The sequence below is a fragment of the Pseudomonas sp. P5_A12 genome (genome assembly GCF_056400685.1).
Genome location: NZ_JBFUKU010000002.1, coordinates 1 through 56,104, shown reverse-complemented (window position 1 = coordinate 56,104; position 56,104 = coordinate 1). Strand labels below are relative to the sequence as shown.

The following is a 56,104-nucleotide window of genomic DNA, read 5'->3' as shown; positions in this document are numbered from 1 at the left end:
CAGTCAAGATCGACTCGGATTCGACCTTTCCCGCCGTACAGGTATCCAGCAACCAATGAATATATTCCCGCTGGCTACCAGTGATGCCGTCGAGCGAGAAAATGTCAGTGCGGTAGCCGATTTCCTCCATCGTCGGTCGGCGCAGGTCGTTACGCAGCTTGGGGTGCCCGGCCAATACAATGGACAGCCGACCGTCGCCGTCCTCGACCAGCTCCATCAAGCGCTTCAGGCCGGTCAGGGTGTGGCCGTTGAGGTCATGCGCCTCATCGACGAACAGGGCGACCGGGCGCTTGTTCTTCCTCACCAACTCGCGCAGGTCACGCTCTCGTTTTTCGCCCTGGGTCGGGATGCGTACCTGTTTCTCGGTGGAAAGGTCGTAGAAGAGCGCGGCGATGAAGGTGGCCAACTTGATGCTGTGCTTCTCGATGGCCAGTGATTTCGAAACCGTGATCTTCTTTTCCTCCTCCATCGCTTGTTGCAGCCGGCGCAGCATCACGGTCTTACCGCTGCCGATGACACCGCACAGGGCAATCAGCCGTCCTTCGAAGATTGCCCCCTTGATGTCCTTGATCAACTGTTGATGGTGGGCGGTTTCAAAGTACCCGGCCTGGTTCAGTGGCAACGTCAGTCCGTAGTGCTGCATCACTTCAGCCCGCATGTTCTTCTCCTATTTTCTTGTGGCGGAAGTAGCCCCGCACGCGCTCCAGTACGATGCACTGTATGAGGGTTTCGCTCAGCACCTGATGGATGTAGGCTTGATCGTCGGCTGAGAGCTTAGCCAACGGCTGCGCCAGATCATCGGCGATGGCCAGTTTGGCGGCGATGACGCTGGGAAACCGGTATTCATGTGCCTCGGCATCGAAGGGTTGGCGGGGCAGTGACACGGGAACGGCCGGCGGCATCAGCCGCACATCGTCCCCGGCCAAGGCGGCGATGGGCAGGCCAAGCTGGTCAGCCAGCGAGCGAATGCGATCCGATCGCTCATCCGCCTTGCCACGCTTGAAGGCGCGGTAACGGTGCAGCGGAATGGGGCCGGAAACCGGGTAATAAGGTCCGAAGCGCTCACCCTCGAACTCGGCATAGAGTTCGTCATCGAACAAGCCCCAGAGCAACATCACGGTTTCGCCGGCCATGTCGGGCTCCACCTCGTAGGCCGTACCGTCGATGCTGACCCGCGCATCGACGCCGACCTTGCGCCGCTCCGGCTCGCGGGCGAAGCGGCAGAACTGCTCCCAGGTGCACATCTCGCGCAGGCCCTCGACAGGCAAGTTGGCGAGCCAGTCATCGATCCGTGAATGCGGTTCGGCGCGATGATCCTGGGTGTTGTAGGTGCGCACCAGGTAACGCAGCAACCATTCGTTGGCCTGCGCTTCAGTTTCCGGCTTGTGGAAGTGATACAGCGTCTCGTGGGCTTCCTTCACGGTGCGAAAAGGTCGCTCCACCTTGCCTTTCGAGCGGGCCGTGGTGCGGGTGCCATCCTTTCCGGCGGGTATGTGCGTCTGCCAGTCAATGCCCAGCGCCTGCATGACGTTCTGGAAGACGCGGCGCTTGGCCACCGGGCCGTTGTCCAAGTAGATCAGCTTGGGACGGCCCTGGAAGGGAAAGGTAGGGTCCGCTTTCGGCGCCATGGCGTTGAACAGGAAGCGCAACGCCGACTCCGCATCCTCGCCATACACACAGTGGTATTCCTGATAGGCCACGCCACTGCGGTCGTCAACCACGCTGAACAGCATCAGCGTCGGCTCGCCCCTGGCCGGGTCGATCCAGTCCGGTTTGTCGATGTGTTTGAGGTCGGAGGGCGAGAGGTCGAACTGCCAACAGTCGTTGCTGTGCGTCGCCTGAAAACGCGTGGCTGGAGGCTGCCGCAACAACCGTGACTGATCCAGATGCCAGCGGTTGAGGTATTCGTTCACCGTGCTGCGGGTCAGCACCCCTTTGGGCGCCTTGACCAAGCCTTGCTCGCTCTCCACCCCGTAGTCTTCCAGCAGCTCAATGGCGCGGCGGGTGGACAGGTGCCTTCCTTGCTTATTGGTGGTTCGCAGTTTCAGCGCGGCGATCAGCTCGCAGTAGCACTCCAGCTCGGCTTGCTGCAACACACGCGGCTTGCCGTAATCGGCCCGATGAGCCGCATGGGGTTTATGGATGAGATTCAGCGCCCGGTATACGGTGCTTGGCGACACGCCGTACAACTCGGCTATCGCGGCCACCTGAGCAGTCCTTTCGGGGCTTTTTTTCGGCAAGCGGTCGAGCCGCTGCCGCAATTGAATCAGCGAATCGGTCGGAATGATTTTACGCCGCCCGCTGGGCATCACGCTCGGCCTCGGTCAGGTAGTTGTAGAGCGTCGAGCGACCGATGCCCATCATCCGGCAAATTTCCGCCACGGTGTGTTGCCGCTCGTGATAGAGGCGCAGGGCCAGTTCTTGCTTGGCCGGATCGAGCCGTTTCTTGCGCCCGCCCTTGCGTCCGCGAGCCCGCGCGGCGGACAAGCCGGCTTGGGTGCGTTCGCGGATCAGGTTGCGCTCGAACTCGGCCAAGGCGCCGAACAGGTGATACACCAAGCGGCCTCCAATTGAGGCGGTGTCGATATTCTCCTGCAAGCTGCGCAGGCCAACGCCGGCGGCGTCCAGCTGCTCGACCAATCGGATCAGGTCCTTCAGCGAGCGGCCGAGGCGATCCAGGCGCCAAATCACCACGGTGTCGCCCCGTCGCAACGTGGACAGCAAGGCGGTCAGCCGCACGCGCTCGGCCTTGGCACCACTAGCGGTGTCCTCGAAGAGGTGCTCACAGCCCGCTTTCTCCAACGCATCGCGTTGCAGATCGAGGAGTTGATCGTCGGTCGAGACGCGGGCGTAACCAATCAACATGGTTTTGTCCAACTATTCAGTGATAGCTCAGTGTAGACGGATACTGAAAGTTGGAAGCTGATGTTGGATGTCAATTTCAGGAGCCGGCTGCACAGAACGTGTCATTTTCAGAAGTCGATTGCACCAATGGTCAGAAGTCGATTGCATTACTGAGGAAGTCTTTGCTACCGCGGGCTGATGAACTGACGACGGAGGACCTCGTAGGTCAGGAGCAAACGAGCCCCACTCGCACATGCTATGTGGGTATTTTGAGGCATCGGCTATCGCATTCCGCCAAATGGACACTTCATGTGCATGATGCCTTGTACAATACGCTGGGCAAATGGCCATCATGATCGTTGCATTGACGTTCAACAGGCCAATGGCAACTTTTTTAAGATGGGGTATTGCTCTGCCAGCCGCACCGCCAATTCTGTCTACCGGCCTATGCCCGCAGTGGCGAGGCCCCTACATGGCTGGCGCCGGCTCTCTGTGGAGGTCAAGCGACTTAGAAGTAATAGCCGATGTTGGTATACAGTTGATTTTCCCACTGGTTGGTACCACCGGCTCCCGCGCTTTGCGTATAGCTGCTGGCCCCTACGTAAGGATCATTTTTTCCATTGAGCCATTCGACAGCGATGAAAGTACTGCCCACAGAAAACGAAGTTCCCAGAATGAATCGCTGTGAATCTTTGAACGCATCTTCGTCCTTGTCGAACAGGCTGTAGTTGCCATACACCTTGATGTTCGTGGACCAGCCTAGTTTTTCTGCAATGTCGTAGCTTAGGTCGGCTACATACAAGTCGCCTTTTGAGGCAACGTTGAAGGTACCGTCCAGTGCACCGAATGTCACTACCTTGTCAGTGCCAGGGTTTTGGGGGTTCACTTCCTGACGAGCAGCTTGCAACTGAACACCCCAAGGGCCATTTTTCCCCTTGTAGTGGACTGCAACCGCATTGCGTCGGCCGTTATCATTGGTGTCCCGATTTTCCAGAGAGGATGTAAAAATCGATCCGCCGATCTCGGATTGCCAATTCCCAAGTTTGAAATTTCGAACTAAGCGTCCGGCCACGATGTCGCGTTCTTTGTTGTTACTTCCATCAACGACATAGACGTCTGCCGCTGCAACGCTTGGAGACCAAGTCCTGCCGCCCCGACTGGTGCCTTTTCCTTGATCTGCTGGGCTGATGTAGTAGCCAGCCTGCAAATTCCAATCACCGCTTTGCTGGATGTACTTGATACCCAAGTCCTGAACGTCTTCGAGGCCAATGACGTTGCCCAACGTTTCGAAGAATATACTGCCAAAGTAATGCTGCAGGCCGAATGGGATCTGGTTGAGGCCTACCTGTATTTGATGGGCATCGTCAAATTTGTAGCCCACCCAGGCGTATTCCGGAAATGATATGTCCCCCACCTTACCGGTAGATCCCCTGAAAGGATAATCGCCGCCATAGAAGCGGTATTTCGCAGCACCGATCCAGCGCTCAGAAGTGTAGGTTGTCGTCAGAATTAAAGTGTCGAAGCTGAGTTCCGAAATGTTTTCATCCGGGTCGAAGTCACCACGGGCGCGGATGGCTCCTCCGATGTCCAGATTATCAGTGACCGCCACAGCGTAGGAGGGTGAGTTCATGAGCATTAGTGTTGGAAGTAATGCCAGACCGATCAGCTTGCGTTTAGCGCACAGGTACATTGATGCTCCTTTCTTATGGATGTAGCTGCCCGTTCGGCCACAGGCAAGCGGTGGCGCGTCGGGCTTTTATTGGTATGGGGTGTTACTGACTGATGCCTAGTGTCCTGTTTGTTTAACTTGAGTTCTGGGCGAATGGCGAAGAACTGCAGGAGCCCTTCAACGCCTGGGTGGTGAAGGGAAGCAGAACAACACTCGAGCGAAAGGGCCGCAAAGCGGCCGCTCCGAGACTCGACACTCAAACATGATCCCTGATAGAGGGGCCGAGCCTTATTCCCCTCGCAGTCGCATCGTGGCGACCTCATCGATCCTGAGTGTGCGCGGATCGATAACTACACCGTAGTGCTCCCTGGCCGAGTCGACGCTGATGTACTCGTCCAGTACGTCTTCGAGCACCTCGTCAACCGTACGCTTGCGTGGATCGCCCCAGCCGCCGCCACCGGTGCTTTCGAACATGAACACATCGCCTGCGCCGAACTTATGCGAAGACAGCAGCGGATTGGTCCACGCACCGTGGGGGTCGAGGCCGCCGATTACCTGTGCGCGCCCGTCGGCGTGCAGGTGACTGGCGCGTTGCACCGCGCTGGGCAGGCCGCCAGCTGCACCCGGGCTGCCTTCGAGGGTACGGGAGGTTTCCATGCCAAGTTCGCCTCCGCCCAAGAAGCGCACCTTGAACACCGCACCTAGCCCACCACGATGACGTCCAGCGCCTGCGGAGTCATTGCGAATTTCGAAGGCTTCATATGCGATCGGGAAGAACAACTCGGCGGTCTCCGCAGGCATGTTCATGCAGTTGCCCAGGGGATCCATGGTCACGCTCATGCCATCGGCGTACGGCGTGCCGCCCCAGCCGCCTGCAGGCAGATCAGAAAACACGTCGGTTTTTCCGTCAGCCGAGGTACAGCTGGCGACGAACCAGTTGCACTCCGAACAGGTCGAGCCGGTGATGCGATCGGGGATTGCCTTGGCTAGGGCCTGCCAGATGGCACTGGTGATCTTCGAGGACGTCAGGGTGGTACAGCCGATGGTCGGTGCTGGCCACGTCGCGTTCAGCCAGCAGCCCTCTGGCAGCACGACCTCAATGGGGTTGAACATCCCTTGGTTCTGCGGAGCATCAGGCGCCAGGAAGAACTGCAGGGAATATAGCGCTGCCGAAATAGTGTTGGCCCGCGGCGAGTTGATCGCGCCCTGGCAGATCGGGTCGGTGCCGGAGAAGTCGACGGTGATCGAAGTGTCGCTGATCGCCAGGCTAACCTTGAGCTTCACACGCTCACTGCCAATGCCGTCGGTGTCGGCGTAATCCTCGGCTTCGTACAAGCCGTTGGGGATCTTGCGGATGCTTTCACGGATCATCTTCTCGGTGTAGGCCTGGATCTTCTTCATGGCTTTCTGCACGGTGGCCGCGCCGTAGCGGTCACACGCACGTTGTAGTTCCTGCTCGGCCGCCAGCAGCGCGCCGAGATGGGCCTGCAGGTCGCCCTTGATAAAGTGTGGGGTTCGCGAATTGTTCAGAATGATCGCCAGCAGGTCTTCGTTGATCCTGCCTTGCGAAAAGATCTTCAGTGGGGGCAGGCGCAGCCCCTCGGCGGCGATGTGGGTGCCGAACGCCTGGCCGCCAGCGCCACCGCCGCCCAGGTCCATCCAGTGGCCACGGCTGACGCCGTAGCCGATGAGTTCACGCTGGTAGAAAATTGGCTTGATGAAGGATATGTCGTTGATGTGGGTGCCGCCCCGGTAGGGGTCGTTGACCACCAGCACGTCGCCTTCAAGTACGTTGTCCTTGCCGATGCTGCGTACCGCTTCTTCGGCGCTGAACTTCATCGCAGCCAGGTGTACCGGGCAGTTGGCGGCCTGGCTGATCAGCTGCAGGTCTGCGTCATAGATCGCGTTGGAAAAGTCCAGCATGTCCGCCAGGATTGGTGAAAACGATGAACGTTGCAGGACCGTGGCCATGCGGTCGCTGGCGTATTCGAAGATGCTGCGCATGACCTCGAAGGTGATCGGGTCGATGTCCTGGCCAAAATCGGTGTTCGAAAGGTTCTTGCTCATGGAGGAGTCCTCTTATTGTTGTTCGAGGTCGATGATCAGGGCGCCCATGGCATTGACGTGGGCACGCGTCTGCGGCGGCATGACCGTGCAGGCATGTTCGTACTCAATGATTGCCGGGCCTTCGATTTGGTGCTGGGTGCCGAGTGCTTCACCGTCATAGACCTTGCACTGCAGCCACTTGCCGTCGAAGTACACATCGCGCACCGATTTGACGACGTCGGCGACTGAGGTGTTCACCAGGTCGATCGGCGGCGGCGAGTCCATGCGGCCGATGGCGGTGACACCGAACGAGACGAACGCAGGGGCGAAGTCCTCGGAGCTAACCCCAAACTCCTGTTTGTGCGCTGCGTGAAACGCCTGTTCGATGCCCGGCAGCAGCGCGTCGCTCAGAAGCCCCGCCGGAATGGGCGTTTCCACCTCGTACGACTGGCCGACATAGCGCATCTGCGCGGTGCGGATCAGTTCGATGTCGCTGTCTTGCTCAATGCCTTGCTCACGCAGTACCTGCTTGGCGCTTTCCTCGAGCTCCAGTAGCATTTCGTTGACCTTGCCCAGGTTCGCTTCCTTCACCGGCGAGTAGTAGAAACGCTCCAGGTCCTGACGCAGATTCATGGCAGTGGCACCGAATGCGGACGCGACACCGGCATAGGGCGGGACGATGACTTTCGGGATGTTCATCGACCTTGCAACGAAGCAGGCATGCAGCGCGCCAGCCCCGCCGAAACTGGCATAGACGAAATCACGTGGGTCTCGCCCCCGCCCGACGAGGATCTTCTTCACCGCCTGCGCCATGTATTCAGAGCCGATGCGGATCATCCCCTCGGCGGTCGCCAGCGGCGGCAGGCCGATTTGTTCTGCCAAGCGGTTCATTGCCTGCTCCGCGGCGGCGATATCTAGCTCGAATTTGCCACCCAGGGTTGGCTCCAGACGCCCGAGCAGCAGGTTGGCGTCGGTAATAGTCGGCTGAGTGCCGCCCTTACCATAGCAAACAGGCCCCGGTTCGGAACCGGCGCTCTTGGGCCCCACGCGCAGCGAGCCACCCTGGTCGACCCAGCCGATGGAACCGCCGCCAGCACCGACGCTATGGATGTCGAGCATGGGCACCACAATGGGCACTTCCCATTCGAGCTCGTGGTCACGAGTGATCAGGCCCTTCCCGTGCTCGACGATGGACACATCGAAACTAGTGCCGCCGACATCGGTATGCAGGATCCGTTCGAAGCCGCTCAACTGAGACAGATAGCCAGCATAGGCGACGCCTCCGGCCGGACCGGATTCGAGCATGTCCTCGGGATGCTGGCGAGCGAGCTCTGCCGACATAACGCCGCCGCTGCTCTTGAGGATCAGTAACTTGCCGGTGAATTGGCGCTGGCGCAGACGGGCTTCCAGGTCGTCCATGTATTTGACCATCACTGGCATGCAAGCTGCGCGTACCGCCGTGGTGGTGAAACGACCATGTTCACGAAAGACCGGGCGAGTATCGGAGGACAGCACGACGTGCACGTCCGGGCAGTGCTCAAGCAGGATGTCACGCATCTGCCGCTCGTGATCGCCGCTGGCATAAGAGTTGATGAACCCGATTCCCACGGAGCGGATACCGGAATCCCGGATGCGCCGAGAGACCTCGGTAGCGGCCGCGACATCCAGCGGGCGTTCGGATTCGCCACGGACATTGGTACGCTCGGGCACGGTGTAACGGTGGCGGCGCTTGATGATCGGCTTGGGCTTGGTCTGGTACGGATCGTACAGGTGTTCCCGATGTTGCCGACCGATTTCGAGGGTATCGCGGAAACCCTCCGTGGTAATAAAGACTGCGTCAGGGTAGCTGCGCTCGATCAGCGCATTGGTCGCGGTAGTGGTGCCATGCATCAGGTGCGAGATATCGGCGATGGCGATACCGGCCTTGTCGATGGCTTCTAGGACCGCAATCGAACGGTCTTGCTTGGTGGTGAGGACTTTCGCCGTCACCTGCTTACCTGAGGTTTCCTCCCAGGCGAACAGGTCGGTAAAGGTTCCACCCACATCAACGCCTACTCTCCACATACGATGTTTCTCCGCGTTTATTGTTTTTGGTTGCACGTCCCTACGTTCCTACTTGGGGCGCGCGGGCTCAATCGGTCGCAACCAACAAATGGGCGGGGTGGCTCATACATTCGTACGATTTCATCGCGGGCAAGGCCGCACCTACAGGCCCTGCGCAGTGAGCAAGCACGCGCGGTGACAGATAAGGAGTGCCCTCGATAAGGGCGGAACTGCTGAAAACGCAATGCCAGCACTTCAGCCAACGCCCCGCTCATACGATCGAACGAGCCCCCGCGCCGTTTTCCTACCGTAGCTTAATTGTTGGAGCCCCCAGGTACTGGGAAACTGTCAGTACCTAAAAATACCGCACCGTGGGGAATCACAATGAAACTAAACCCGACCCCTCCATTGAAGCCCAGTTACTGGATGGAAGCTGCCGATTTCACTGACTCGCTCACGCCTCAATCGCTGGCACAGGAGTCGGTGGACATTTTGATCATCGGTGGAGGCTTCGTTGGACTCTGGACGGCCCTGACCATTAAGCAGATGGAGCCCGATGCCCGGGTAATGATCATCGAGCAGGACGTCTGCGGCGGTGGCGCGTCAGGCCGCAATGGCGGCTTTGTGATGTCATGGTGGCCCAAGATCGGCACGCTGCGCAGCTTCTGCGACGAGCGTGAAGCAAAATTCCTAGGTGAAAGCGCTGAGCAGGCGATCGAGGAACTGGGCGACTTTTGCCAGGCCCATGGGATTGACGCCCATTACCAGCGCAAGGGCTGGCTGTGGACGGCCACGACCCCGGCGCACGTGGACGCCTGGAACGGAACCCTGGCGGCCTGCGAGCGCTTGGGTGTACAGCCCTTCGAGCGCTTGAGCAGTGAAGAGGTGGCTAGGCGCACCGGGTCGGCCATTCACCTGGCCGGGGTGTTCGAGCGTAGCAACGCCACGGTCCAGCCGGCGCTGCTTGCGCGCGGCCTACGGCGGGTAGCACTGGAAAACGGAGTGGAAATCCGAGAGCATTGCGCCGTGACCGAGATCCAGCCCGGCGAACCGGTCCAGGTCGACACCCGCCAGGGAAAGGTACAGGCTCGGCAAGTAGTGCTGGCTACCAATGCTTGGGCCGCAGCGCTTCCAGAGCTGGCAGCGTTGATGGTACCGGTGAACAGCTCGATCGTGGTCACCGAGGCAGTGCCCGAGCGCCTGGCCGCCACCGGTTGGAAGGGCGGCGAGGCCATCACCGACTCACAACTAATGGTCGACTACTACCGCACCACGCGGGATGGGCGTATCGCCTTTGGCAAAGGGACTGGCGCGCTCGCCTACGGCTCGCGCATCGGCACGGTGTTCAGCGAGGATGCCTCCAGTCTGGAATTGACCGAAGCGGACCTGCGCCGGACCTACCCCGCCCTGTGCGATGTTGGGGTAACCCATCGCTGGTCCGGTCCGATCGACCGTACCTACGACAGCCTGCCCATCTTCGGTCGCCTGGGCGGCCAAGCGAACATCCATTACGGCATCGGCTGGAGTGGTAACGGAGTAGGGCCAAGCCGCCTGGGCGGGCGCATCCTGGCGAGCCTTGCGTTGGGCGTAGACAACCCCTGGAGCCGTTGCCCGCTGGTGGAACGCGCCTGCCGCCGTTTCCCGCCCGAACCCCTGCGCTATATCGGCGGCTCGATGGTTCGCAATGCCGTGATCCGCAAGGAACGTGCAGAACTGGCCGGCATGCCTCCCGCTGTGCTGGACCGCTTCCTGGCGCGTTTCGCCCCCGCTGGGCTGGAAGACAAATCTTGAGGACATGACATGAACCCAACGCTCATTCGTATCGACGGCGAACATTGCTTCACAGATCCGCTGGCGGTCGGCCAGCCGCTGGGCGAGCCGGTGGCCAAGGCGAGTCTGGCGGCTCATTGCTCGGTGTCCGGCGGCGCGACCAGCGGTTTCTGGGAGTGCAGCGAAGGCCGCTTCCGCCGCCAGGTGGCGCAAGCTGAGTACAGCTACATCATCAGCGGCGAGGGCAGTTTCACGCCGGATGATGGCGCTCCGGTGGAGTTCCGTGCCGGTGATGCGCTGTACTTCACCGCTAATACCCAAGGCACCTGGGAGATCCGTCAGACCGTGCGCAAGGCCTATCTGATCCTGGGCTGACAGATGCCCTCGGCAGGCCGGCGCGTCGGCGCCGGCTGCTTCAATCGCTGATCCGGGCGATATCGGCGCAGCGCAGTGCGATCCACAGCACCGCCACATCCTCCGTCGACTCAAGTGAGCGACCGGTGATCTCTTCTATTCGTCGAATGCGATACACCAGTGTCTGCTTGTGCACATTTAGGCGTTGCGCGGCTTTCTGCCAGGAGCGGTTGTCTTCCAGGAAGACCCGCAACGTATGCTGAAAACGGGCGCCATGTTGGTCGTCGTAATCCGCCAGGCTGCCCAGCACCAAACGGTGAACGCGGGCAGCATCGTCCAGGCTGCTCGGCAACCAGGACTGTTCGTCGCGGGCGTCGGCATAGACCACCAGAGGGCGGTCCGGCGTGGCGTGTGCCAGCGCGAGCCTGGCTTCGCGCAGTGCTTCAAGTGTCCGTAGCGCATGACCCAGCGGGTTGCTCTGGCCGAACGGGCAGTCCAGCTCGTGCTGCAGACGCTCGGCCGCGCGAGGATCGGTCAGCAGGGCGATCAGCTCGGCCCCCTGGAGGCGTACGGCAATGCCGGCGTCCAGCCGGGCCAGGCGCTGCTTAAGAGATTCCTGCTCGGTGGACGCGGCCTTGGCGACCACCAGGCAAGCCTGTTCCACCATACAGCCGAACTGCGCCAGTCGCTCCTGCGCCGAACGCTCGGTCAGGCGCTGCTGGAGCAAGTCGTCGAGCAGTTCCGAGCCCAGGCGCAGCAGGCGCTGGTGTTCGGCCTGCAGGCGCACGAGCTCGGTCCCCAGTACGCCCACGAGATGGTGTAACAGGCCATAGTCCAGCAACTCGCCGGCGGTGGCGAGCAGGTGGCAGTGGCGGGTCGACGGCAGGGCCATGACCAGTGCTTCCTCGGACCCGTCACTGCAACGGGTCACGGCATCGGGAATCTCCCGCTGGCCCAGCGCGTCACGCCAGCTCGTCGGGAGCGTGTCGAGATCATCCTGCCACGGCTGCAGATTCCTCGCATCGAATAGGTAAATCCGTGAGCGAACGTCGCTGGCCAGGCGCTTGAGCAAGGCCGCCAGCCCCAGCCCCTGCAAGCCAAGGCGGGCGCTTTCGTATAGCCGGCTGACCGCCATTCGCCGCTGGTACTCTTCCTCTTTGCTGGCATCGAGAATCGCGCGGGTGACGGCCGAGAAGGGTACAGAATAGAACGTCATCAACAGCGGAAGCCCGAGCAGCTCGGCCTCTGCCTGCACGGCGGAGATGTCCGCTGGCGCCTGCATGTTCTCGCCGATCATCAGCCCGGCCAGCCGGGCCTTGGCCAGGCGTCGTACGTAGAGCCGTTGAGCCTGCGGCTCGATCGGAATACCGATGCCGGTGGTCATCAGCAGGTCGCCTTCACCGAGCCATTCGGTGGGGTCCATGAGTTCGCAGACATGCGCCCAGCGCAGTTGCCGGCCGACGCCAGCAGCGCCGCCCAGCAAGCGTGTCTGTAGCGAAGTGTTGTCGAGGATGTCCTGGATGCAGTACGCCATGATGAACTCGTGTGTGGTCGGGGTGCTGGGATGCATGAAGGGTAGGGTGGACCACTGTCGCGTATTGGACATGCGCTCCCCTTTGGACAGTCCATGGAGAACCATAGTTAGCTGTACAGCGCCGAAGAGAAGAAGCGCACCAGTGCCCGTATCAAGCTCGATGTAGGCAGACGAAAAAGCGAGGGCATACGCAAACAGCGATGTAGCGCACTTCCAATCTCCTTTCGGTTTTTGAGACTTAGCGGTTAAGCGCAGTATGAGCCATAGCATTAGTGCTCCACTAGTACGTTAACAGCTGCCCCGTGCCAACCAATGATTTAGCATTTAAACAAGACCTTACCGATGACTTGATGAGTCGGAAATAGTCAGGGTCACTGCTGCACCGACGCCCATAACCTCAAGGTAGCGTTGACTGGCTCACCTTCAGAGTCCTGAACTCCGCCAGTTCGCTGGAACGCACCGCGTCGTCTTGCGGGAGGGCCAGCTTCTCTGTGGTCCACTGAGTCAATTGGGTTCCGTTCGGGTCGAGCGTTCCGCCAGTAGACTTCGTTCCCGCTCGATCACGGCCAGAGTGGCCTGGCTCTCAGTGAGGCATCGCTCAGCCTTGCTGATGGCGCTGCTCAAGGGCCTGGTGGCTCTGTTTCAACTCGGTGAGTCGATACGTCAGCACCGTCATGAGTTAACGCCAGGTAGCAGCTTCATGCCGTCCGGCCGCAGGCCTCCCGTGGGAGAAACATGCCGGTAGAGTGTCTGCCGGGTGATGCCCAGCTCTTCACACAGATCACCCACCTTGGTTTCCGGCTGCCCCATGGCCGCCATAGCCAGGCGCAGCTTGGCAGCCGTCATCTTGAACGGTCGGCCACCTTTCCGGCCACGCGCACGCGCCGAAGCCAACCCAGCGAGCGTCCGCTCGGAAATCAGCTCTCGCTCGAACTCGGCCAGTGCCGCGAAGATCCCGAAAACAAGCTTCCCAGCGGCGGCGGTGGTATCGATGGCCGCACCGTGACCAGTGAGCACCTTCAAGCCAACACCGCGGGCGGTCATGTCATGGACGGTGTTAATCAAATGGCGGAGATCGCGTCCCAGGCGGTCGAGCTTCCACACCACAAGCGTGTCGCCATCGCGCAGAGCCTTCAGGCACGCGGCCAACCCAGGCCGGTCATCCTTCCGTCCCGAGGCCATGTCCTCATACAGATGTGCAGCAGACACTCCTGCCGCGATCAGAGCATCGTGTTGCAGGTCGGTTGCCTGAGAACCGTCCGCTTTCGATACCCGCATGTAGCCGATCAGCATACTTTCCCCTTTGTAACAAATACGTTCGATTATGTGACAGCGTGCGCGAGAAAGGCCCAGGCGTCAAAATTTGTCACTTAACTCGTCATTTGATCTAAGGCATGCAAAGGGTCTGTCAGGCCAGTAATGTGACATAAATTCTAAGGTGGAGGCGTTTAGGCCCATGCTTGGCTGCGCGATATAGCATGGGGGCCGTTCAGGGCGCTGATAAGCGCAAGCGCGAGAAAGCTCGCGCGGTTGTGCTCCATGATCAGAGCCTTCTGAAATCAGCGCTCAAAGTGGTCTGGCTCGGTCGCCGTACCAGATCGCCGAATTTGCTGGGGGAGTTCGACTCGGTTAGATAGCGGCATCTGGTAGCACCGCCGGACGGCGAATTGATCGCATCGCCCTGCCTGTGATCGCCTACCTACAAGCCCCGCTGTATTTGCAGCTAATCCTGGCTGGCGATGATGGAATGCAGGTTGGCGCGGATCAATGCTGGTTCATTCGTAATTAATGCTGGTTGGCCGGGTCGGTCATTCGCAGTTAATCCTGGTCGAAAACCGCGATGATTGCAGGTCGGGACGTTTTCAAATGCAGGTCACTACAATTAGGCCGCAAGATTCGCACTCAGGTTCTGCGCTGCACCGGCATCCCAGTCGGGGTAGGTATTGCTCGCACAAAAACCCTGGCCAAGTTGGCCAACCACACCGCCAAACGACTGCAAACGCAAACAGGCGGGGTGGTCGATATTTGCGATACCTTCAAGCGCGACTGGGTGCTTCGCAACACCGACGTTGCTGACGTTTGGGGAGTCGGTCGTCGAATGAAAGCTCACCTAGATGCGATGGGCATCAAGACCGCGATGGACTTGGCCAAGGCCGATCCGTGGACACTCCGGAAGAAATTCAGTGTGGTGATTGAGAAAACGGCACGCGAGTTGGCCGGCACCTCATGCCTGGAGCTGGATGAGCCAGATCCTCCCAAACAAGAAATATGTAGCAGCAGAGCATTTGGCGAGCGTTTGACTGAATTACCGGCGATTAAAGAGGCGGTGGCCACTTACATGATGCGTGCATCAGAAAAACTACGGGCACAGTATTCATTGTGCAAAAAAATTCGCATCGCTATCCGCACTGGAATGTTTAACGCAGCAGAAGCGCAATACGCGAATAGTGTAATCGTTGAGCTTCCTTACTTTACCGACGATATTCGAATGCTTACAAAGGCAGCTACCGAGGCAGTTGAGCGGGTGTATCGCCCAGGCTATCGATATAGTAAGGCGGAAGTAATGCTTCTTAGTCTATGCCAGGTGGGTGAATATACCGAGGATCTTTTCGCCAGCTCTCAACCCAATGATTCGAAAAAAGTTATGTCGGTGTTGGATGATATCAACAAGCGATGGGGTCGCGGCACTCTACGAGTAGCAAGTGTTCCATCAAGTCCAGAGTGGGCTATGCGACGCAGCCTTTTGAGCCAGAGCTACACAACGAAACTCGATCAGTTATGGAAAGTCCGCAGTTAGAATAATTTAAGCTAAACCGTCAGGGTGCGCCTGACGGTCCTTCAGGCGACTACGATTGATCAGTTTCTTGCTTCATTTTCTTATCGATACTTAGATATAGTTTTCGATATTGGTCAAATTTGCTCATTCGGGATTGATTAAGTGATGAGCGGCTGGCCAAAGCTAACAATGCGCGATACGTTTTCAAGAAAACTAGATTATACATCGACTGAGTAGTTTCTTCTGAGGTTGACACCTGTCCACACTTTAATAACATTCTCACAATATTTGAAAATTCAGTATCATCCAATGTAGAGAGGTACTTCATATAATCGTCGTCTGACGCAGATGAAATTTTTTCTAGGGTGTTTCTTTTCTGCATACCATTCGATGATGAATATGCTTCGATTACAATGTCGCTAAACGATAGTTCCCTGTCGAAGCTTTCGAAGTATTCGCTTAATTTTTTATCAAAATAACTATTTCTAGGCCACTCATAAACTTGATCTTTTTCTTCAAGGTTTTGTGCGGGCAAAAACTCAGCTATATATCTATCTATGATGTCGTTAATGTAATCTAACCTATTGATATCATAGAAAATAGAAGCAACTGAGTCGAGTTCCCGGATAGAGAATGCGTGAAGTCCAGACGTGATTGCTTCCGAAAACGCCCTGACCACATTCTCTTCATCATCCTGAAAGGATCGATGGAAGGTATCCCAGGCTTTTCGAAGTTTTAGAATTTGGCTCTCATGGAGAATCTTATCTTCGACTGCTTTAATTATGGTCTCAAGCGTATGGGTCTCAACATACCCCTTTTTTATAAACTCAATAATCGAGGCGTCAAATTCATCTGCTTGATAGAAGCCGTAGTCTCTAAGATAGTCGCTTTTTTTTTCTTCTTCTTCAATTCGTTTTTCTTCTTCAGTATCTATTTCATTTCCATTCGGCATGGGTCTTTGTGAGCTACCGTTTAGAATGAAGTTAATATCTACTTTTGATTCTTTTCCGCCATATATTGATAGAATTGCAAGTGGTAATACATGGAAGGCTTGATTAGCGATCCGGTTGTCTGCTTTTTCAATGGGTTTTATAATTAGATTTGCATAATAACTTATCTTCTTTAGAAGGCGGATGTTGTTGATTTTTAGTTTTATGCAGTTTTTGGCCAAAATCTCCAAAACTCCATTTGGTGAGCCGAAAACAATTGAGGCGGCATCTTCAGGCGTGGGAGTAAATTTTATTTCATAGTCGAATACTTTCTCGTGGTAGGAAAAGTATTCGTCTGAGAGTCCTTCTTCGTTGAGCAGCATGATGACTCGGCAGTTTTTGCTCTCAATGAGTAAGGAAACTAATCCCAGCACCTCTCTGTCTTGTAGGTTTGAACCCTTCCTTTCAAAGTCGTCTAATACAATAAGAGTGTCGGTTACGCGGAGAAATTGTAAGGCCTCAATGGCCGGGCCAAATCCTTTGAATCCAAAGGCGGATACTTCATTCAACAAAGAAGTCCCCTTGCGCCACCATACCGCTGAACGAGTACCGAGGTCTTTAATATTGTCTGCTAGGCTTGATTAATTTGGACCTAAATGAGCCTTGTCAGAAAGCACCTTGTTCTCAAATAGGGTTCTTTTTAAATCTTTAAGATTGTTAATGCCAAACAGTGATACATATGAGTAATTGCGTTTTTTAAATGAATCGCGCTTCTCTAATACCACTTGCTCCCATAGGTGTGTTTTCCCTGTACCCCAGGCCCCCTTGAGAATTATGGCTCTGTCATCAGTTTCAGTGGCGTAAGTGCTAAGTGCGTTTTTAATGTTGGCCAGGTAGGACACTTATAATTCCTTGTGATAACGCAGTGGTTGGCAAGGCGCTGAAACGGCACCGCCGTCGCGTATCTGATCTTCAGCGGTGTAGAGCTTATCCGCACGGGAGGCGTCTTGTTGGGCTATCGATCACCAGAGGGAGATGTTGACGCTCATCTGGGTCATTTAAGTGCGGCTGAGTGAGCCGGCTCTTATAGATCCGTATTGCTGTAATGAGCCAGGATAGTAGTATATGGTTCATATGAGTATACCCAAATTGGCTATAGCCAAAGACAAGGAGGTCGCCAATGACCATTAAGTTAAGTCACTGTTCGGGGATAAACCTGCCATGCGAGCTGGACCTATGAAAGTCGCCCGCATTTACATGCGGGTTAGCACCAAGGAACAAGATATTCGCCGTCAAGAAGCTATCACCGAGTCTGCACGGCAGGCCGGCTATTACATTGCCGGCGTCTACCGCGATACCGAATCTGGCGTTCGGTACGACCGGCCGGAGCTGCTACGAATGATCGAGGATCTTCAACCTGGTGACGTAGTGATCGCGGAACAAATGGACAGGCTCAGCCGGGGGCCGCTGGTCGAAGCCGAGCAATTGGTTGCAACCATCCGCAACAAGGGCGCACGCCTGGCCGTGCCAGGTGTGGTGGATCTTAGCGACCTGAGCGATAGCACCACAGGCGTTGCTAAAGTCATCCTGGAGCAGATGCAGGAGCTGCTATTGAAGGTCACGCTACAGCTCGCGCGTGACGACTGGGAGAATCGAAGGGAGCGGCAGCGGCAGGGTATTCGCCTGGCGCAGCAAGAGGGGAAGTACAAAGGGCGCCGCGCTAACAAGGCCCTACACGGCCGTATTGTGGCCTTGAGAAAAGCCGGCCAAACCATTGCAGAAACAGCAAGGCTGGCCGGTTGCAGCGAGGCGCAGGTTAAGCGCGTTTGGGCAGCGCATCGGGCTGAATCTCAGCCTTTACCGCAGAGTTGATCGCTGAAATCAGTACGCCTTGTGGGTACTGGATCAATTCCCCCCGGTAAGTCATATCGCTTGCGTAGTAGGTATCCCCGCCGTTTGTCTTCACCATCAGGTTCCAACCCCACCCGCGACTATCCTGCCCCGTCCCGAATGCGACCTTTGGAATCACCTGGTCAATCGAGCTAAGCCTAATCCAGCTGTAGTCCTCGACCTGGCCTAGAGGTGTCCGGCCCTCATGTGCCAGCGACACGCGAACCCACAGGCCATTTTCAGGCTCGTCGAACGTCAGCCCGGTACCAGGCGTCAGGACTTGCAAAGCGCGCTCGATAACGCTGTGCTTGTCCTCTACGGGCAACGCTGCATAGCCGTCCGGGCTTTTGTCATCCAACGATTCTGGAGACGATGTAAGCAACATGGTTGCAAGTGTTGAGTCGTTCATTTCGAAGTCATAACCAGGCTCGCCGGCCTGTTTTTTTTCTAAGAAAAACCCCTTGATGGTCTCTCTCAGATATATGGAGAGCTTGCCGATTTCTACGTCTGATAGTGCCATTTCTATAACTCCATTTAGCGGCTGAAAATTATGTAAAGAACAAATACCCAGCTTGGCGCATTGGGATTCGCGCGAGCCAGATCAGGGTCAAGTGAGCGGGATAAAAAGCGTAGAAGAACCAACGTAGCCGAGGGCACGGCAGGGCCACGAATGGCGCAACCAACAAGATCAAGATCGAGGCCAGCGCCCATTGGTTGCCGTTGATGTATCCAAGTGCAGCGCAAGACACAAATGCCAGGATCAGTGCCGGCACTGATGGCTGTTTTGTGTAGATCCAGATCGCTACGCCAAAGGCCAGAGCTGGCCACCAAAACTCAACCAGGCTACCGCCTAGGGCAAAGGCCAACCCAGCAGCCAGGTAGCCTTGAGGCCGACCCATTTCGAGTAGGCGCAGCGTGGCGGTCAGGACGAACAGGGTAAAGAGGATATTCAGCGGCCACCAACCGTTGACCAGGCCCCCGAGTGCCAGGAATGCCGGTGAAGCCAAGGCACCGAAAACAGCCAGGCGAATCATGGTGCGACGATAGGCGCCGCTCTCAAGTGCTCCAGGACGAGCCAGGTTGTACGCCAGAACAAAAACGAACAACGGCATTGTCAGGCGGCCAGCGTCGTACAGCCAGGCTACGGTGTCGTTCAAGAGGTATTTGTTGATGTGATCGCCAATCATCAGCACCAGGGCGAGCCATTTCAACGCCTCGATGGTGCCATTGGCAATTTCCGGCCGAGGCCAGGAGGCAATGCGAGCTGCTATCTGATTCATGGCCCCTACCCTATTTCACCATTCCAGGTGCGTACATATCTGCCAATGCGCGTTCGGCTGCCTGGTTGTAGCCTCGGTGGTGGGTCACAGTGACTTTTTTCGGTGCCGCCTGAACAGGTTCCGCCATTGCCGTGATCGCGGCTTGAGTAATGGTTACAGCCTTTTCCTTTGGCGTCCCTTCGACCGTCGCCGTGCCGGCGACGATGGCCGGTGTGCCGGCTGCATTCGGATCGTAGGTAACGAAGCGTTCAGACAACCAGGTTCCCCACTTTTCAGCCCGCTTCATCAGATCGGCCCGATACGGCGCATTGTATTGGGGGGTGCGTGAATGGTAGTTAGCTGCGCGCGTCCACAAATCGCCGGAGTCATTGCGGATATGACCACGCAGCCGCCACGCGGCCAGGTCATAGGAGTAGCAACCTGCCTGCGCAACGTCATCAGCCGTAATGCCGTATTGACGCTCCAGATCGCGCAGGTAGGCGGTATTGAACTGCATAGCTCCTACGTCATCAGTGCCGTTGGAATTTCTCACCCGCTGGCCTGGTTTGCCGCCTTCTTTTTCTGCCACGGCGAGAACCAGGTTCGCGGGCACCTCGTACTTGATGGCGGCCGTAACGGAACAAACGACGCGCTCTTGCATTTGTGGTGGCAGATCAAGAAATGGCATATGTCTTACCTCACATCCGAACTTTGCCGTACTTATCGGCAATCTTGTCACCCCAGCCATTATCACTTTCGCACTGGTTGACAAACTCCCTACGGGCATCCTGAGTTGCATCAGGTTTGAACTTGCCATGCTTCTTTTTGACAATGCTGAAGAAGTCTTTAACCGGGCTGTCGCAGCCGTCAACGGTGCCCTCCCCTTGCAGCATTCCAGCCATGCAAAGAACGGTTTCGCATGGGTCTTTAGCGAAAGCCGGTGCGGCTTGGGCTGCTAAAGCGATAGTAATTAACGTGGCACTAATAACTTTTTTCATGTTTATGTCCTTATGCTTTTCCGTTAACGAATGCGTTAATTTCATCATTGTTGTTGCCGCCACTACCCACGCTGTCGCCGTCGAATTGAGGGGCTACGTCCGGCGCTGGATTGGAGTGTTGAGCAACAACGTCACGGGCTTCCTGGAGAGCTTGTTGCTGATTGATTGCGGCAGCCTGCGCCATGGTTTGTTGGTCTGCGCGAGCCTGGCCGGCAGTACCATTGATTTCAGATGCGAGCTTGCCGCCCACTGTGTTGCTGACTCGTTCATTAGCTGCGGCTGCCATCGAGGATGCTTTTGCAGATAGGCCCTCTTTCGCGCCACTTGCCAAGCTGCCAGCCATATCAGCCGCGAAGCGCCCAGCGGTGCCCATAGCCTGACCAAAGCTAGAGCCGCCACCGCTACCGCTGCCACCACCGCCACCGCCGCCCTCAGATCCGCCGATGTTGCCAGTGTCACCCGCGCCGCCACCTACGCCGCTGCCACCACCACCACCCATGTTCTCTTGGGCGGATTGGAAAGCGGCCTTGAGTGCCGATCCTGCGCCGGCAACGTTAGCGGCGCCGCCCAAGGCCATAGACGCACCTGCGCTGGCAGCACCTGCGGCGATACCAGCGGCGGCGACGGCTGCGCCCATAGCTGCACCGGCACCAAAGCCACCGACCCCACCAGTAGACGCACCACCAACGATCCCGGCCAGCATTGGAGGGATTTTGTTAGTTAGATACAGCAATACCACTGCGGTGATACCCAGCACGCCCAACTCTTTTAGGTTGATGCCTTCGCTCATCCCGGCGTATGCCTGGTCAATAAAGGTCTTACCGATACCAACAAGAAGCACCATCCCCATGAGTTGCACGCCGATCCCCAGGACTGTTTTGTAATAGGTGATAGCTATATCGGAAGTCCAACGGGAACCACCGAAGCCAAGAAGAACAACTCCGCCGTACATAAGAATCCACGCAGAAACAAACAGCAAAAGCATGTTTACGGCCACAAGTGCCAGCACGACCAGGACACAGCCAGAAATTATAATTGCAGCAGCGCTGTCTACCGGAGAGAACGTCGATGATTCATCAAGAGCTTTGAAAAAGATGTCAAAGCCAATATCGGTGATTCCAGAAGGCGTGAAACTCGACGCTCCCCCTGCTGCGGCTGAACCCATCATCCACATGCTTTTGATAACGGCGTCAGATATTGCAGGGCCATTCAATAGAATCCAGTAGAAGAAGCCCAGCGTGCCAAAGAAACGAATGGTTTCAGCAAAGAACTCACCAATGTCCGCTTTACGCAAAATCATCATGCCGTAAGTCCAAACCATACTTATTAGAGCAAGCCCCCAAAAGATCCAGGAGCCATAGGACACCATCCTGGCGCCCCAGGCGCTTGCGGCTTGTTGATATCTGCCCATCACCGAATCCATGATTCCGGTGTCAGCAGCCGCAAGCGCTACTTCGGGGATGAGAAACAAGCCAAGTACGGCTAGTGCCGCCGCACAAGTGGCTTTTCCTGGCTTGGTCATTTTCATCATTTTTTCTCGCTATCCATTGACCAGGTTTTCGGCTGGCTACGAGTAATATTGCCGTCCTGGCGCGGGCACTTGGACGCATCACTTGCAATTGCCGGGTTGGAGCAATTTGGACTGGCTACTTCGTCCTTTTCCTCCTTGCAGCCGCTAACGGCTGCAAGGAGAACTAACAGGGACGCAGTTACAAGGCGTTTGATTTGCATAAATACCCCTTAGTTACTTGAACGACCAGGTAGACGGCTCAGACCTGGTGATGTTGGATTTTTCGCGCAGCTTCGTAGACGAAGCATCTTCTTGAGCCTGGCGGTCGGCTTGTTGTTGAGCCAAGGTTGCTGCGGCCTGATTCTGTGCCAGCAACATGCCGCGGATTTGCAGAAGCTGATTGCCCTGCGCTGCGGCCAACTGGTTAGCCGCTTGAAGTGCCTGCATGTGTCCGGTTGCGCCCGTGGCTTGAGATTGGAGCTGTTGCAGCTTTTGGGCGTCAGCGTTCAGCGTCTGTTGTTGCTGATCGACACTTCTGATTACGTCCGCGTTTGCCCGTTGCACCGCTTCTGAATTTTCAGCACGGCGAGTTTCCAGAGCTTCCCGCTCGCTGTCAGAGCATCCGCTATCCTGGAAACATGGAGAATTTCGGTAATAATTGACGTTTTCATATTTTGACAAGTACCGGTCAATCGACCCGGACTGGTTTTTGTAATATTCAAGGGTTTGTTGGGCGGATACAACTTTGTTAATTATGCTGTTAACTTCGCTCCAGATATAAGCGCCCGGTGCGGCGGTGTTTTGTATCATGTTTTCATATTGCTGTAATTGAGTTGTGTATTCCCTTAATTGAGTCTCATATTGCTTAACCTGCTGTGCCACTTGCTTAACTTGGTTTATTGCGGTGACAGTCGTTTGTCCTAGATTCATGCCGTCAACTACTGGAATGCCTGCCGAAGCCGGCTGGCAAACTACGAAACTAACTGCTGCGGAAAGTGCGAAAACTTTAGCCGCTAAAATGGAATTTTTAGAAAACATAACTTGCTCCTTGCGTTAGTAGTCAAACGACTGATAAGCCTTGGTGAACGTCACGTCTTTTACAGCGACAATGTTAAAGCGATATCCAGGACGAATTTCGATTGTCGGGGAAATGTTCAAGTTTTTAGAGATGATTTGCGCGGACACTTGGCCCAGTTGCTGCCCAAGCGCAGAACTCAATTCGCTGCTAACCGAAGGTTGTTGGTAGCCAACAGAGTTGTTGTCGTCCTGAGTTGCAATGGAAGCGCCTGCGGTGATGCCGGCCATGAACAACGCCGACCCGTAGAGCCGTAGCAGGTGATGATTCACCTTGTCACGGAAGCCAGAGTAGCCGGCCATATCTGCGCCTGGCATTGCTCCAATGTCCAAAGCCTTGCCATCAGGAAATACCAGGCGCTGCCAGGCAATCAGTACGCCTTCTTGACCATAACCAACATCGCTGGAGTAGGTGCCAACCATGCGAGTCCCTTGAGGAATAAGCAGGTATTTGCCGGTGGCCGTGTCATACACGTCCTGCGAAACCTGCGCCATGATTTGACCTGGCAAATCAGAGTTGATGCCGCTCAGCATGATTCCAGGAATGACAGCGCCGGCCCGAATCTCGAACGGTGTAGTTGGAGCTTCCATTTTGGAGTTCAACGACCAACGATCTTTTTTGCCGTTGCCGTCAAAAGTGCCGTAGTCCTTACCGGTGTCGCTGGGCGACGAGGCCAGCGTCATGCCCGACGATCCGCCCGAACGGCCGCCGCCGTAACCACCACCGCTACCGCCGCCCATGTTTCCTTGTACCTGGCGAAGTTGGGCTTGATAGGCCGCATTCGGATCGGTCGAGCGCTGCTGGTCGATTTGCCGGCGAACCTGCGCAATGCGATCAACCATTTCGTCAGGGGTTTGCGGAGTATCGTCAGTTGTTCCAGTGCCGACACGGCTCAGATCCGGCAGGGTGATTGCCGTTTTAGCTCCAACTGCGGTTTGGAAAAGCTGCATTTTCCGTTGACGCAACTGTTCGTCTTCCTGATCTTCTGGCGAGCGTGGGCCGCCATTCCCGCGAGGCGGTTGCGGTGGCGCATTCGGGTTTTCTACGCGAGCCACAGGCACGCCATTAGGCGTTGTAGGTGCTTGCGGATCGGCCGGGGGCAAAAGTGGCGGTTCAGCTTTGGCCTCTGGGATCAGGCCGTCAGCACGGCCCCCAACGATATCGGCAGCCATCAGAGAGCTATCCCCGCCCTTCCCTTGCGCGGTAGCTGCATGTTCCACATTGGCTTGATTGGAACGCTTGACGGCCACCATTGCGATAAGGCCCATAAAGAGCGCGAGAACCGCAATGCCAATCATCAAAGGCACGTTGTTCACCCGGCGCACGCCGGTCTTTTTGCTGGAAGCGCCTGGCGACGAATCCGGCGACATTTGGTCGGTGTCAGCCATGGCAATTACTCCTTACGCGCCCAGGAACCCGCCGCTGCGACAGTCCCGTTTTTTTGTGGAATGTAGGCTCGGCTGATCGGCTGATTGCCCACCACTACCGTGACCCGGTACAGGTCTGCGGCAGGTGCGAGCGAGTCAACTACATAGCGGAGGTCTACACCGGGAGCGAAAGCCGCCTGAGTAGCCGGCTGCACCTTTTTGGCAGCTTCCGGCGCGTACTCGTTCACGGAGTAGCCACGGCCGCGCAGAAGCGCTACCAAGGCCGTTCCGTAGGCATCTTCGGTGGGCTGCATGATGTTCAAGCGAGTCCGCGCAGGCGGATACATAGTGACAAGGTGCGCAACGGTGTCGCTCGCCATGTTTTTGTCATGCGCGGCCGGGGCTGCCGAATAATTCCCGTATGGGGAATTTGTTGCGCACCCACTCAAGCCGGCGATAAGTGCCGAGATCAGGAGAACTTTGCGCATCACTTGGCCTCCCGCTCAATGGTGATTTTGTCCTGGCTCGATCCGACGCCGGCAACCAGAATTGCCTTGTCGAAAATCGTGTCCACCACATAGCGATTGCCCTGGACGCGGTAGTTGACCATTTGCGTTTCAGCATCGCGGAAAATACCGCCGTCGCGACGTACTACCAGGAGGGTTGGAGACTCGCTTTGACGCATGCCATCCGGCATTTCAATGATGGTTTTCGTGCCGTCGTTGTACACACGTACTGGCTTCCAGCGCGCTTTGCCGTCGATGGAATAGTTAAAGTCCAGGTTACCCAGGTATTCCCGGGTTTGCGGAATCGTGTTGTCGTGACGGTCTTTAGCCTCGGCATTCCGGATCGATGCCCACTTGGCAGCAGCATCTTCGGGATACATGAAGCGCGCGTAAGGCATGCTTTCATTGCGAGTTGAACGCAGGCGGAAATGGTAAGTGCGGCGGTCGGTCATCACGACCAGCGCGGTATCCAGGCCAACGTCCAGCGGCTTCAAAATCAAGTGAACGGTTTGGTCTGCACCGGAGCCGCTGATACCAGGCTCTACGGTGAAACGAGGATCGCCACCGTTCAGCGTGTTGAACTGCTCGCCAGGCTGCAGGGAGATATCGCAGACCTGGAGCACAGCGCAGACCACTTGGGTTTGCCCACTGCCATACAGGAAGGTAATGGCGCCGTCGCCGCCTGGTGTCGCGTTGCTAGTCGCTTGGCCGGTCTGCCATTTTTTGCCGATCCCGATAGCTTTTTGCTCCTGCGGGGTCAGCTTCACAGTGTCCGGGGCAAAATACTTGTTTGCCATATCCGCTTGGCTGTCGGCTGCTTGTACAAAACCTGGCAAGAGAACGCCGGCAATTAACGAGGAAATCAGTGTCTTTTTCATATGGAGTGTCCGCCCCAGGATTAAAGTTGTTTCGACCAGTTGAAGTCGCGAATGAAGATGAAGTGCCCGTTCACAAAAGTGTTTCTGTCTACTGACATATCTTTGTTTTGATAGACGTTGATGAGCGCTCGCATGTTGTACGGCTTGCCTTTGAGCGAGCCGTCACGGCTGCGAACTGTCTCAGTCCAATCCACCTGCCAGGTGTCTTTGGTTTGTGGCAGAGCAGATCGAATCTCAACCGACACGGTTTCGTTTTCCGCGCGCTTGAACGGGTTCCGCTCAGGGGAGCCATTGAGGAATTCATTGGCTTTCATCGTTGCCGGATCTTGCGGGGCAAGGTACGCATAAGAGGCCAGCACGGCTTTTCGCTGGAGGCTTACATCTGGAGTTACCAACCGTGTGTTGCTGATGAAGTTTGTCACCGCTGCTTGGTAGTCGGTCAGAACTGCATCAGGCACCCGATCCAGCAAAGTCACGGAAACCGTGTTGGCCGAGGCATCTTGTTGGAACACCATAGGAATGATCTTTGATTGCGCGCCAATGTGAGCAATGCCGCCTACTGCCCCCATGACAATTAGCAGGGAAACGATCCCCACGGTCTGCCATACCTGGAGAGAAGACATAACTCCCATCACATGCCCATTCCACGAACGGCGAGCATTGAGATACGGATTATTGACTTTCTCTTTAGCGGCTAAAGTTGCGCCGGCTACTTCTGTTTCCGCACCTTTGCGGCGATTGAAAATGCTCATGCTGCACTCCTGTAGTTATCAAGGCTCAAGCCACGGTCGCGGAGCCACACATGCACCCACGCATCGCCGTGCTGTTCCTCTAGCTTCTTGATGATTGCTATGTCGTCTGGGCCGGTCGCACCGACGAAGGAGAGAGCCAGCGGGCCTAGTGCAAGGCTGTATAGGCGGCGGCCTTTCTCAGATACCAGGTAGTAATCGCGCTTTTGCTGGGCAGTAGCGATGATTTCAATCTGGCGCAGGTTGAGGCCCATGCGGAGGTAAAGCGCGGTCGCTGCTTCATCACGCGCATACATATTCGGCAGGTAGATTTTGGTGGCCGTGGATTCAACAATGACGTCCAGAATCCCCGATTGAGAGGCGTCAGAAAGGTTCTGAGTTGCCATCAGTACGCGGCAGTTTTTCTTTGCCAGGGTTTTAAGCCACTCGCGGATTTTCTCGCGGAACACTTCGTGACCCAGCATTAGCCAAGCCTCATCGAGAATAATCAGGGTTGGCCGACCATCCAGCGCTTCTTGAATTCGCATGAACAGGTAAAGCAAGACAGGCAGCGCGTAGCGATCCCCCAAGTCCATCAGGTGTTCGATTTCAAAAGTGATGAAATCGGAAATAGAGAGTTGATCCACTTCCGCGTCGAGCAAGTGACCCATAAGGCCGTCAACGGTGTAGTCCTTGAGTGCCGCCCGAATGTCATTGTCCTGAACCATCGCGGTGAATTCAGACAGCGTTCCCGGACGCCCTGTTTCTTCCTCGACCTTGCCCATTTCAAGAATGGTTTCGGCAATTTTGTTGCGCTGTTCTGGCGTGGTTTTGATGTCGTTCAATGCCAGCAGGTCGTCAATCCAGCCCATTGCCCATGCACGGCGCGAGCGAGTCACCAGGTTGGACAAGGGAGCGAAAGCGAGCTTTTCGCCGGCACCTGCCACAACGTAGTGAGACCCCCCAGCAGCCTTGCAGCTCGGATACATCGACATACCCTTGTCGAATGTAAACAGCCTGGCATTGGAGTATCGACGCCATGACATGGCGAGGATTGCCAGGTGCGTAGACTTACCAGCCCGAGTCGGGCCAAACATGATGGTGTGCCCCAAGTCGCGCACATCAATGTTGACTCGGAAAGGCGAGTTACCACTGGTAAGCCCGTGCATCAGCGGCGGCGAGTTAGGCGGCATCAGTGGGTTAGGTGCGAAGTTCTCGCCGGTCCAGATGGTGCTTGTCGGGATCAAGTCGGCCAGGTTCATCGTATTGATGAGAGGCCGGCGCACGTTCTCTACGCCGTGGCCTGGCAGTGAACCCATGAAGGCATCCATGGTGTTGATGGTTTCGACGCGAGCGGTGAACGCCATCCCGTTGATAGCCTTTTCAAGCTGGAGCGCGGCCGTTTCCACCACTGAACGACTTTCGTCCATCAGCACTACGACGCTGGTATAGAAGCCTTGCGCAACCATGCCGCTATTGGTTTCAGCGATAGCCGATGCAGCATCGGCCACCATAGAAACGGCGTCCTCATCGACGGTGCCACCGTTGGTGTTGAATACCTGGTCAAAGAAGCCCCGGATCTTCTGCTTCCATTTCTTGCGAAACTTCTCCAGGTGCGACACAGCCTCATGGTGATCCATGAAGATGAAACGGTTTGACCAGCGGTATTCAACAGGCAGCTCAGCAAGGCGCGTCAGGATTCCGGGCGAGGACTCCAGAGGAAAACCCTCAATGGCGACTACCTGGATGAACTTGCGGCCCAGCTTTGGCGTTACGCCGGTATACAGCTCTTTGCCACCAATCAGGTTGTCGATGTAGATCGGATTGGTAGGCAGCATCACGGCATGATTGATGCCGGTAACGCAGAACTGGAGCCATTGCAGGAACTCATCATGAGTGACGGTTGACCCGTCCTCATTCATGATTTTTTGACCACGCAGGCGCTCCATGGATACAGCGGAAGACATGCGCGATTCGATGTTTTTGACCTCTTTTTTGAAGAAGTCGATCAGGTGATGCGTGCGTGCTTTGTTGTTTGGCTTATCTGAATCGTCATGGAACATCAGCTCGACAAACTTGCGCTCGGCAAGCATTGGCGGGAACCACGTTACGGTGATGATAAAGAAGCCTTCGTACAAATTGCCCAGACCTTCAAAGGTACGGCGACGTTCTTCGTCAATTGCTGCCGATACCGGGTCAGGGAAATTCGATTGGCTTGGATGGCTGTAGTTCGGAGCTGGCCTACGGACTGCATCGACGTGAACCATCCAGCCACTGCCCATGTTGGCCAGCGCCTGGTTGATGCGGAACGAGTTCATTTCCCGCTCTACATCAGTTGCACTGGCGTTGTCAGATCCTTTGTACAGCCACGCAGCCATGAAAGAGCCGTTCTTGCCAACAATCACGCCGTCATCGACGACAGCAGCGTAATTGAGAAGATCGGCAAGGCCAGCTTCGGTTGATTGATGTTTTTTGAGTCGAAGGTCTTCATTGACCTTGCGTACCTGCGAGAGCAAAAACAGCACCAACAGGACGCCCACGACCGCAATTGCGATGAGCAGTGATTCAATCATTTGTATTGCTTCCCTTGAGAGGTGCCGTTTTCGCGGAAGGGAGTGGCACGCGGCGGGTAAAAGGGCTTGTATCGGCGGTTGCGCAGATAGACAAAACGCATAAGAGGGTCAGATTTGCCCATCTTGCGCAGCATCCAAAGCGAGGCGAACCACATGCCCACGCCCAGGAAAAAGGCCAGCCAATCTTGCGCAGCAAAGACCAAGATGGCGGCCAGCAAACCGCTGAACATAACCATTTCACGATCCCCACCCATGAAAAGGTTATGGCGATTGCCGGCCCGACGAATAGGGATCTTGCGTAGTGCCATGGGGTTTACGCTCCCACTACCAAGCGAGCAGCAGCCGAGCGAACAGCCTCGACCTTGCTGGTGATCCAGTCGGCAGACTTCGCGGCCATATCGTGCGCAGCGGTGATTTCAGCGCCTTGGCCGGTGATGGCCGACAAGGTGTTTTGTGCTGCGACGATGAAGCACAACACCAGGACGATGAAGATCAAGGTGCGCAGGAAGCCGTTCATATCGCCGCCGAAAATCAACGTGGCACCGGCGCCAACCAGGCCGACAATCGACGCGGTAAAGGCGAATGGCCCAGTGATGGACGAGCGGATGGTTGTAAACCAGTCATCAAAAGGAAGACCGCCCCCAGCGGTGCTGGACGCGAACGCGGGATGAGCGCTCAGAAGCATCATCAGCGCTGCACCTGCGGCGAAAAGTGCCTTGTTGTTAACGCGGGAAGTTTTGTTTTGCATGGGTGTTACTCCTAGAGGGTGTTGGTGATGTAGTTGCCGTTTTCATATCCGACGATTTCGAGAATCGCTTCTACTCGGCGGACTTCTGACTTCCGGTTGATTTGCACGATTACGTGAACCGCCTCAGCAATCAGCGGTTCAATATCGGTTGGAGCGAGCTTGTTGCGGGTGATGAGGGACTTGAGGCGTTGTAAGGCAGATTCGGCAGTGTTTGCGTGGAGCGTGCCCGCGCCGCCGTCATGGCCGGTGTTCCAAGAGTCCAAGAGGTCGAGCGCTTCTGCACCACGGACTTCACCGACGATGATTCGGTCAGGCAGCATCCGAAGGGTCGTTTTGAGCAAGTCAGTCATGCTGACTTCAAGCGTGGTGTGGTACTGAACACAGTTGACGGCGGAACACTGGATTTCGCCCGTGTCCTCAATGATGAACACACGTTCATTCGGATCGTTATCGACCATTTCTTGAATGACGGCGTTGATGAGAGTTGTCTTGCCCGAGCCTGTTCCGCCGATCACAAGAATGTTCTTGTGTTCGCGTACAGCCTTCTTGATGGCGTCGCATTGCGCTTGGGTCATGATTTCCTGTTCGACATAGCTGTCGAGCGGAAAGACCTTGATGGCGGGTTTACGGATCGCAAAGCACGGAGACGAAACTACTGGCGGAAGCTGGCCGGCAAAACGCTCGTTGCCGAATGGCAGTTCGCCGTCAAGGATTGGCTCTTTTGCCCCGATGGTTTTACCGAGCAAACCGGCGAGCGTTTTCATGGCAGAAGTTGCGCGCCATGCCTCCAACTCCCCAATAACACGACTCGGCTCACCCAAACGTTTCAGCCAGAGCTGCCCATCCGCATTCAGCAGGATGTCGGTAGTTTTTGGGTCATTGAGCGCGCCCTCAACCAAAGGCCCCAAGTCGCGGCGTAGGCGCTCAGTAACGCGCTTTTTGACCGTTTCCAAGTCGCCGTTATGTTCACTCATCGTTTGCTCCAAATTCGTCAAAGGTGCGAATGTGGCAAACGATATACCGAAACTTAGTTAAGGGCAATAACTCAGCATCGTTTTTATCAATGATAAAAAACTTCACTTTGCCTTCCGTGACTTTATCGCTGCACGCATCCCGCGCTATTCATAAAACACCGACCGCTTGCGCCAGGCAGGCGACCGGTTGTGCCAAACACCAATCAGGGCTGAAAAAAAAGACCCCTTGTTAGGAGCCTTGGTTTTAGCCGCTAAAATTTTTGATGTTATGGCGCGTTAGATTTTTCCCGGATCTTTGCAACATTGTACTCGTGCCACTTACGCACCTGGAACGCCTGGTGATTGGTCAGAGTCGCGCAATAACGACAGTAGCCGGGTGGTAGGCTTGATGGCACATGAGTCCCTGCGGCATCGTCCAGAACCTTGCTATCTAAGTCGGTGGACTCCAAAAGCATGGGCAATGGCGTTTGCAGGGCTTCAGCAATGGCCGCAAGGGTCTTGAGGGTGGGGTTGCCCTTCCCGTTTGTAATCTCAGATAGAACAGAAATAGAGACGCCTGTGAGCTTGGCTAGCTCATGCTTGGTCATGCCCCGCTCACCCAGCAAACGCAGGACGTTAGTAAAAAAAATGGCATTATGCACAGTCGGTCGGCGCCTCGATGCAGGGCTAATTTTAGCCGCTAAAATTCTTGACCGTTGAAGATTCTTTAGCTAAAGTATCCTTTGGTTAGCAAATCGTCTCCCGTATAACGGCCATCTTACATTTTGTGCGTAGTTTCGGTAAACGCTATTTTTCTATTTGGCGTGATCCCGCAGGCACAGGCGAGTAAGATTTGCACGGCACGGGGTGACATAGCCGGATTTAGCCGGCTGTTTATATGTAAAGGAGTGACAATGGCCGACCTAACAAACGCCGCTCGAAAGCACATTGCGGAGCTGGTGAAAACCGGGCTGTCGCCCGAAGAGGCAGCGTTGCAAGCTGCAAAGTCTGTTTATGTTGCAGCGACTTCCCTGCCTGGCGTCCAATCGGTTCCTGCTATTGCTACAGCAGTGACCGAATCCAGCATGATTGATTTCGATGCCCCTACACCGTCACCAGGCGCAAGCGATGCGCCGGCCGCGGTAGCCGCTCGCCCCAAGAAACGCACCGTAGCCGACCACCTGGACGCAGCCCTTAGTACACGCAAGCAACCAGAGCTTGCCGGCCTACCCACAAAAGGCACGTCCAAGAAATCACTCCGGACACCGATTGACGATATTGCGGATGCAGTACAAGAGCGGAAGAACAACGAAAAGATGGTAGCGGCCATCACTGAAATGCAACAAATGGAAATGTCGCTATTTCAAGTAGCCCCGTGGGACGACGACCTACGCGCTATCCCGAATGACTGGGGCCGATCGGCTGTTTTCACTACCAGGAACAAGGGGCAAAAGAGAGCAGCATGCGAAGACAAGTTGATCTACCACTACAACCAAGAGATTGAAATCACGTACACCGGGATTGAGCTGCGCGCAGACGATGATGAATTGGTTTGGCAGCAGATCCTAGAGTACGCGAAGCATTCACCGCTGGGCCGGGGTGTGGAATTCACGCTTTACCAGCTCTGCACCGATCTTGGTTGGCACATCAACAAGTTCTATTACAACCGGGCGCTAAGCTGCCTAAAGCGGCTCAAAGCAACGTGCTTTTCGATCAAATCCCCACGGCACAGCACGCTTAAAAACCTTTCACTGCTAGGCGACTTTGACATAGAGAAAGACGGTCAAAAGAGAGCGGTGTGCAAGGCCCAGCTTGACCCGTATCTGGTCGTGCTGTTTGCCAACGATCATTACTCGAAAGTTATGTGGTCGAAGTACCGAACCCTTTCCCCTACCGCACGCCGGATGTTCGATTATTTCGTGACGCACGCAACCCCCTACCCACTCAAGCTGGAGACGTTCCGCCTCATCTGCGGATCAGAGTCTACCCGCAAGAAGAAATGGGCCGAGCAGTCGAGGGAGGCATGCAAAGAGCTGGAGGAAATAGGTCTGGTTGAGAAAACATGGGTCGAGAAGGATTTCATCCACTGCGTTCGCTAGTGGTGGAGACAAATGCGGGACAATTCGGGCAACTCCTAACACTTGAGGGGCCAGGAAAAGGCGGAACTTAACACTTGGGGGGCTAAGCCCCCCTTTTTTCGGCCTCAGAATCGCTAAAACCGTGAGCTAGGCATTAGGTCAAGCCTTTTTGATCGAAATCGCGGCTACCAACAGGGTGTTATCCACCGTTTTTGTGGATAACCGCGTGGATAACCACCATTTTGTACTAACACTTGAGGGGCTACCTGCTAACACATGAGGGGCATCCGACCTAACACATCGGGGGCACAAATGCCGACACTTGAGGGGCCAGGCTACCGACACTTGAGGGGCCGCTATTCTGGCGTTAACCCCTGCAAAATCAATGGTTTGAGAGCCTTTTCGCCGTGCACCTAACCCTTTCTTTTGAACCCCTTCTTTAAACCCTTATCTATAAACCCTGTTTTTAACCAACCGCGCCGAAGGGGGGAGACCCCCCTTCTCGATCCCTCCCGAGCCGCAAGCGGCTCTCCCATCCCCCCAGGGGCTTTGCCCCTCGGCCRCAAGCGTCCTTCACCCCGGAGGCAGTCAACGTCGCTTCGCGCCGCCTTGATCGCTTCGCTACGCAAAGGGAAAAAGCCCCCTTTGCATCGTCGCTTCCAAGAAACCGCAAGGCTAGAAGGCTTCTTGCGCGTTAGAGTCCCATGATGGGTACACCAGAAGGGAGGTGGGTTCTTGGTCGGTGGTCGGATCGTGCATCGAGCTGCCTTTTAGAATAAAAAGCCCCTCAAGTGTTGGCAGAACGTCAATGCCAATCCTGCCGGCCGGGGCTTGTTGGTGGTTGACCAGGTGCTGGCCGTGCGTGCGTCCAGGTCAAAAAGCCCCCCAAGTGTTAAGCGGTTGTTGATGCCGATCCTGCCGGCCGGGCTTGTTGGTGGTTGACCAGGTGCTGGCCGTGCGCGCGTCCAGGTCAAAAAGCCCCTCAAGTGTTAAGCGATTGTTGATGCCGATCCTGCCGGCCGGGGCTTGGTGGTGGTTGACCAGGTGCCGGCCGTGCGTGCGTCCAGGTCAAAAAGCCCCCCAAGTGTTAAGCGATTGTTGATGCTGATCCTGCCGGCCGGGGCTTGTTCGTGTTGACCAGGTATTGGCCGCGTGTGCGTCGAAAACAAAAAAAGCCCCCCAAGTGTCAGTAGAGATCAATGCAGATCCGTACCTAACTGGTCCGTTTTGTTAGCTCGGTACTGACAGAACAGATCGAATCGGCCCCCCAAGTGTCAGGCTGTTATTGTTTGGCTGAGGGTGTTTGGCGATTGATGTAGGGCTGGCCAGGTGAGTTGGCCCCTCAAGTGTTAAGACGGTTCGCGTTTTGAATCTTTGCGCTTGCGAATATCCGCAATGCGAGCTGGTGAGACGCCTGCAAGTTTTGCCAGCACATTGTTAGGAACGACACCTACTAGATGCTCGTAGCGATCTACGCGCGATACGCGCTGATATGGCGTGACACCCAAGAAGGGGTTGTACGCCGGAATCCCAGAAATTTCCGTCAGCCCAGCTCCAGTCCCGCCACGAGCGCATCCAGGTCGATGAACTTGCCGTCAGTCTGGAAGGTGTAATGCCCGTTCAGCAGGATGTGCCGCCAGGCCGCTGGCGACATCTGCGTGATCAACGCCAGCGCCTTGGCATTGCCAGCTGCCTCGTACTTCGTCAGCAGCAGGGACAGGATCGCCGAGTTGTAGAAGATGATCGCGTTGCCGATCAGCCTGGCGCACTGGTTGCTGATCTCGATTTCGATGTCGGTGCGGCCGGTCAATTCCTTCTTCCCACCGACTTGGGCGATGGTCGAGCGTAGCTGGTGATAGGACTCAATGCGGTTCTGCGAGCGGTGAACATTACGCTCCAGTTGCGGGTCGCGCAGGTAGCGCAGTGTGTAGATACTGCGGATGAGCTTGTCGAACTCGAAGATTGCGCGCCGCGTCGGGTTCGGCGCCGTATAGGTGCACAGCTTGCGGATCAGCGTGCCCTGCGTCATTTCCTTCAGGCCCAGTGTGGCGACGATTCGGTCGATGTTCGCCTTCTCACCGACGATGAGTTGCCGGTCGATCTGGCCAGCCGGCCGGATCAGGCATTTCTCGTACAATGCCAGATCATCGGCGCAATACAGCTCCTGCAACTGGTCGTCGAGGTCGGTGAAGCGCGGCTCGAAACGAAGTCCGAACCAGTGCAGGATGGCGAAGTTGGCCTTGTTGATGCTGTGCATGTCGCCGGTGATCGCGCTCGGCACGATGTCCGACGTGTTGCGGTACCAGATGTCGAACACGTGGTGAGCCTCGTACTCGTGTGCGCCTATCAGGTAGCCGTTCAACGGCACGTGATTGCACAGCAGCGTGTAGGCGACGACGCCCTTGCCGCGGCCGAAATATTTGCGCGAGTAGCGCGCCTTCACAGTTGGTCGCTCGACGCCGAATTTCTGCCCATCAACGGCACCGTACAACGAATCGAGGTCGAACGAGTAATGCGGGAAGATCGGCAGTGCGGCGATGGCGTTGCTGATGCAATCGTTGGCCACATGTAGCGTCGCCTGGCGCAGGTACTGCTGGTAGGTACTCTCCAGGACGTGGTACGGGATGTCGCTGGTACGTGCCATAACCTGGTTGCCGTGGTTCATGGCTTGGGCAATGATCACCGCCATCAGACTGTCGGCGTCGGCTACCTTCTTCGCATAGCGTGGCTGCAATGGTGTCAGCGCCGACAGGAACTGGCACTGGCCGTTGACGAAGCGAAACACGTCGGCGACATCGCAGTATGGCAGTTGCTCGTAGAGAGCTTGCTCGCGCGCCTTCTGGTTCTCCCCCTTGGGCTTGCGCCAGGTCAGTCTCTGCGTGTCCTTGTCGTATTCCAGGTGCGTCAGCTTGCCCTGTTTCAGCTCGCGATTGAACGCCACCCATTGCGCACGCAACTCGGCCGCCAGTGCATCGAGCTGGGCACTGACCGGCTGCCGCAGGAAGGGGATGTCCATCTGCGCGAGCACGGCGGCTTTCTCGTCCATCGAAACCAACTCGTCGGACAAATGCCGGTGCTGCAAGCTGTCGTCAATGTAGAGCTCGCCCGCCTGGAAGCGTTTCCTGACCTGACGGTAAAGCCAGAATTCGTAACGATCGGCATGCAGGCCTGTCGGCGTGCCTTCGGCATCGAACATCAGCAGGTACGGACGCAAGCGTTTCGGCAGCGTTGCCGCCGGACATTCGTCGAGTGGCCGTTGTGATAGGCGCTGCTGCTTGGCGAACACGCTCTTGGCCCAAGTCAGCGCCGCGAGCCATGGGTTATCGGGGGCCGTGCCGGCGAAGTCGAGCGCGACGTACAGCGGCCGTAGATGGCGTCGAATGCGTTCGGCCAGGCCGTCCACCGCCTGCCAGTGCAGCGCCAGTTTGTTCAGTGGCTTGACGCTCATGCGCTGCGCCGTGTTTTGCAGCAATTCCCTGGACATGATTTTGTAGGCGCGTTGGCGCACCTCGCCGAACGGCGTCGGATCGGCCACGCTGTCGTCCACGTACAGCGACAGCAGGCGGCCAACCTGCGGCGTTTCCTGATGGCGTCGCAGCTGTTCGGCGACAAAGGACTGTTTCGCACCCGTGCGGCTCTCGTCCTCAAGTTTTTTCATGTGGAAGGCCATCGCGTCGACCAGGTTGTCGGTGAGCTGCCGGTAACGTACCCAGGCATAGCACAGCAGGTAGAGCCGGGTCTGCTCCGCCTTCAGGTGGCGCAGGTCATGGACGGTATAGAAGTTCGCCAGGCTCGCGTAGTACAGCAGGTTCTGCTGCGAGATGCCGAGCTTGGGCAGCAGCGCCTTGGCGATCCCGTGCAAGGACTTCAGCGTGGCGCGCTTCTCGCGCTCCCCTGCCATCTGACGCCAGCCGAAATCTTTAGCGTCCTGCTTGAGCGCTGCCAGTTGAGACAGGGTGTCGTCACGCACCAGGAGCTGGCCCAGCGCAGCTTTGGCCGATTCGTCCAACACTTCTGCCAGCAAGCCGCCCAAGCGCCTGCGTTCGGTGGACAGGGCTTCACTGACCAGCTCTTGTAAGGTGGTGTGGCCGGGCCGGATGATTTTGTGCTCGCTGAGCCAAACGATCAGTTCGGCGGCCACGAATCCTGGCATTACGTCGCGCCGCACGATCTGTTCAGCCTGCTGTGCCAGTTGCGGCAGGAAACTAGCCGCCCACGACCGGTAGCCGAACAGTTCGGCGATCTGACCCCTCTGGCTGTAGTGCTCATGCTTGGTGATCGCCTTGCGTTCGAACGCTTCGCCGTGGAAATAGCGACTCAGCACGAAGGCGCAATCGTCCTCGACCTCATGCCAATCGAAGCGGAAGAAAGCATGCTTGGCCTTGAAGTAGCCGATCTGCAAGACGCAATAGACTTGGGCCTGCAGGCTAGGCCGGCTGCTGGCGAACGCCAGTTCAGATTCGGTCAACGCCAGGTATTCCAGCCGCTGAGCATCGTCGAAGTCCGGTAGGCCGTACAAGGCTTCCTGCTCTGCGTCAGAAAAGACGGTGAGTAGCTTATTCTTGTTGCTCATCGACCGTCCTTCCCGCACCACGCCAACCTGCTCGCGTCAATGTTTCGATCAACGTAGTGCGCTTGACATTGAAGTTGCGGCACACCGCCGCCTTAGACATGCCGCCATCGAGCGCGGCGACGATGGCGTCCAGCTTCTCACCAGTGATCGCCTGCGGCCGGCCGCCGATCCGGCCGCGTTTGCGTGCGGCGGCCAAGCCCGCGACGACGCGCTCCTGAATCAAGGCGCGCTCGTACTGCGCGAGCGCACCGAACACCTGGAACAGGAATTCGCCCGAGGGCGTCGTAGTGTCCAGGTTCTCTGTCAGCGAGCGGAACGCCACCCGCTTGTCCTTGAGCGAAGTCACAATGGCGAGCAGGTGCGACAGCGAGCGACCGAGCCGGTCGAGTTTCCACACCACCAGCACATCGCCGGCTCGAACGAACTCAAGCGCCCGCGCCAAGCCGGCACGGTCATCCTTCGCGCCAGAGGCACGATCCTCAAACAGGTGACGCGGATCGACGCCGGCGGCGAGCAGCGCGTCGCGCTGCAAGTCCGTGCTCTGGCGGTCGGAGTCCGACGACACGCGCATGTAGCCAACCAACATAGGCGGATAACCATCAAAAACAGGTTTCCGCATAATAGTGAATAGCGATAGAGTTTTCCGTACATTTTTGAGGGGGTGTTGCACAGGTAGCACAGCGGCGGCTGACAGCCTGTCGCAAAACAAATGTTTTCCGACAGGTCTTGGCATAGCGCAGGCCCGCCTTGCAGTGTTCTGTGAGTAGCGCTTAGTAAAGACGACGTATATACTTTGTTAGTATTAAGTGGCAGGAGGCCCCGATCATGTCAAAACAAGCCGTTTTCACGATGAAGCTGGAGCCCGAGTTGCGCGCCGAGTTCATGGCCGAAGCCGAAGCGGCCCATCGCCCGGCGTCGCAAGTCCTGCGCGAGTTGATGCGCGAGTTCATTCAGAGCCAGCGCAAGTCGCGCGAGTACGACGAGTTCCTGCGCCGCAAGGTCGAGGCCGGCCGGGCTTCAATGCGCGCTGGATTGGGGCGATCGAACGATGAAGTTGAGGCCGAATTCGCCGCACGGCGTGCCAGTGTGGCGAGGCAGTCGTGAGAGTTGTCTGGACGCCCGAAGCGCAGCAAGACCGTGCCGATGTGTGGGACTACATCGCAGCGACAATCCGCGCGCGGCGGCCCGGATGGATGAGATTTTCAGCGATGCGGCCGCCCGGTTGACCCAGCACCCCATGTTGGGCAAGCCGGGAATCGTTCCTGACACCCGCGAGTTGATCCCGCATGAAAGCTATCGCCTGGTGTACCAGATCGACGGCGAAACGGCGTGGATACTGACGCTGGTTCACACGGCCCGCCTGTGGCCGCCTGTGCGCGATTAAGAAACAATCATGGCAACGATGAAACGGCGCGTTGACTGACTGCTTTCGAGCCAGACCGCGGTCGGCGGCAGGCGGCCAGCGGCTGCCGCTGGACGAGTTGAAGATCGACCGCTCGTTCGTGAGGAATTTGCCACATTCAGCCAACAGTCTGGCCATCGTGCGGAGCATCGTTGCCCTGTCAAAAGCGCTCAACCTGCGGCTCATTGCGGAAGGGGTGGAGGAAGCCGCTCAAATCGAGGCCTTGGTGGGCAATGGTTGTGATGGCTTTCAGGGCTTCTATTTTGCAAAGCCCTTGCAACTTGAGGCGTTTGAGACTCATCTGGCCAATATGCAGCAGGCTTGAGATAGCGTACGATCAGGCGCGGCGCTTAGGACAATCCAATGGACATCTCGTCGATACACCAAGACCCCCTGACTGGACTGCTGAACCGGCTCGGGCTGGAGGCGGCGCTGCAAGAGCAAGACGCGCTTGGCAAGCGAGACTTGACCTTGCTGTCGGTCCAGATATCCCGCTTCGGCAGCATCAACAGCAGCTTGGGCGGGGCCGTGGCGGACAAGATCATCACGATGACCGCCAAGCGGCTGCAGAAAACCTTCCCGAACGCCTTGTACATCGCCAGGGCTCACGGCGACCACTTTTGCCTGCTGTTCGAAGGGCTGCATGCCGTTGACGACACGATCGAACGTCTCGATGACTTTACCCGGCGACCTTTCGCAGTGCGCGGTGAAATCATCGTGCTCAGCGTGCGGATCGGTGTTGCAACGATGGACTCTTCGTTGCCGGTCGCGGCCTTGCTATTGCAGGGTTCGGAAATCGCTTTGCATGCCGCAAAGTCCACTCAGAGCCGGGCGAGTTTTTACAAACCCGAGATGGAAGACCAGGCACGGCAGGCTCATCGGCTCGAGAACGACCTGCGGGTTTCACTCGTCAATCACCATGTTGAGTTGCATCGGGCCCTGGCCAATGATGAGTTTCAGATTCACTACCAGCCAATCATCGACTGCAAGACCGGGCAGATTCACGCATTCGAAGCGCTCATGCGGTGGCTGCATCCCGAGAAAGGCTTCATCTCGCCGGCGTTGTTCATCCCCATGGCCGAGCAAATCCAGGTGATGGACGTCCTGGGAAGCTGGGTCATTCAGAAGGCCATCGCGGACGCTGCAGTCTGGCCCAACGGCGCCAATGACCTCAGGATCGGGGTGAGCATCAATATCAGCCCGAGCCAATTCATCGCGCCGGCGATTCTGCTCAATACGGTTTCACAGGCTCTCGCGCAGTCCCAACTCGACCCCAGCCTGATCAAGCTGGAAGTCACTGAGTCGAGTGCGTTTGTCGAAACCATGGGTGAAACCCTCCGCCAGCTGAAGCAGATGGGCTGCAGAATTGCGCTCGACGACTTTGGTACGGGCTATTCGTCCCTGACGCAGTTGCACCAGCTTCCGTTGGATTACCTGAAGCTGGACCGCTCCTTCATCAAGGATCTGGACTCGGAGTCGCCCGACGAGGTCCGACGCAGCCACAAGCTGATCCAGGCAATCTTTTCACTGGCAGACACATTCGAGATTACCGCCGTCGTGGAGGGTGTCGAAACCCAACGCCAACTCGATGAAGTCCGGCTACTGGGCGCCAACCTCATTCAAGGCTACTTCTACTCCAAGCCCTTGCCAGCCGGCGAGATTTCGCACTACATCAAAACCTTCTCTCACGGAGCATGACGATGAACGCACTGTATAGCCTGGCCTACATCAGCAAGAACACGATCAAGGGCGACCGTGACGTAATCGAGGCAGAAATCAAATCCATCCTGGCCAGTGCCCACAAGAACAATCCGGCACTGAACGTGACGGGTGCGCTGCTCTACTCGGGCGGCTATTTTTGCCAGGTTATCGAAGGCCCTGAGGAGGTCTTGGAGGAACTATTCGAGAACATCCAGCTCGATAGCCGCCATGGGCAGGTTACCGTGTTGCATTTTGAGCCGATCGAGGAGCGTAGCTTCGGCGAATGGGCCATGGCCTTTGCTGGCATCGAGGACGAGATGCGTTTCGATGCCGCAGGGATTCTCGACTCCAAGGACAAAATCAAGGCCGAAGAAGCGGGACGCAACCTTGTCAGCACGCTGGACCGGCTCGTCACGCAGCATCAAGGGGTGCTGAAGAACGCCTGATCAATCGGCGGACTCGACAGCACTCGATTACTGAATAAAAAATTACCCATCAGAGAACGAGGGCTATGCCAACCCCAATTTATCGCGTTGTATACGTGAGCGCAGCCTCGGAGCTGTTCAGTAAATCGGCCCTGCTTGAGCTGCTTTCAAAGGCTCGTGAGAAGAACAATCGCCTGGGAGTGACCGGACTGCTGCTCTACAAAGACGGGGATTTCATCCAGTTGCTCGAGGGTGAGCGAACCGTCGTGCAGGCGCTGTATCAGACCATTGTGAAAGACCCTCGCCATCGCGGCGCGACAATGCTTCTGGACGGCGAGGCCGATGAGCGAATGTTTTCGGACTGGTCGATGGGATTTCGAGATTTGTCTGATCCAGCCGTACAAGCGACGCCGGGATTCTCGCAGTTCATGAATAGCCGATTGGTTGCAGAGCGCTTTGCTGACGATCCAACGGGTTGCCTTGGGCTGTTGGCCCTCTTCAAACCGAAGTTTTAATAATCATCCGTCTGAGTAAGGTGATGCGCCCAAGCTTCCATGGAGGTTGCTCAGACGATTTGAACACAGCTCGTCTTTATTGCGAGGTTGTAGAGGCTTGTTGCTGGAACGACAGCTTCGCTCGGAAAAGCGCCGCTCAGTCTTTGCCTCAGTGACCGTCGGGTGAGGGTCGGGTGCCGTCGCGTGCGCAGCGTCAAAGCTGACATGACGAATACGTGAGAAGGGCCGATGCTCGCCGTCCGGTCAGGCTGTTGAGTCGCCCCTGCAGGAGTCACAGCGCTCGTATGTCACGCGCCATCCGAGACGTCAGTCGGCCTCATCCAGACCGGAACAATTTGAACGTGAACGCCCGGCTGCCATTGCCGTGATCGAAATGGCGGCTGGTGACACGACTGCTTGATCTACCCCGGATACTGGTTGTACAGCTTGGCAACCCTCGAGAAGTTTACCGCTGAAACCAACGTAACCCGCTGTCGCGTCCAGTTGAAGTACACCTCAACTGGGCGTCAGTCGGCTCACCACCTGCGCGTCAGACTAGGGCCGCTTTCTGCATTATCTGACGCCTAAACGTCAAACTCTATGGCCTCAACCTGACAGGCCGCATGCTTAGCGTACGATTTTGTCCGTTTTCTCTACCGTCCCCTGGATGCGCTCGTGGCGGGACTGGAGCTGGGCTGACGGAAATTTCTGGGATTCCGGCGTACAACCCCAAGAACGCCTGTCGCTGTTCAACGACTGAGAAAGGCACCCCCACTGACCTACTGATTTTTGCCGCAGACATGCTGCCAAACAACGACTCGTACCCAAGCCACGGGCCTTGATAATTCGGTATCGAGGCCGGTTCAGGAGTTTCTGGCAATGGTGCTGCAGGCTTGAAGTCGAATGCCTCCCGCGATGCCTTGGCTGTGGCGAGAGACACGCCTGCAAGATTCGCAATGTCCTGGTCACTGACAAGGCCGAGAAGCGCCTTGTAGGGCCTCACAGGATGATCTAAGGGGATACGTTGCTGTCGTGTAAGCGGGACTGGCCGAGGCTTCGCCGGGATGCCTAGAGATTCGCGATAGGTTGTCACGCTGGAAATGGACGCGCCGCATCGAGCGGCAATAACGCGATCTGATTCGACCCCTAACAAGTGACGGAAAGGCTCAATTACTTGATTGACCGAACATGCCGCAATTCCTAACGCCAGGCGTCGGGCGCGGATTCGGCCTTTCGTTGTACCAACAAGCCGTGCCAGGGCCTGGTCTTTCAAGCGTCCCAGCTTGCAGTCATACCATCTCGGTAAGCCTACGGTCTTCCAATCGACAGCCATATGACCCTTAGCCATTCAAAAAATGGACAGTATTTTCGTTCTCATTCGAGAGTGCAAGGCAGGTTGGACACCAAAAGGGAAGTGCCGGAAAGCCCCCCAAGTGTTAGCAATCAGGCCAAAAAATCTTGCCGCGTAGGTCTTGAAGCCCTACAATACTACGCAGAGGCCGGGCAGTTTGCCCAGGTCATTTACCGGAGTTCATCCGATGAATACTGTCAAAGTTGCCGTTCTGCGCGCTGAAACTGATCGCGTTTTTCGCCTGGCAAACAGTCACTACCATGCTTGCGTTGGAGTGCGTGAGGTTCAGGGCTGGCAAGAAGTCGCCAATCGTGTATTGGATGAGAGTGCCTTGCTCTCCTGCAAGCGTGCCACTGCTTACGATTTGGATCAGTGGACTAGCGCAGTCCAGGCCCTTAAAGATCGGCTGGCGGCGTCTGTAGAGCGTCTGGCGCAGCTCCACGCGAAGGATGCCAAGCCTTCGCAGCGGCCTATTTTGCGGGTAGTAAGTCCCTGCGAAAATTACTCGCAGAACGACAGAATCCACTAAAACAGTTTGACGGCATAGGGCTTTAAGCCCTATACTTGTTCCTGAAGGCCGGGCATGTAGCTCAGGTCAATACCGGAACAAACCGATGACTATTCAAGATCAAGAAATCACCCCCGTTACCTCCACCATCGTTGCAGATGCTGACCGCCTCGACTTCTTCCCTACCTACTTCGGCAAATACTTCATGGCCGGTGAAAACCTGCTGTACGTCCATGCCGATCGTTTTGTGCAGGACTACCAGGGCGGGTACTGGAATTTTTACACCCTCAGTAACGGCGGCTTTTTTGCAGCGCTGGACACTGACAAAGAGCAGCATGTGGTGATCGCAGATAATTATTGCTCCGAGCGCATGAGTGCAGAGGCTGCGGGGGTCACGCTGATGCTTTTCGTATTGGGCCGTCTTTTGGCGGCACGCATCCCTGAAAACGAGTCAGATCGGTTCATTGACCTTTACCACAAGTTGCGAGAATTCGCGCTGGAACACGCGGAAGTGCAAGCCATTTTGACCGCCATTGACTGATCAAAAGGCCCGGTTAACCACCGGGCTTTTTTCTACTGGGACAGACCAATGACATTCGACGAAAAGGCCAGCCAGGTACGCAACGAAGCCGACAAGGAGGCGATAGCGCAGTTACTGGCGCAGTACCCGTGGGGAAAGGATGTAGGGCCGCGACCAGCGGGTACTGTGCCCGACTCTAGCGCTGATTTAGACAGTCTGACGAGCGAGCCAATTAAGCGAAAGTTGAAGTTAGAAAAACGAATACAGACATACCGCGCAACGCTTGCTCGATCCATCGCGAAGCACGACGACCTCAAGCGGCGGGGGCTGGATGAAGTGGGGGATTATGACCTGATGGTTTGCTATTCCGGCAGTCCACTTAATGCCTGTAGGCACACGATGGAATTGCATGAGGCTCATATTTCCTATGACCTAAGCATTCTTGAGATACTGGATAGGGAACTGTCTAAATTAGACGTGAGCATTCCCCCAGGTTTTGTGTTGGTCGATGCCGTGTTGCCTGCACACCAGGCGTTCCAGGTTCGGAAATGGGCTGAATCGGCAAAGACAAGACTCAACCAGGCCAGGGCAAAAGCCCGGATGGACACCAGAACAGAAAAGAGAGACAGCGAATGACAGATACTGTCAGGTTTGACATTAGGCCGGAGTGTTTCCGGCCAGCGGCTGGTTGGGAGCAGCCTACCCCGGAAGAGGTTCGGGAAATACTTTTGCGAATTGATCCGCCAAGAGGTCTTAGTGGGGCCGACGCTGCAAAACTGTTAGGCATTCATGGTGGCAGACAAATCCGCCGCTGGACTGGCGGCGATGCACCTATTCCCTATGCCGCGTGGGCTATTTTGGCCGATATGGCGGGCATAGAGCGCATATGGGTTGGACACCATAAATAAGAATTTTAGCGGCTAAAATTCGATCTTTAGCTAAATAAATATGGAAAAATAGGACTTTAAGCCCTATAATGCAATTCAAGGCCGGGCAATTTGCCCAGGTCAATGACCGGAGTCGGAACCCGATGAATCAGCAGCGTATTATGCCTTGGATTGATTTACTGCCAGGGGTTGTAACCACAGACCTGCAACAGCGCCGAGACACCATTCAGGAGTTGACTCGCCAGGCGGCAGAAGCAACGCACAAGGCTCAACTGCTGACCCGCCAAGCGGAACAGCTAAGAGAGCGAGCTAACCTGTCGGCTTGCAGCTTGGAAGGTGACGCCAAAGGGAAGTTTTCAGCGGAAGCTGTAGAGAAGGCAAAAAGCCTGGCTTATCCGCCACGGTGATTGAAGCGCCCCGGATTGCTCCGGGGCACTTGACCCGATGCGGACACATCAAGCCCAAGCCAGGTGCTTGCAGGTAGCATGTTCATGCAATCGCATGGGAGGGGTCAAGTTATGGCTAACAACGTATACAAGTTTCCAGGTAGCGAAGGCGCCCAAGAGGCCCTTAATGCTGTTCCTGAGTCGGCATCTCTAAAAGCGCCTAGCGGGCCTGGTGCGACTAAAAAGGCTTTCTCGGGGGCCGTTAAGGTTTTGTGGGTTGTTGTCGCGCTCGTTTGGCCGGTTCTACGCTGGCTGCTGGCTCTCGACGTAGTATTTCAAGGGGTGTTGATGCTTTGGCACTGGGACACTCCAGGCAGCCACGCAGGATGGACATTTACCCTGCACTTCGCAGCCCTGGTAGCACTCACCTTCTTTGTGTCGGTGTTCAAGCCCAAAGGCGTTAAGTAACTCAATTTCACCACGCGAAGGGTCGGCAGGATCTACCTACAAACAGATAGGGAATCGACAATGAATCAGCTTATCGGCGCGCTACACGCAACCGTCGCCAAATGGCGTGCAGGCAACCAGGATCACCGTGATGGTGTTGTGCTGGTCTGGCAAGGTGAAGTGTATGGATGGAAAAACTGCCTACGGGATGCGGTTCATGAACGTCCTGGAGCTTACGCCGTAGACGAAGGTGGTCACGTGTTTATTGCCGAAGGTGGTGACGACCAAAACGGCGCCAAGTGTTGGGTTGTGGTTGACCAAGCCGACGGTTAGCGAGAAATCTGAGAAATGACGATAAAGGCCCTATGGGGCCTTTTTATTTAGCTAAATAAATGGATTTTAGCGGCTAAAATTCTTGACCGTACACTATAGTTTAGCTAAACTTCTAGGCATGCAGCGGCGGACACCGCTTTGATCAACTTGCCAGGTGCGGAGCTAATTATGGGTATGATCCATGACCAAAAAAACCATGACCGAGGCCCAGTTTGCGGAAACAACCAAAGACCTGAATGTATCGCCTCAGACGCTGGAGATAGCGCACGGGGTTTTGGTATTGGGCAAACCTCAAGCGCACTACGCGCAGGAGTTGAAATTGACGGCGGGGGCAATCTCGCAGGCAGTACGGCGAGTGTGGTCAGCGTTCCAGGAGCAGAGTGCAGTCCCGAGCGGGTACGAGCGGGTAACGGCGATTCTTCCAGCGCACCAGGCGTTCATTGTGAAGAAGTGGGAACAGGCACACAAAAAAACGGAATCTTAAAAATGAAGATGAAGACACTGGCAAATGCGATTCAGAAGGGGGGGCAAGGGAAGACCATGACGACCTGCCACCTAGCGTTCGATGGTGCGCGCCGTGGCCTGCGCGTGGCTGTGATCGACCTCGATCCACAGGGCAACGCGAGCTACACCCTAGAGGCCCATGCGTGCGGCCTGTTCGCTAGCCAGATGTTTGATGATTCGCCAGACCTTGTGTTGTCATTTTTTGCCGACCGCGATAATTCGGGTATCACCCTGATTCACAATGATGATCGCTTGGCCAACATTGAAAAGCTTGACCTGGAAGATGCTGCAACGCTGTTGCGCACCCATGTTGAGGCGCTTTCGCAGTATTTCGATGTTTGCCTGATCGACACGCCGCCATTCCTCAGCAACGTAATGGCATCGGCACTGTTGAGCGCTGATTTTGTTATGTCTCCGGTGGAGCTGGAGCCATACAGCCTGCAGGGCATGGAAAAAATGGTGGCCGTGATTCAGAACCTGCGCGAAGCAAACCCGGCCCTTCAATTCCTCGGAATGCTGCCGAACCGCTACAACGTCAAGATTCCGCGTCACGTTGAAAACATGGCGATCTTGCGCGAAGCCTATGCCGACTTGGTAATGCCTTTTGACATCCGCCAACGTGACAGCATCGCTGAGGCGCTGGGTAATCAAATGCCCGTGTGGGAAATCAAGAAAACCGCTGCGCGTGATGCGACAAAAGAGATTTGTGCAATGACTCAGTACGTGTTTGAAAAGATGGAGGTTATCCAATGAGCGCCAATACCGACAAGAAGCCCCAGGAAGCCGCTGTTACGCCGAAGAAGCCCGGCGGAATGGGATTGGGTGGTATGAAACTTTCGGGCCTCCTGAAGACTCAGACGGCCGCTGAGGAAAGCGCTCTGAAGGAGCTGGACCTTACTCTGATTGACGAAGATCCCCATCAGCCGCGTCTGGAAGACAACCCAGGCTTTCGCCCTGAAATGATTGCTGAAATCGGCGCGACTATTAAAGCTCGCGGTGTGAAGCAACCCATTTCGGTACGGGAGAACCCGGACAAGCCAGGACACTACATCATCAACGATGGAGCGCGGCGCTTTCGCGGCTCCAAATGGGCACATAAGACGACCATCCGTGCAATCGTGGACAACGACTTTGTGCCTGATGACCAGGTGGTGGCGAACATCCAGCGCGAGGGGCACACGGCGCGAGAAATAGCCAAGCTCATTGACCAGCGTTTGGCGTCAGGCATGAAAAAAGGCGAGATTGCCAAACGCTGGGGCAAGTCGCCGGCATACATCACGCAACACGCAGCCTTACTCAATTTGCCCCCTGTAATCGCTCAGGCGTTCGATAGCGGCCGTATCGCTGACATTACCCTGGTCAACGAGCTGCTAACTGCCCACAAGGACAAGCCTCAAGAGGTAGCCGACTGGCTGGCAGACGAGAACCAAGAAATCACACGCGGTTCCGTCAAGCTGTTGCGGGAGTTTCTGGATGAGGGGACCGAGCGCGACCCTCATACCATCGACGCATTCAACGGCAAGACGGACGCCGAGAATGACGACGATGAAGGCGGAGAAGGCGGAGAGGAAGGGGCCAGCGATGGCGGGAAGAAGCCGCCGAAAGAAGCAGACCCTACCAAGATCAAGAAGGCTATTGTCCAGGTCGAAATCAACGGCGACCTTTGCCGTCTGATCCAGACCAAGCGCCCAACTGAAACCGGCCTGGCCTGGTTCAAGAACGAGATCAGCGGCGAGGAATTTGAGGCTGACCTTACTACTGCAAAAATGGTTGCCCTGGTCGAAGGCTAAACATTTTAAGGCGCGCGCCTGGCGCGCGCTGCACTTTTCGTAGCGCTGAAAAGACACCATTGGGGGTCATTCAAGGTCACGGAACCCCCCGTAAAATAACGGGCATTCATCAAATTTGGTTGACACAAGTGTCACCTTGTATATGATTGCAAGTGAGCGCGAAACCAGTGGCCTTCAGCGGCAATGACTGGCGTAGGAACCCCGGCGATGGCTGAACATCGGCGTAGGGTGAGACCTCCACACCCCTGCTTGAGGGTGTGTATATGAATATCAAGCTTCAAATTCGAGGGCTACTGTCACCAGTAGCCCTTTTTCTTTGCTCTCAAAAAAGCGTGTAGCGCTTGTACAGCAGCTCGCCATGACGATGCTTGTTGAGCGATTTGGCGTCCGTGTGCATAAAGTTCCAGAGCATCTGGCCCTCGAAGAACACAACGCTTACTAGCATCTGCCGCTTCGACTCATACGCACCGATGAAAGCCAGACGGTCAGTGCCGTCCGTGAAGGCCACTTTCCAGACTTCCAGCGGCCCTGTGAGCGTATCTAAAGCCAATCTCACGTAGCGCTCACGAGCATCCAGTCGTTTTTCGACGATGTGATAGATGCTGCTGCGCAGGATCGTCACATCACCCATAGGCGTCTCGACGGTTATGGACAAGATCGCAGGGTCAATGAATCCCAGGTGCTGAGCTGTCACCTCGATGGCGTCTTCATGGGTGGTCGCCGCAGTGACTTCCTCAAGGGCGTGTGTACGCAGCTCACGTTCCAAGGTACGCAGGTCGGGAAGATTGCTATCAACCCACGTGGGTTGGCCTTTTACTTCAGAAATCTTGGGTAGGAGAGTGTCCGTGCTCAAACGTGATGCTCAGCTGTGTCCGATGGCTAGGCCACTATTGTGACACGTCTAAAAATAGACGTGGTGCACAGCGCCGCGCAACCAATAAACACACCTTATGAGGACTCGCAGCCCTCAGAAAGCTGCTGAGATTTCAGGGGGAATAGGGATCGAAAAATCCACCTGCCAAATTTCCGCCGTCAAAAGTCAAAAAAACCTATGCGCAATAATGACTTGCGGCATTAATGCCCTGTAAATAAATCATATTTATCGAATAAAGAGTGGCTAGAATGATTCCAACGATATAAAAATCGGAGGATTCGGGGCCGCTGGCCCCGACACACTTTTTTAGTTATCGCTAAGCAGCGATTAACGGAGCAATAAATGAAGCAGCGCCTACTTGTGATGAACGGACAGAAGCTCGTTCAGGATGAGAAAGCGCCTGGTAAGTGGGAAACCGTGAATGTGGAGAAAGCCGGAGCGTTGAAGCCGGCCATTTACAACATTTACTTGTCCCAGCAGGCCGACAAAACGGCTGCGCACAGTGGCGTGATCCTACACGCTAACAAGGAAAGTATTTACCAACAGAGCGGACGCGATTTTGTGCAGCATAAGCGCTCAGATTTCGATAAAGTACCTGAAATTGGTAGCGCGAAAGTCATCACCTACAGCGCGGAGTCCGGTCGCGCTCAGGTGGATACCCCGACGCAAACGCAGAGCAGGGGGGTGAAGCGCTAATTTTAGCCGCTAAAATGGAGTGTCCTTATGAATGCTGTTAACGACAAGTCGCATAAGCCCGTAAAGCCCCTGTCGGACGTTCCAGCCAGATCGGTAGGAACAGTAGTTTCAGAGGCTGACGCCCTGCAACAGCAAGCAGAAGACGCCCATGGCGAGCAACAGGCGCTGTTAGAGGCATCTCCTTTGGAGTCTCAATACGCGGCCGCCCTGGAGGCCCAGGTGGAGGCCAAGCACGACCAGGTGGAGCGCATCGAGGTTCGTTTGGAAGGAGTCATTGAGCAGCAGGAAGCAAAGCTCCATCAGATCGAGGCCAAGCAGCCTGGCATCCTGTCGATGCCCAGCACCAGGGCGAACTGGCAGTGTCAGATCCAGCAGCAGCAAGCGCTTTTACAGCGCCTTCATGGGCGCCTTGAAGGCGTGAGAGACATCAAAGACGGCATGGGGCTTCACGGCCCCCGCGTAGAGGAAATGGCGGCCAGAAAGCTGCGCCATGCTGAACCGGAGTTGGCTGAGGGTTGGGATGAAATGCGCGCAGCGCAGCGCGCCCATGAAGCCCTCATGCGCAAGAAGGATCAAGATAAGCGGATCAAGGTCGAGCGTGAGCAGTCTGCAACGGTAGGGCGGGGCCAGACTCAATCACTCAATTTGAATCGCTCGGTCAGTTGACGGGAAGTCAAAAAAAACGCCGGCCCAAGGGCCGGCATTTTTATATCTGGCCACTGGCCAGCTAGTGCAGCGAAGACCAGACAACCAGTAGCGCAGCGGCCAGAGTTATCACGGACGCTGCGACGTTGAGAACAACCAGGTTTCGCGCGGTTTGCGCGGGAGCCTCTGCCCTGCGCAATGCCTTGTCGAATTCGGCTTGCATGGCCTTTGCCGCCTCACTCGCGCTTGCCTTCATGAGACTTGCCATAGCTTCCTTGCTGGCCGTCAGGGAGGCATTCAGGATGCGCTCAGCCTTTTCCTTTGCGTCATTCCCCCACTGGTAGGCAATCCCTTCCAGCTCGCTTTTGAACTGTTCAAGCTGTTCCTCTTGAGCCTTGGCACCCTCGGCTAAAAGCCGGTTGTTCAGGGTGAACAGGATCATGATCGGATCATCCTTGCCTACAGAAATGCCGTGGACGCGAAAGATTTCTTGCCGGAGGCTTTCCAGGTCGTCGGCCATCAGAGTACCCCCGCAGTCTCCAGTTGGCCGAACAGCTGGGTGCGGATCAATTTCAGGCGTTGGCGGTTCATAACCGTGAGTTCAGGGTTTGCCAGTGCCTGGTCAAAGGTGACGCGATCCTGGAGCGTTCTGCTGAGGTCTTGACCGAACGTGTCCGGGTCAAGGTTGGGAACGTGGACAATAGAGGTGATGCGCGCCTTGTTGTCCTTATAAGCCTTCATTTGCTCAAAGGGCTTACCTTCATGCTCAATTGCCCCCCAAAACGGATTGAGCCAAACAACAAACTCAGCTTCTTGAGGGAACTGGCTCGCAAGTTGGCCAAGGCCGGAAACCGTATCAAATAGAGCCTGCCCGCCAGTAACGACCGTGTGAATGATGAGGTCGTGCCCCATATCCTTAATCAGCGCTGGCACCTGGTTACTGATGAGGTAGTGGGTCAGTGGTACGAAGGAAGACGAGCCGTTATCAATGATGATGTCACGGTCAGTCGTGGCGATTGTCTCGATCAGATTGTCGAAGTTCCGAGGGTTGATTTGCTTCTGATCGTTCATGATTTCAAGGCGCTGCACGTTAAGCGCCTCATAACCGGCAAACGTCGCATTCACAGGGTCGGTGTCAATGCACGTCACTTCGCGGTTACTGAACGAGTAAAACTGCGCCAAGGCCGAGCAGCCAAACGACTTGCCTACACCGCCTTTGCCCTGGAGCATCATGTGGATTTTTGCCATTACAGATAGTCCTCTTTGTTAGGTTTTGCATCGAAGTTAAAGCCAGTCGGTGCCGGTGGTTTGACTGGATCTGCTTTCGCTGCAGGAGTGCGCGGAGTGGTCGGCACAGTCTTTTTCTCATTGCTGGCCTGGCTTCCAGGGCGTGCTTCCTCGGCTGGAGCTTTCGGTGCCGCGCCTTGCTTGGATTCCAGGATCAAGCTGTTCACATAGTTACGGAAAGCCTGGTAACTGAACGTCACCTTTCCTTCCTCATTTAGCGTTTCCCATATCGTCTTGATCGGCCATCGGTCATCAAGGGCCTGAATAATCTCGCCTTTCAGCGCGAGAAAAGCCCCCCGGTTCTGCGCTCCTACCGTGGCTTTCTTATTGCGCATCCGGTCAGCGATCCGMTCTGACAGATTCTTAGCCATAGTCTTTTCGCGTTCCTCTAGCGTTCTTTTACCGTTGTTTTTCCATAATTCTGCCGTTCCTTTCTGTCACACACCGTTGTTTTACCGTGCTTTGCACTCGATTGCGAGCGGAAAACGTCGTTTATACCGAAAAAACGGTACGAGAACGGCGCCGTGCATGGTATTGTTTTGGAGTATCAACGGCGATAAGCCGGGCAAGATAGGTGAAGTAGGCCCACCCGTTCCGGGCGGCTCCTCCTTCACTTCCCCTTATTCGCACTTCGTGCTCAACGGGGGATCTTGCTCTGCGAGGCGCCGGCTGCCGCCGACAGAAGCGAGAAGCAAATGCCAGATCAAGAGCCATCGAATCAAAAGACCGTAACGCGGAAAAGCAGCCCGCCTTTGAAGGTGTATTGCTTGCCAAGCGAGCGCGCAAAAATCACCGAGAACGCCCAGGCGGTCGGCCTTACCGTGTCGAGCTATTTGCTCAACGTGGGGATTGGGTACGAGATAAAAAGCACGTTGGATAGCCAGCTCGTTGGCGACCTGGTGAAAGTAAATGCCGACCTTGGGCGTCTTGGCGGCCTACTAAAACTTTGGCTTACAGACGACAAGAAGCTGGCCGCAACCGGCCATGCCTTGACGGAGGGAACTGTGCGCGCGTTGCTCAAGCGTATTGAGGACACCCAGGCAGTCATGTACGAGTCGGTCAAAAAACTATGATTTTTTTAGCCGCTAAAATCTGGTTGGGCTTGCCGTGATCGCGCGTCATGTTCCGATGAAGGAATCGAAGCTAAGCAGCTTTGCTGGCCTAGCCAAATACATCACCAATTCGCAAGAAAAGCAGGAGCGGGTTGGTGAGGTTCGTTTGACGAACTTCCAAAGCGAGTCCTTGGACTGGGCTGTTACCGAGGCTCTGCATGTTCAACAAAGAAACCAGCGCGCGGAGGGTGACAAGACCTATCACCTGCTTATCTCATTTGCGCCTGGTGAACAGCCATCCGCAGAAGTTTTGCGTGACGTGGAAAATCGCATATGCGCCGCCATCGGCTTTGGGGAACACCAGCGCATTAGCGCGGTTCACCATGATACTGACAACCTGCATATCCACGTCGCTATCAACAAGATTCACCCCGAGCGCCACACCATCCATGAGCCATATCGTGCCTATCAGACTATGGGCGATATGGCGGCGATTCTTGAGCGTGAGCATGGCTTGCAAGTCACGAATCACACTGGCCGAAAGCGTGGCAGTGAAAACCGTGCAGACGATATGGAGCAGCACGCCGGTATCGAAAGTTTGTTGGGCTGGATCAAGCGTGAATGCGCAGACCAACTGACTCAGGCCCATACCTGGAATGACTTGCATGAAGTCATGCGCAAGAACGGTCTGGAGCTGCAAGAGCGCGGCAACGGTCTGGTAATCACGGATGGCCGCGGAGTAGGGGTAAAGGCCAGTTCCGTATCCCGAAACCTGTCAAAGCCGAGCCTTGAAAAACGTCTAGGGGCGTTTGAAGGGGACGCCAAAAAGAAGGCGTCCGCTAAGCGCGGCCCGGGTTTGCATAATCGTAAAGCTCCCCCTGTTGTGGCGGTGGGTGGCAAACCACCACCCATGCGCAAAGGTCGGCTTAGCACTCTGTCGCAACTTGGGGGAATGGAGGGCGAGCCAGGCAAGCGTTACGAAGGGCGGCCGATTCATAGTGCTGGCAGTGCGGCGACAACCGAGCTGTATGCCCGCTATAAGGCCGAGCAGGGCATCAAAGTTCATGCTCGCGCCACGGCGTGGGGTGCCGCAAAGAATCGCAAAGATAAGGCTGTGGAGGCCGCCAAGCGCACGGGCCGACTCAAGCGCGCAGCGATAAAAATGCTCAGCGGCCCCGGCGTCAACAAAAAGCTCTTATACGCCCTGGTCAGCAAAGCCCTTCATGCCGAGATCCAGAAAGCCAATACCCAGTACCTGGCCGAGCGGCAATCTATCCACGGCGAGTTTTCAAAAAGAGCATGGGCTGACTGGCTCCAGGCAAAGGCCACGGAAGGGGATCAGCAAGCGCTGAAGGCACTTCGCGCGCGCAAGCCTGCCAAGCCCCGTGCCGGCGACACCGTTGCCGGTAGTGGCCCTGCAAAGCGCTCAAGCCCTATGCCTTTAAAGGTGGACAGCGTTACCAAAGACGGCACGGTAATTCATCGCTTTGCTGGCTCTGCCATTCGCGACGATGGCGAAGCGCTCCAGGTGGCGCGCGGCTCCAATCGCGCTGGGTTGGAGGCCGTATTGCGCATGGCTGTTCACCGTTACGGCCAGAACATCGCCGTCAACGGCAGTGACGAATTCAAAGAGAAGATTGCCCGTGTCGCGGCGACTTCAAACCTCAACATCACCTTCAATGACGCTGCGCTGGAAGCGCGGCGCCAAGAGCTGGTGCGTTTAACAAGTAAGGAGAACGGCAATGACCGATCAAGTAGACCAAACCGAAGTGCCGATGAGCGAAGAAGATCAGCTAGCAGCAGTGATGGCGGATCTAGAACAAAGCGTGGCGGAAGAACCGCCAGAACCGGAATTCGACGAGGACCAGGACAAACAAATAAGTCCTGTCTTGGAGGGGTTGGACCCAAGCCGCCGGCCTTGTCCGGGAACAGTCTGCGAGAGCTGTCCCAACTCGGTGTGGTTCGCCTCCCCGAAAGAAGTGAAGTGCTATTGCCGCGTGATGTTCCTCATAACGTGCAGCACGAAGGAGCCGAACATGCTGGAGGCATGCGACGGGGTGTTTCTGGGGCAGGAAGAAGGGTAGGGACAAACCCGCGTGGCCCTGGTGCAACCAACAAGCCTGGCGTTATCCCGGTCGGTGGCAAGCCACCGGCCATGTTGCGAGGACGGTTGCAGCCTATGTCCAAGATTCGCGAGCTGCCCGTAGATGGCCCTATCAGCGTTCCAGGAATGCCACGGCCACCGATGCCAACGCCTGCGCCTGAGAAAACCATGCCGGCTCAACCGAAGTCGGCAGCGGATAAATACATTGCGGAACGCACCTCAAAACGGGCTAAAGGATTCGATATACCGAATCATAGGCGTTATACTCAGGACGATAAAGGCGCCGCTTTGTTTGCCGGAACCCGGCAAATAGAAGGGGAAACCCTGGCTCTTTTGAAGTGCGACGAAGAAATCATTGTGTTGCCAGTCGATGCGGCCACCGCCCGCCGTATCAAGCGTTATTCGTTGGGTGATGCAGTCACCGTGAATGACAAGGGCGCAGTTACGAAAAAAGGAAGGAGCAGATGAGTAAAGCCAATAATGCGGTTGGGCCGCAAACCAGAGGCAAGAAGCCAGGGAAAATTAAGGTTGTACCCGCCCTTGGCCTTGCAAGTTTTGTCGCTGGATCGGCGGCCGCTACCCAATTTTTTGCATGGAAATTTGAGTACCAAGCGATTCTTGGTGCGAACTACAACCACCTGTATGCGCCCTGGGCGATTTTTGATTGGTGGCACAAGTGGAACGGCATCTATCCCGATGCGCTGACCGCAGCCGGCAGTGTCGGCACGCTGGTCGCGGCGGGGGGGTTGATCGTCACCGCAGCCGCAAAGGTGATCGCCTCAAACTCATCCAAAGCTAACGAACACTTACACGGTTCGGCTCGCTGGGCTGACAAAAAGGACATTGAGGACGCTAGTTTATTGGGCAACGATGGCCGCGATGGCGGCGTCTATGTTGGAGCCTGGCGTGACAAGTCCGGCAAGCTCCAGTACCTGCGTCACAACGGCCCTGAACACGTCCTATGCTATGCCCCGACTCGTTCGGGTAAAGGTGTCGGCCTGGTTGTTCCGACACTCCTTTCATGGCCTCACAGTTGCGTTGTCACTGACCTAAAAGGCGAGCTATGGGCCATGACGGCCGGCTGGCGAAAGGAACATGCCGGTAACAAGGTTATTCGCTTTGAGCCGGCGAGCCTGACAGGTTGCGCATACTGGAATCCGCTTGATGAAATTCGCCTTGAAACCGAGTACGAGGTTGGCGACGTTCAAAACTTGGCGACCCTGATTGTCGATCCGGACGGCAAGGGCCTTGAATCCCACTGGCAGAAAACATCGCAAGCCCTCCTGGTCGGCATGATTCTGCACGTTCTGTACAAGGCAAAGCACGAAGGCACCCCGGCTACGCTTCCTTACGTCGATACCATGCTTGCCGATCCCAACAGGGACGTTGGCGAACTATGGATGGAAATGACGCAGTACAGTCACGTCAATGGCGAGAATCATCCGGTCATTGGATCGGCTGGACGCGACATGATGGATAGGCCGGAAGAAGAAGCGGGCTCGGTTCTGTCTACCGCGAAATCGTATCTGGCCCTTTATCGTGATCCAGTTGTAGCGCGTAACGTCAGCAAGTCGCAGTGGCGCATCAAAGACTTGAT

Annotated in this window: 56 protein-coding genes and 1 pseudogene (1 of these 57 cut by a window edge); 25 read left to right on the top strand and 32 right to left on the bottom strand. The window is 56.1% G+C overall.

Annotation, left to right across the window (positions count from 1 at the left end; translation table 11 throughout):
- The 6 genes from AC1DSG_RS00745 to AC1DSG_RS00720 all read right to left on the bottom strand — a co-directional run.
- Window positions 1–658 carry the 5' portion of an ExeA family protein gene (locus AC1DSG_RS00745; RefSeq protein WP_175389897.1) on the bottom strand. 314 nt of this gene lie to the left of the window's left edge, so 658 of the gene's 972 nt are visible here — the first part of the coding sequence; the start codon lies at window positions 656–658; its stop codon lies beyond the left edge, outside the window.
- Entirely contained in the window at window positions 648–2,285 is a 1,638-nt protein-coding gene (locus AC1DSG_RS00740; protein ID WP_294281967.1) for an IS481 family transposase, read from the bottom strand. The genes AC1DSG_RS00745 and AC1DSG_RS00740 overlap by 11 nt, the downstream gene beginning before the upstream one ends.
- Before the next feature lie 4 nt (window positions 2,286–2,289).
- The gene (locus tag AC1DSG_RS00735) at window positions 2,290–2,865 is read right to left on the bottom strand and encodes a recombinase family protein (RefSeq protein ID WP_175389895.1); all 576 of its coding nucleotides are present in this window, start codon (window positions 2,863–2,865) and stop codon (window positions 2,290–2,292) included.
- A gap of 487 nt (window positions 2,866–3,352) precedes the next feature.
- Window positions 3,353–4,534: a porin gene (locus AC1DSG_RS00730; protein ID WP_175389894.1), complete on the bottom strand. Its 1,182-nt coding sequence runs from the start codon at window positions 4,532–4,534 to the stop codon at window positions 3,353–3,355.
- 267 nt (window positions 4,535–4,801) lie between these two features.
- Window positions 4,802–6,580 carry a hydantoinase B/oxoprolinase family protein gene (locus AC1DSG_RS00725; protein WP_175389893.1) on the bottom strand — a complete coding sequence of 593 codons (1,779 nt, stop codon included), beginning with the start codon at window positions 6,578–6,580 and terminating at the stop codon, window positions 4,802–4,804.
- A gap of 12 nt (window positions 6,581–6,592) precedes the next feature.
- Window positions 6,593–8,623: a hydantoinase/oxoprolinase family protein gene (locus tag AC1DSG_RS00720; RefSeq protein ID WP_175389892.1), complete on the bottom strand. Its 2,031-nt coding sequence runs from the start codon at window positions 8,621–8,623 to the stop codon at window positions 6,593–6,595.
- 363 nt (window positions 8,624–8,986) lie between these two features.
- Here AC1DSG_RS00720 and AC1DSG_RS00715 point away from each other — a divergent pair, with 363 nt between their 5' ends.
- Both AC1DSG_RS00715 and AC1DSG_RS00710 read left to right on the top strand, forming a co-directional pair.
- Window positions 8,987–10,393, top strand: coding sequence for an FAD-dependent oxidoreductase (locus AC1DSG_RS00715; protein ID WP_175389891.1), 1,407 nt, complete (start codon window positions 8,987–8,989; stop codon window positions 10,391–10,393).
- 9 nt (window positions 10,394–10,402) lie between these two features.
- Window positions 10,403–10,747, top strand: a complete 345-nt coding sequence (locus AC1DSG_RS00710) for a cupin domain-containing protein (RefSeq protein WP_175389890.1) — start codon at window positions 10,403–10,405, stop codon at window positions 10,745–10,747.
- A 40-nt stretch (window positions 10,748–10,787) separates the two neighbouring features.
- Here the strand turns inward: AC1DSG_RS00710 and AC1DSG_RS00705 are convergent, their stop codons facing one another.
- Both AC1DSG_RS00705 and AC1DSG_RS00700 read right to left on the bottom strand, forming a co-directional pair.
- Window positions 10,788–12,332 carry a PucR family transcriptional regulator gene (locus tag AC1DSG_RS00705; protein WP_256669012.1) on the bottom strand — a complete coding sequence of 515 codons (1,545 nt, stop codon included), beginning with the start codon at window positions 12,330–12,332 and terminating at the stop codon, window positions 10,788–10,790.
- A 600-nt stretch (window positions 12,333–12,932) separates the two neighbouring features.
- Window positions 12,933–13,553: a recombinase family protein gene (locus tag AC1DSG_RS00700; RefSeq protein WP_175389889.1), complete on the bottom strand. Its 621-nt coding sequence runs from the start codon at window positions 13,551–13,553 to the stop codon at window positions 12,933–12,935.
- 550 nt (window positions 13,554–14,103) lie between these two features.
- Here AC1DSG_RS00700 and AC1DSG_RS00695 point away from each other — a divergent pair.
- Window positions 14,104–15,057 (top strand): annotated as a pseudogene (locus AC1DSG_RS00695) (DUF4113 domain-containing protein); the annotation flags it as partial.
- A 49-nt stretch (window positions 15,058–15,106) separates the two neighbouring features.
- Here AC1DSG_RS00695 and AC1DSG_RS00690 read toward each other — a convergent pair.
- Window positions 15,107–16,534, bottom strand: coding sequence for a hypothetical protein (locus tag AC1DSG_RS00690; RefSeq protein WP_477789137.1), 1,428 nt, complete (start codon window positions 16,532–16,534; stop codon window positions 15,107–15,109).
- A gap of 72 nt (window positions 16,535–16,606) precedes the next feature.
- Complete coding sequence (locus AC1DSG_RS00685) at window positions 16,607–16,867, bottom strand: P-loop NTPase fold protein (RefSeq protein ID WP_477789136.1); 261 nt, start codon at window positions 16,865–16,867, stop codon at window positions 16,607–16,609.
- Window positions 16,868–17,201: 334 nt separating this feature from the next.
- Between AC1DSG_RS00685 and AC1DSG_RS00680 the strand changes: the two genes are divergently transcribed.
- Window positions 17,202–17,837: a recombinase family protein gene (locus tag AC1DSG_RS00680; protein WP_477789135.1), complete on the top strand. Its 636-nt coding sequence runs from the start codon at window positions 17,202–17,204 to the stop codon at window positions 17,835–17,837.
- On the opposite strand, the gene AC1DSG_RS00675 is transcribed toward AC1DSG_RS00680, so the two are convergent.
- From AC1DSG_RS00675 to AC1DSG_RS00600, 16 genes are all read right to left on the bottom strand, one after another.
- A complete protein-coding gene (locus AC1DSG_RS00675) occupies window positions 17,782–18,375 on the bottom strand; it encodes a hypothetical protein (protein ID WP_477789134.1) in 594 nt (197 codons plus the stop codon). The genes AC1DSG_RS00680 and AC1DSG_RS00675 overlap by 56 nt on opposite strands.
- 28 nt (window positions 18,376–18,403) lie before the next feature.
- Window positions 18,404–19,135 carry a TraX family protein gene (locus AC1DSG_RS00670; RefSeq protein WP_477789133.1) on the bottom strand — a complete coding sequence of 244 codons (732 nt, stop codon included), beginning with the start codon at window positions 19,133–19,135 and terminating at the stop codon, window positions 18,404–18,406.
- A gap of 10 nt (window positions 19,136–19,145) precedes the next feature.
- Window positions 19,146–19,802 (bottom strand): transglycosylase SLT domain-containing protein, encoded by a 657-nt coding sequence (locus tag AC1DSG_RS00665; protein WP_477789132.1) that lies wholly within the window; start codon window positions 19,800–19,802, stop codon window positions 19,146–19,148.
- A gap of 10 nt (window positions 19,803–19,812) precedes the next feature.
- Complete coding sequence (locus tag AC1DSG_RS00660; protein WP_477789131.1) at window positions 19,813–20,112, bottom strand: TrbM/KikA/MpfK family conjugal transfer protein; 300 nt, start codon at window positions 20,110–20,112, stop codon at window positions 19,813–19,815.
- A gap of 10 nt (window positions 20,113–20,122) precedes the next feature.
- Entirely contained in the window at window positions 20,123–21,643 is a 1,521-nt protein-coding gene (gene trbL / locus AC1DSG_RS00655) for a P-type conjugative transfer protein TrbL (protein ID WP_477789130.1), read from the bottom strand.
- The gene (locus AC1DSG_RS00650; RefSeq protein WP_153438230.1) at window positions 21,640–21,843 is read right to left on the bottom strand and encodes a hypothetical protein; all 204 of its coding nucleotides are present in this window, start codon (window positions 21,841–21,843) and stop codon (window positions 21,640–21,642) included. The genes trbL and AC1DSG_RS00650 overlap by 4 nt, the downstream gene beginning before the upstream one ends.
- 13 nt (window positions 21,844–21,856) lie before the next feature.
- Window positions 21,857–22,660: a P-type conjugative transfer protein TrbJ gene (trbJ, locus tag AC1DSG_RS00645; protein ID WP_477789129.1), complete on the bottom strand. Its 804-nt coding sequence runs from the start codon at window positions 22,658–22,660 to the stop codon at window positions 21,857–21,859.
- 15 nt (window positions 22,661–22,675) lie between these two features.
- On the bottom strand, window positions 22,676–24,085 hold the full coding sequence (locus tag AC1DSG_RS00640; RefSeq protein ID WP_477789128.1) for a TrbI/VirB10 family protein: 1,410 nt from the start codon (window positions 24,083–24,085) through the stop codon (window positions 22,676–22,678).
- A gap of 5 nt (window positions 24,086–24,090) precedes the next feature.
- Window positions 24,091–24,552 (bottom strand): conjugal transfer protein TrbH, encoded by a 462-nt coding sequence (locus tag AC1DSG_RS00635; protein ID WP_477789127.1) that lies wholly within the window; start codon window positions 24,550–24,552, stop codon window positions 24,091–24,093.
- The gene (trbG, locus tag AC1DSG_RS00630; protein WP_086799791.1) at window positions 24,552–25,448 is read right to left on the bottom strand and encodes a P-type conjugative transfer protein TrbG; all 897 of its coding nucleotides are present in this window, start codon (window positions 25,446–25,448) and stop codon (window positions 24,552–24,554) included. The genes AC1DSG_RS00635 and trbG overlap by 1 nt, the downstream gene beginning before the upstream one ends.
- Window positions 25,449–25,468: 20 nt before the next feature.
- Window positions 25,469–26,200: a VirB8/TrbF family protein gene (locus AC1DSG_RS00625; protein WP_477789126.1), complete on the bottom strand. Its 732-nt coding sequence runs from the start codon at window positions 26,198–26,200 to the stop codon at window positions 25,469–25,471.
- Window positions 26,197–28,749 carry a VirB4 family type IV secretion/conjugal transfer ATPase gene (locus AC1DSG_RS00620; RefSeq protein WP_477789125.1) on the bottom strand — a complete coding sequence of 851 codons (2,553 nt, stop codon included), beginning with the start codon at window positions 28,747–28,749 and terminating at the stop codon, window positions 26,197–26,199. Before AC1DSG_RS00620 ends, AC1DSG_RS00625 begins: the two co-directional genes overlap by 4 nt.
- Window positions 28,746–29,057: a conjugal transfer protein TrbD gene (locus AC1DSG_RS00615; RefSeq protein WP_086799782.1), complete on the bottom strand. Its 312-nt coding sequence runs from the start codon at window positions 29,055–29,057 to the stop codon at window positions 28,746–28,748. Before AC1DSG_RS00615 ends, AC1DSG_RS00620 begins: the two co-directional genes overlap by 4 nt.
- Before the next feature lie 5 nt (window positions 29,058–29,062).
- Window positions 29,063–29,497 carry a TrbC/VirB2 family protein gene (locus AC1DSG_RS00610; protein ID WP_477789124.1) on the bottom strand — a complete coding sequence of 145 codons (435 nt, stop codon included), beginning with the start codon at window positions 29,495–29,497 and terminating at the stop codon, window positions 29,063–29,065.
- A gap of 11 nt (window positions 29,498–29,508) precedes the next feature.
- The gene (gene trbB / locus AC1DSG_RS00605) at window positions 29,509–30,471 is read right to left on the bottom strand and encodes a P-type conjugative transfer ATPase TrbB (RefSeq protein ID WP_477789123.1); all 963 of its coding nucleotides are present in this window, start codon (window positions 30,469–30,471) and stop codon (window positions 29,509–29,511) included.
- Window positions 30,472–30,737: 266 nt separating this feature from the next.
- Window positions 30,738–31,112, bottom strand: a complete 375-nt coding sequence (locus tag AC1DSG_RS00600; RefSeq protein WP_120266781.1) for a transcriptional regulator — start codon at window positions 31,110–31,112, stop codon at window positions 30,738–30,740.
- Window positions 31,113–31,364: 252 nt separating this feature from the next.
- Between AC1DSG_RS00600 and trfA the strand changes: the two genes are divergently transcribed.
- Window positions 31,365–32,549 (top strand): plasmid replication initiator TrfA, encoded by a 1,185-nt coding sequence (gene trfA, locus AC1DSG_RS00595; protein WP_477789122.1) that lies wholly within the window; start codon window positions 31,365–31,367, stop codon window positions 32,547–32,549.
- Between the two features lie 1,522 nt (window positions 32,550–34,071).
- Here the strand turns inward: trfA and AC1DSG_RS00590 are convergent.
- Together AC1DSG_RS00590 and AC1DSG_RS00585 are read right to left on the bottom strand one after the other, a co-directional pair.
- Complete coding sequence (locus AC1DSG_RS00590) at window positions 34,072–37,101, bottom strand: Tn3 family transposase (RefSeq protein WP_010799689.1); 3,030 nt, start codon at window positions 37,099–37,101, stop codon at window positions 34,072–34,074.
- On the bottom strand, window positions 37,085–37,687 hold the full coding sequence (locus AC1DSG_RS00585) for a recombinase family protein (RefSeq protein WP_010465829.1): 603 nt from the start codon (window positions 37,685–37,687) through the stop codon (window positions 37,085–37,087). The genes AC1DSG_RS00590 and AC1DSG_RS00585 overlap by 17 nt, the downstream gene beginning before the upstream one ends.
- 239 nt (window positions 37,688–37,926) lie before the next feature.
- Between AC1DSG_RS00585 and AC1DSG_RS00580 the strand changes: the two genes are divergently transcribed.
- The 15 genes from AC1DSG_RS00580 to AC1DSG_RS00510 all read left to right on the top strand — a co-directional run bounded on the left by AC1DSG_RS00580 (window position 37,927) and on the right by AC1DSG_RS00510 (window position 47,849).
- The gene (locus AC1DSG_RS00580) at window positions 37,927–38,205 is read left to right on the top strand and encodes a hypothetical protein (RefSeq protein WP_012585367.1); all 279 of its coding nucleotides are present in this window, start codon (window positions 37,927–37,929) and stop codon (window positions 38,203–38,205) included.
- A gap of 85 nt (window positions 38,206–38,290) precedes the next feature.
- Window positions 38,291–38,485, top strand: coding sequence for a type II toxin-antitoxin system RelE/ParE family toxin (locus tag AC1DSG_RS00575; protein ID WP_459213830.1), 195 nt, complete (start codon window positions 38,291–38,293; stop codon window positions 38,483–38,485).
- A 31-nt stretch (window positions 38,486–38,516) separates the two neighbouring features.
- The gene (locus AC1DSG_RS00570; RefSeq protein WP_199918487.1) at window positions 38,517–38,828 is read left to right on the top strand and encodes an EAL domain-containing protein; all 312 of its coding nucleotides are present in this window, start codon (window positions 38,517–38,519) and stop codon (window positions 38,826–38,828) included.
- A gap of 38 nt (window positions 38,829–38,866) precedes the next feature.
- Window positions 38,867–40,201, top strand: coding sequence for a putative bifunctional diguanylate cyclase/phosphodiesterase (locus AC1DSG_RS00565; RefSeq protein ID WP_199918486.1), 1,335 nt, complete (start codon window positions 38,867–38,869; stop codon window positions 40,199–40,201).
- Between the two features lie 2 nt (window positions 40,202–40,203).
- Window positions 40,204–40,650, top strand: coding sequence for a BLUF domain-containing protein (locus tag AC1DSG_RS00560; protein WP_199918485.1), 447 nt, complete (start codon window positions 40,204–40,206; stop codon window positions 40,648–40,650).
- Window positions 40,651–40,715: 65 nt separating this feature from the next.
- Window positions 40,716–41,144: a BLUF domain-containing protein gene (locus AC1DSG_RS00555; protein ID WP_123085817.1), complete on the top strand. Its 429-nt coding sequence runs from the start codon at window positions 40,716–40,718 to the stop codon at window positions 41,142–41,144.
- Window positions 41,145–42,661: 1,517 nt separating this feature from the next.
- Window positions 42,662–43,003: a hypothetical protein gene (locus tag AC1DSG_RS00550; RefSeq protein WP_477789121.1), complete on the top strand. Its 342-nt coding sequence runs from the start codon at window positions 42,662–42,664 to the stop codon at window positions 43,001–43,003.
- Between the two features lie 85 nt (window positions 43,004–43,088).
- A complete protein-coding gene (locus AC1DSG_RS00545) occupies window positions 43,089–43,523 on the top strand; it encodes an antirestriction protein (protein WP_477789120.1) in 435 nt (144 codons plus the stop codon).
- Between the two features lie 48 nt (window positions 43,524–43,571).
- Window positions 43,572–44,138: a hypothetical protein gene (locus tag AC1DSG_RS00540; RefSeq protein WP_477789119.1), complete on the top strand. Its 567-nt coding sequence runs from the start codon at window positions 43,572–43,574 to the stop codon at window positions 44,136–44,138.
- Window positions 44,139–44,532: 394 nt separating this feature from the next.
- Window positions 44,533–44,796 (top strand): stable inheritance protein KleA, encoded by a 264-nt coding sequence (kleA, locus tag AC1DSG_RS00535; protein WP_120266802.1) that lies wholly within the window; start codon window positions 44,533–44,535, stop codon window positions 44,794–44,796.
- Window positions 44,797–44,907: 111 nt separating this feature from the next.
- Window positions 44,908–45,243: a KleE stable inheritance protein gene (gene kleE / locus AC1DSG_RS00530; RefSeq protein WP_477789118.1), complete on the top strand. Its 336-nt coding sequence runs from the start codon at window positions 44,908–44,910 to the stop codon at window positions 45,241–45,243.
- Between the two features lie 60 nt (window positions 45,244–45,303).
- Window positions 45,304–45,555, top strand: coding sequence for an antirestriction protein ArdR (locus tag AC1DSG_RS00525; RefSeq protein WP_153438244.1), 252 nt, complete (start codon window positions 45,304–45,306; stop codon window positions 45,553–45,555).
- 181 nt (window positions 45,556–45,736) lie between these two features.
- Window positions 45,737–46,039 (top strand): TrfB-related DNA-binding protein, encoded by a 303-nt coding sequence (locus AC1DSG_RS00520; RefSeq protein WP_120266786.1) that lies wholly within the window; start codon window positions 45,737–45,739, stop codon window positions 46,037–46,039.
- Between the two features lie 2 nt (window positions 46,040–46,041).
- The gene (locus tag AC1DSG_RS00515) at window positions 46,042–46,812 is read left to right on the top strand and encodes a ParA family protein (RefSeq protein WP_471870958.1); all 771 of its coding nucleotides are present in this window, start codon (window positions 46,042–46,044) and stop codon (window positions 46,810–46,812) included.
- The gene (locus AC1DSG_RS00510; RefSeq protein ID WP_477789117.1) at window positions 46,809–47,849 is read left to right on the top strand and encodes a ParB/RepB/Spo0J family partition protein; all 1,041 of its coding nucleotides are present in this window, start codon (window positions 46,809–46,811) and stop codon (window positions 47,847–47,849) included. Before AC1DSG_RS00515 ends, AC1DSG_RS00510 begins: the two co-directional genes overlap by 4 nt.
- 322 nt (window positions 47,850–48,171) lie before the next feature.
- Here the strand turns inward: AC1DSG_RS00510 and AC1DSG_RS00505 are convergent, their stop codons facing one another.
- Entirely contained in the window at window positions 48,172–48,702 is a 531-nt protein-coding gene (locus tag AC1DSG_RS00505; RefSeq protein WP_477789116.1) for a PBECR2 nuclease fold domain-containing protein, read from the bottom strand.
- 363 nt (window positions 48,703–49,065) lie between these two features.
- Between AC1DSG_RS00505 and AC1DSG_RS00500 the strand changes: the two genes are divergently transcribed.
- On the top strand, window positions 49,066–49,419 hold the full coding sequence (locus AC1DSG_RS00500; protein WP_477789115.1) for a KfrB domain-containing protein: 354 nt from the start codon (window positions 49,066–49,068) through the stop codon (window positions 49,417–49,419).
- Window positions 49,420–49,446: 27 nt separating this feature from the next.
- Window positions 49,447–50,085 (top strand): IncP plasmid survival protein KfrC family protein, encoded by a 639-nt coding sequence (locus tag AC1DSG_RS00495; protein WP_477789114.1) that lies wholly within the window; start codon window positions 49,447–49,449, stop codon window positions 50,083–50,085.
- A gap of 61 nt (window positions 50,086–50,146) precedes the next feature.
- Here the strand turns inward: AC1DSG_RS00495 and AC1DSG_RS00490 are convergent, their stop codons facing one another.
- From AC1DSG_RS00490 to AC1DSG_RS00480, 3 genes are read right to left on the bottom strand one after another with little or no spacing between them, the layout of a single operon-like run.
- Window positions 50,147–50,584: a conjugal transfer protein TraM gene (locus AC1DSG_RS00490; protein ID WP_086799752.1), complete on the bottom strand. Its 438-nt coding sequence runs from the start codon at window positions 50,582–50,584 to the stop codon at window positions 50,147–50,149.
- On the bottom strand, window positions 50,584–51,312 hold the full coding sequence (locus AC1DSG_RS00485) for a nucleotide-binding protein (RefSeq protein WP_120266791.1): 729 nt from the start codon (window positions 51,310–51,312) through the stop codon (window positions 50,584–50,586). The genes AC1DSG_RS00490 and AC1DSG_RS00485 overlap by 1 nt, the downstream gene beginning before the upstream one ends.
- Window positions 51,312–51,722 carry a TraK family protein gene (locus AC1DSG_RS00480; RefSeq protein ID WP_477789113.1) on the bottom strand — a complete coding sequence of 137 codons (411 nt, stop codon included), beginning with the start codon at window positions 51,720–51,722 and terminating at the stop codon, window positions 51,312–51,314. The genes AC1DSG_RS00485 and AC1DSG_RS00480 overlap by 1 nt, the downstream gene beginning before the upstream one ends.
- Window positions 51,723–52,046: 324 nt before the next feature.
- On the opposite strand from AC1DSG_RS00480, the gene traJ reads away from it, so the two are divergent.
- The 3 genes from traJ to AC1DSG_RS00465 all read left to right on the top strand — a co-directional run.
- Window positions 52,047–52,424, top strand: coding sequence for a conjugal transfer transcriptional regulator TraJ (gene traJ / locus AC1DSG_RS00475; RefSeq protein ID WP_153438255.1), 378 nt, complete (start codon window positions 52,047–52,049; stop codon window positions 52,422–52,424).
- A gap of 34 nt (window positions 52,425–52,458) precedes the next feature.
- Window positions 52,459–54,975, top strand: coding sequence for a TraI/MobA(P) family conjugative relaxase (traI, locus tag AC1DSG_RS00470; RefSeq protein WP_477789112.1), 2,517 nt, complete (start codon window positions 52,459–52,461; stop codon window positions 54,973–54,975).
- The coding region (locus AC1DSG_RS00465; protein ID WP_477789111.1) for a type IV secretory system conjugative DNA transfer family protein at window positions 54,972–56,104 on the top strand (1,133 nt) is incomplete at its 3' end. The genes traI and AC1DSG_RS00465, both read left to right, overlap by 4 nt.

Bases quoted from the DNA above. Each gene is read 5' to 3' on its own strand.
- AC1DSG_RS00735 (WP_175389895.1), bottom strand. From the start codon at position 2,865: ATGTTGATTGGTTACGCCCGCGTCTCGACCGACGATCAACTCCTCGAT.
- AC1DSG_RS00730 (WP_175389894.1), bottom strand. From the start codon at position 4,534: ATGTACCTGTGCGCTAAACGCAAGCTGATCGGTCTGGCATTACTTCCA.
- AC1DSG_RS00725 (WP_175389893.1), bottom strand. From the start codon at position 6,580: ATGAGCAAGAACCTTTCGAACACCGATTTTGGCCAGGACATCGACCCG.
- AC1DSG_RS00720 (WP_175389892.1), bottom strand. From the start codon at position 8,623: ATGTGGAGAGTAGGCGTTGATGTGGGTGGAACCTTTACCGACCTGTTC.
- AC1DSG_RS00715 (WP_175389891.1), top strand. From the start codon at position 8,987: ATGAAACTAAACCCGACCCCTCCATTGAAGCCCAGTTACTGGATGGAA.
- AC1DSG_RS00710 (WP_175389890.1), top strand. From the start codon at position 10,403: ATGAACCCAACGCTCATTCGTATCGACGGCGAACATTGCTTCACAGAT.
- AC1DSG_RS00705 (WP_256669012.1), bottom strand. From the start codon at position 12,332: ATGTCCAATACGCGACAGTGGTCCACCCTACCCTTCATGCATCCCAGC.
- AC1DSG_RS00700 (WP_175389889.1), bottom strand. From the start codon at position 13,553: ATGCTGATCGGCTACATGCGGGTATCGAAAGCGGACGGTTCTCAGGCA.
- AC1DSG_RS00680 (WP_477789135.1), top strand. From the start codon at position 17,202: ATGAAAGTCGCCCGCATTTACATGCGGGTTAGCACCAAGGAACAAGAT.
- AC1DSG_RS00675 (WP_477789134.1), bottom strand. From the start codon at position 18,375: ATGGCACTATCAGACGTAGAAATCGGCAAGCTCTCCATATATCTGAGA.
- AC1DSG_RS00670 (WP_477789133.1), bottom strand. From the start codon at position 19,135: ATGAATCAGATAGCAGCTCGCATTGCCTCCTGGCCTCGGCCGGAAATT.
- AC1DSG_RS00665 (WP_477789132.1), bottom strand. From the start codon at position 19,802: ATGCCATTTCTTGATCTGCCACCACAAATGCAAGAGCGCGTCGTTTGT.
- AC1DSG_RS00660 (WP_477789131.1), bottom strand. From the start codon at position 20,112: ATGAAAAAAGTTATTAGTGCCACGTTAATTACTATCGCTTTAGCAGCC.
- trbL (WP_477789130.1), bottom strand. From the start codon at position 21,643: ATGATGAAAATGACCAAGCCAGGAAAAGCCACTTGTGCGGCGGCACTA.
- AC1DSG_RS00650 (WP_153438230.1), bottom strand. From the start codon at position 21,843: ATGCAAATCAAACGCCTTGTAACTGCGTCCCTGTTAGTTCTCCTTGCA.
- trbJ (WP_477789129.1), bottom strand. From the start codon at position 22,660: ATGTTTTCTAAAAATTCCATTTTAGCGGCTAAAGTTTTCGCACTTTCC.
- AC1DSG_RS00640 (WP_477789128.1), bottom strand. From the start codon at position 24,085: ATGGCTGACACCGACCAAATGTCGCCGGATTCGTCGCCAGGCGCTTCC.
- AC1DSG_RS00635 (WP_477789127.1), bottom strand. From the start codon at position 24,552: ATGCGCAAAGTTCTCCTGATCTCGGCACTTATCGCCGGCTTGAGTGGG.
- trbG (WP_086799791.1), bottom strand. From the start codon at position 25,448: ATGAAAAAGACACTGATTTCCTCGTTAATTGCCGGCGTTCTCTTGCCA.
- AC1DSG_RS00625 (WP_477789126.1), bottom strand. From the start codon at position 26,200: ATGAGCATTTTCAATCGCCGCAAAGGTGCGGAAACAGAAGTAGCCGGC.
- AC1DSG_RS00620 (WP_477789125.1), bottom strand. From the start codon at position 28,749: ATGATTGAATCACTGCTCATCGCAATTGCGGTCGTGGGCGTCCTGTTG.
- AC1DSG_RS00615 (WP_086799782.1), bottom strand. From the start codon at position 29,057: ATGGCACTACGCAAGATCCCTATTCGTCGGGCCGGCAATCGCCATAAC.
- AC1DSG_RS00610 (WP_477789124.1), bottom strand. From the start codon at position 29,497: ATGCAAAACAAAACTTCCCGCGTTAACAACAAGGCACTTTTCGCCGCA.
- trbB (WP_477789123.1), bottom strand. From the start codon at position 30,471: ATGAGTGAACATAACGGCGACTTGGAAACGGTCAAAAAGCGCGTTACT.
- trfA (WP_477789122.1), top strand. From the start codon at position 31,365: ATGGCCGACCTAACAAACGCCGCTCGAAAGCACATTGCGGAGCTGGTG.
- AC1DSG_RS00590 (WP_010799689.1), bottom strand. From the start codon at position 37,101: ATGAGCAACAAGAATAAGCTACTCACCGTCTTTTCTGACGCAGAGCAG.
- AC1DSG_RS00585 (WP_010465829.1), bottom strand. From the start codon at position 37,687: ATGTTGGTTGGCTACATGCGCGTGTCGTCGGACTCCGACCGCCAGAGC.
- AC1DSG_RS00580 (WP_012585367.1), top strand. From the start codon at position 37,927: ATGTCAAAACAAGCCGTTTTCACGATGAAGCTGGAGCCCGAGTTGCGC.
- AC1DSG_RS00575 (WP_459213830.1), top strand. From the start codon at position 38,291: ATGGATGAGATTTTCAGCGATGCGGCCGCCCGGTTGACCCAGCACCCC.
- AC1DSG_RS00565 (WP_199918486.1), top strand. From the start codon at position 38,867: ATGGACATCTCGTCGATACACCAAGACCCCCTGACTGGACTGCTGAAC.
- AC1DSG_RS00560 (WP_199918485.1), top strand. From the start codon at position 40,204: ATGAACGCACTGTATAGCCTGGCCTACATCAGCAAGAACACGATCAAG.
- AC1DSG_RS00555 (WP_123085817.1), top strand. From the start codon at position 40,716: ATGCCAACCCCAATTTATCGCGTTGTATACGTGAGCGCAGCCTCGGAG.
- AC1DSG_RS00550 (WP_477789121.1), top strand. From the start codon at position 42,662: ATGAATACTGTCAAAGTTGCCGTTCTGCGCGCTGAAACTGATCGCGTT.
- AC1DSG_RS00545 (WP_477789120.1), top strand. From the start codon at position 43,089: ATGACTATTCAAGATCAAGAAATCACCCCCGTTACCTCCACCATCGTT.
- AC1DSG_RS00540 (WP_477789119.1), top strand. From the start codon at position 43,572: ATGACATTCGACGAAAAGGCCAGCCAGGTACGCAACGAAGCCGACAAG.
- kleA (WP_120266802.1), top strand. From the start codon at position 44,533: ATGAATCAGCAGCGTATTATGCCTTGGATTGATTTACTGCCAGGGGTT.
- kleE (WP_477789118.1), top strand. From the start codon at position 44,908: ATGGCTAACAACGTATACAAGTTTCCAGGTAGCGAAGGCGCCCAAGAG.
- AC1DSG_RS00525 (WP_153438244.1), top strand. From the start codon at position 45,304: ATGAATCAGCTTATCGGCGCGCTACACGCAACCGTCGCCAAATGGCGT.
- AC1DSG_RS00520 (WP_120266786.1), top strand. From the start codon at position 45,737: ATGACCAAAAAAACCATGACCGAGGCCCAGTTTGCGGAAACAACCAAA.
- AC1DSG_RS00515 (WP_471870958.1), top strand. From the start codon at position 46,042: ATGAAGATGAAGACACTGGCAAATGCGATTCAGAAGGGGGGGCAAGGG.
- AC1DSG_RS00510 (WP_477789117.1), top strand. From the start codon at position 46,809: ATGAGCGCCAATACCGACAAGAAGCCCCAGGAAGCCGCTGTTACGCCG.
- AC1DSG_RS00500 (WP_477789115.1), top strand. From the start codon at position 49,066: ATGAAGCAGCGCCTACTTGTGATGAACGGACAGAAGCTCGTTCAGGAT.
- AC1DSG_RS00495 (WP_477789114.1), top strand. From the start codon at position 49,447: ATGAATGCTGTTAACGACAAGTCGCATAAGCCCGTAAAGCCCCTGTCG.
- AC1DSG_RS00490 (WP_086799752.1), bottom strand. From the start codon at position 50,584: ATGGCCGACGACCTGGAAAGCCTCCGGCAAGAAATCTTTCGCGTCCAC.
- AC1DSG_RS00485 (WP_120266791.1), bottom strand. From the start codon at position 51,312: ATGGCAAAAATCCACATGATGCTCCAGGGCAAAGGCGGTGTAGGCAAG.
- traJ (WP_153438255.1), top strand. From the start codon at position 52,047: ATGCCAGATCAAGAGCCATCGAATCAAAAGACCGTAACGCGGAAAAGC.